This window comes from Streptomyces spiramyceticus (genome assembly GCF_028807635.1).
Lineage (GTDB): Bacteria > Actinomycetota > Actinomycetes > Streptomycetales > Streptomycetaceae > Streptomyces > Streptomyces spiramyceticus.
In genome coordinates, this window is sequence record NZ_JARBAX010000001.1 from 2,390,001 (window position 1) to 2,447,363 (window position 57,363).

48 protein-coding genes (2 of these 48 running past the window's edge) are annotated in these 57,363 nt (G+C 69.6%); 20 read left to right on the forward strand and 28 right to left on the reverse strand.

The annotated features are described in order from the left end of the window. On the forward strand, positions 1–748 hold the 3' portion of the coding sequence (locus PXH83_RS10715) for an RDD family protein (protein WP_274559186.1). 254 nt of this gene lie to the left of the window's left edge; 748 of the gene's 1,002 nt are visible here — the last part of the coding sequence; its start codon lies off the left edge, out of view; its stop codon occupies positions 746–748. 324 nt (positions 749–1,072) lie between these two features. Here PXH83_RS10715 and PXH83_RS10720 read toward each other — a convergent pair whose 3' ends face one another. After that, on the reverse strand, positions 1,073–1,699 hold the full coding sequence (locus tag PXH83_RS10720; RefSeq protein ID WP_274559188.1) for a hypothetical protein: 627 nt from the start codon (positions 1,697–1,699) through the stop codon (positions 1,073–1,075). 101 nt (positions 1,700–1,800) lie between these two features. Next, a complete protein-coding gene (gene ahcY / locus PXH83_RS10725; RefSeq protein WP_274559190.1) occupies positions 1,801–3,258 on the reverse strand; it encodes an adenosylhomocysteinase in 1,458 nt (485 codons plus the stop codon). A 333-nt stretch (positions 3,259–3,591) separates the two neighbouring features. Here ahcY and PXH83_RS10730 point away from each other — a divergent pair, with 333 nt between their 5' ends. Beyond that, on the forward strand, positions 3,592–5,649 hold the full coding sequence (locus tag PXH83_RS10730; protein WP_274559193.1) for a fructose-specific PTS transporter subunit EIIC: 2,058 nt from the start codon (positions 3,592–3,594) through the stop codon (positions 5,647–5,649). Between the two features lie 147 nt (positions 5,650–5,796). Here the strand turns inward: PXH83_RS10730 and PXH83_RS10735 are convergent, their stop codons facing one another. The 6 genes from PXH83_RS10735 to PXH83_RS10760 all read right to left on the reverse strand — a co-directional run bounded on the left by PXH83_RS10735 (position 5,797) and on the right by PXH83_RS10760 (position 12,105). Next, entirely contained in the window at positions 5,797–6,768 is a 972-nt protein-coding gene (locus PXH83_RS10735; RefSeq protein ID WP_274559195.1) for a cation diffusion facilitator family transporter, read from the reverse strand. A 97-nt stretch (positions 6,769–6,865) separates the two neighbouring features. Beyond that, positions 6,866–8,050, reverse strand: a complete 1,185-nt coding sequence (gene manA, locus PXH83_RS10740; protein WP_274559197.1) for a mannose-6-phosphate isomerase, class I — start codon at positions 8,048–8,050, stop codon at positions 6,866–6,868. Positions 8,051–8,197: 147 nt separating this feature from the next. After that, positions 8,198–9,334, reverse strand: a complete 1,137-nt coding sequence (locus PXH83_RS10745; RefSeq protein ID WP_274559199.1) for an SIS domain-containing protein — start codon at positions 9,332–9,334, stop codon at positions 8,198–8,200. Between the two features lie 190 nt (positions 9,335–9,524). Then, positions 9,525–9,707 carry a Trm112 family protein gene (locus PXH83_RS10750; protein WP_214921634.1) on the reverse strand — a complete coding sequence of 61 codons (183 nt, stop codon included), beginning with the start codon at positions 9,705–9,707 and terminating at the stop codon, positions 9,525–9,527. Between the two features lie 545 nt (positions 9,708–10,252). After that, complete coding sequence (locus tag PXH83_RS10755) at positions 10,253–11,617, reverse strand: phosphomannomutase/phosphoglucomutase (protein ID WP_274559201.1); 1,365 nt, start codon at positions 11,615–11,617, stop codon at positions 10,253–10,255. A gap of 65 nt (positions 11,618–11,682) precedes the next feature. Continuing rightward, positions 11,683–12,105, reverse strand: a complete 423-nt coding sequence (locus tag PXH83_RS10760; RefSeq protein ID WP_274559203.1) for a DUF3499 domain-containing protein — start codon at positions 12,103–12,105, stop codon at positions 11,683–11,685. Between the two features lie 273 nt (positions 12,106–12,378). Between PXH83_RS10760 and PXH83_RS10765 the strand changes: the two genes are divergently transcribed. Next, positions 12,379–12,837: a metallopeptidase family protein gene (locus tag PXH83_RS10765; RefSeq protein WP_274559205.1), complete on the forward strand. Its 459-nt coding sequence runs from the start codon at positions 12,379–12,381 to the stop codon at positions 12,835–12,837. Between the two features lie 41 nt (positions 12,838–12,878). On the opposite strand, the gene PXH83_RS10770 is transcribed toward PXH83_RS10765, so the two are convergent. The 3 genes from PXH83_RS10770 to PXH83_RS10780 form a co-directional block, all read right to left on the reverse strand. Continuing rightward, complete coding sequence (locus PXH83_RS10770) at positions 12,879–14,441, reverse strand: DUF5719 family protein (RefSeq protein WP_274559207.1); 1,563 nt, start codon at positions 14,439–14,441, stop codon at positions 12,879–12,881. Further along, positions 14,438–18,193, reverse strand: a complete 3,756-nt coding sequence (locus PXH83_RS10775; protein ID WP_274559210.1) for a glycosyltransferase — start codon at positions 18,191–18,193, stop codon at positions 14,438–14,440. The genes PXH83_RS10770 and PXH83_RS10775 overlap by 4 nt, the downstream gene beginning before the upstream one ends. 204 nt (positions 18,194–18,397) lie before the next feature. After that, complete coding sequence (locus tag PXH83_RS10780; protein WP_028810740.1) at positions 18,398–18,661, reverse strand: WhiB family transcriptional regulator; 264 nt, start codon at positions 18,659–18,661, stop codon at positions 18,398–18,400. Positions 18,662–19,237: 576 nt separating this feature from the next. Between PXH83_RS10780 and PXH83_RS10785 the strand changes: the two genes are divergently transcribed. The 3 genes from PXH83_RS10785 to PXH83_RS10795 are packed head-to-tail and all read left to right on the forward strand — an operon-like array spanning position 19,238 to position 22,063. Then, on the forward strand, positions 19,238–19,738 hold the full coding sequence (locus tag PXH83_RS10785) for a cysteine dioxygenase (RefSeq protein ID WP_274559221.1): 501 nt from the start codon (positions 19,238–19,240) through the stop codon (positions 19,736–19,738). A gap of 13 nt (positions 19,739–19,751) precedes the next feature. Beyond that, positions 19,752–20,708 carry a 2-phospho-L-lactate transferase gene (gene cofD / locus PXH83_RS10790; RefSeq protein ID WP_274559223.1) on the forward strand — a complete coding sequence of 319 codons (957 nt, stop codon included), beginning with the start codon at positions 19,752–19,754 and terminating at the stop codon, positions 20,706–20,708. A 20-nt stretch (positions 20,709–20,728) separates the two neighbouring features. Further along, positions 20,729–22,063, forward strand: coding sequence for a coenzyme F420-0:L-glutamate ligase (locus tag PXH83_RS10795; protein ID WP_420803216.1), 1,335 nt, complete (start codon positions 20,729–20,731; stop codon positions 22,061–22,063). Positions 22,064–22,223: 160 nt separating this feature from the next. Here PXH83_RS10795 and PXH83_RS10800 read toward each other — a convergent pair whose 3' ends face one another. From PXH83_RS10800 to PXH83_RS10810, 3 genes are all read right to left on the reverse strand, one after another. Next, complete coding sequence (locus tag PXH83_RS10800) at positions 22,224–23,243, reverse strand: DNA-3-methyladenine glycosylase family protein (protein ID WP_274559227.1); 1,020 nt, start codon at positions 23,241–23,243, stop codon at positions 22,224–22,226. Between the two features lie 86 nt (positions 23,244–23,329). Further along, positions 23,330–24,412, reverse strand: a complete 1,083-nt coding sequence (manB, locus tag PXH83_RS10805) for a mannose-1-phosphate guanylyltransferase (protein ID WP_274559229.1) — start codon at positions 24,410–24,412, stop codon at positions 23,330–23,332. Between the two features lie 84 nt (positions 24,413–24,496). Beyond that, positions 24,497–25,843, reverse strand: coding sequence for a peptidoglycan recognition protein family protein (locus tag PXH83_RS10810; RefSeq protein ID WP_274559232.1), 1,347 nt, complete (start codon positions 25,841–25,843; stop codon positions 24,497–24,499). Between the two features lie 138 nt (positions 25,844–25,981). Between PXH83_RS10810 and PXH83_RS10815 the strand changes: the two genes are divergently transcribed. From PXH83_RS10815 to PXH83_RS10830, 4 genes are all read left to right on the forward strand, one after another. Beyond that, positions 25,982–26,746 carry a TIGR03089 family protein gene (locus tag PXH83_RS10815; protein ID WP_274559234.1) on the forward strand — a complete coding sequence of 255 codons (765 nt, stop codon included), beginning with the start codon at positions 25,982–25,984 and terminating at the stop codon, positions 26,744–26,746. A 152-nt stretch (positions 26,747–26,898) separates the two neighbouring features. Further along, positions 26,899–28,227 (forward strand): LCP family protein, encoded by a 1,329-nt coding sequence (locus PXH83_RS10820; RefSeq protein ID WP_274559236.1) that lies wholly within the window; start codon positions 26,899–26,901, stop codon positions 28,225–28,227. A 218-nt stretch (positions 28,228–28,445) separates the two neighbouring features. Further along, positions 28,446–30,173: an LCP family protein gene (locus PXH83_RS10825; RefSeq protein WP_274559238.1), complete on the forward strand. Its 1,728-nt coding sequence runs from the start codon at positions 28,446–28,448 to the stop codon at positions 30,171–30,173. Between the two features lie 50 nt (positions 30,174–30,223). Further along, positions 30,224–31,906: an LCP family protein gene (locus PXH83_RS10830; protein ID WP_274559240.1), complete on the forward strand. Its 1,683-nt coding sequence runs from the start codon at positions 30,224–30,226 to the stop codon at positions 31,904–31,906. A 57-nt stretch (positions 31,907–31,963) separates the two neighbouring features. Here PXH83_RS10830 and PXH83_RS10835 read toward each other — a convergent pair whose 3' ends face one another. Continuing rightward, complete coding sequence (locus PXH83_RS10835) at positions 31,964–33,061, reverse strand: glycosyltransferase family 2 protein (protein ID WP_274559242.1); 1,098 nt, start codon at positions 33,059–33,061, stop codon at positions 31,964–31,966. A 113-nt stretch (positions 33,062–33,174) separates the two neighbouring features. Between PXH83_RS10835 and PXH83_RS10840 the strand changes: the two genes are divergently transcribed. Continuing rightward, the gene (locus PXH83_RS10840; RefSeq protein ID WP_476691298.1) at positions 33,175–34,629 is read left to right on the forward strand and encodes an LCP family protein; all 1,455 of its coding nucleotides are present in this window, start codon (positions 33,175–33,177) and stop codon (positions 34,627–34,629) included. Positions 34,630–34,689: 60 nt separating this feature from the next. On the opposite strand, the gene PXH83_RS10845 is transcribed toward PXH83_RS10840, so the two are convergent. Then, the gene (locus PXH83_RS10845; RefSeq protein WP_274559244.1) at positions 34,690–35,250 is read right to left on the reverse strand and encodes an acyl-CoA thioesterase; all 561 of its coding nucleotides are present in this window, start codon (positions 35,248–35,250) and stop codon (positions 34,690–34,692) included. A 107-nt stretch (positions 35,251–35,357) separates the two neighbouring features. Between PXH83_RS10845 and PXH83_RS10850 the strand changes: the two genes are divergently transcribed. Next, entirely contained in the window at positions 35,358–36,617 is a 1,260-nt protein-coding gene (locus PXH83_RS10850) for an LCP family protein (RefSeq protein WP_274559246.1), read from the forward strand. Positions 36,618–36,718: 101 nt separating this feature from the next. Here the strand turns inward: PXH83_RS10850 and PXH83_RS10855 are convergent, their stop codons facing one another. Continuing rightward, the gene (locus PXH83_RS10855; RefSeq protein ID WP_274559248.1) at positions 36,719–37,903 is read right to left on the reverse strand and encodes a S8 family peptidase; all 1,185 of its coding nucleotides are present in this window, start codon (positions 37,901–37,903) and stop codon (positions 36,719–36,721) included. A 277-nt stretch (positions 37,904–38,180) separates the two neighbouring features. Beyond that, complete coding sequence (locus PXH83_RS10860) at positions 38,181–39,338, reverse strand: acyl-CoA dehydrogenase family protein (protein WP_274559250.1); 1,158 nt, start codon at positions 39,336–39,338, stop codon at positions 38,181–38,183. A 174-nt stretch (positions 39,339–39,512) separates the two neighbouring features. Between PXH83_RS10860 and PXH83_RS10865 the strand changes: the two genes are divergently transcribed. Further along, the gene (locus tag PXH83_RS10865; protein WP_274559252.1) at positions 39,513–40,856 is read left to right on the forward strand and encodes a UDP-glucose dehydrogenase family protein; all 1,344 of its coding nucleotides are present in this window, start codon (positions 39,513–39,515) and stop codon (positions 40,854–40,856) included. 33 nt (positions 40,857–40,889) lie between these two features. Here PXH83_RS10865 and PXH83_RS10870 read toward each other — a convergent pair whose 3' ends face one another. The 4 genes from PXH83_RS10870 to PXH83_RS10885 form a co-directional block, all read right to left on the reverse strand. After that, positions 40,890–42,035, reverse strand: coding sequence for a dipeptidase (locus PXH83_RS10870; RefSeq protein WP_274559254.1), 1,146 nt, complete (start codon positions 42,033–42,035; stop codon positions 40,890–40,892). A gap of 351 nt (positions 42,036–42,386) precedes the next feature. Next, on the reverse strand, positions 42,387–43,580 hold the full coding sequence (locus tag PXH83_RS10875) for a dipeptidase (protein ID WP_274559255.1): 1,194 nt from the start codon (positions 43,578–43,580) through the stop codon (positions 42,387–42,389). A gap of 17 nt (positions 43,581–43,597) precedes the next feature. Further along, positions 43,598–44,137: a 5-(carboxyamino)imidazole ribonucleotide mutase gene (gene purE / locus PXH83_RS10880; RefSeq protein WP_274559258.1), complete on the reverse strand. Its 540-nt coding sequence runs from the start codon at positions 44,135–44,137 to the stop codon at positions 43,598–43,600. Continuing rightward, positions 44,134–45,252, reverse strand: a complete 1,119-nt coding sequence (locus tag PXH83_RS10885; RefSeq protein ID WP_274562772.1) for a 5-(carboxyamino)imidazole ribonucleotide synthase — start codon at positions 45,250–45,252, stop codon at positions 44,134–44,136. Before PXH83_RS10885 ends, purE begins: the two co-directional genes overlap by 4 nt. A 203-nt stretch (positions 45,253–45,455) precedes the next feature. On the opposite strand from PXH83_RS10885, the gene PXH83_RS10890 reads away from it, so the two are divergent. After that, on the forward strand, positions 45,456–45,995 hold the full coding sequence (locus PXH83_RS10890) for a GtrA family protein (protein ID WP_420803146.1): 540 nt from the start codon (positions 45,456–45,458) through the stop codon (positions 45,993–45,995). Between the two features lie 20 nt (positions 45,996–46,015). On the opposite strand, the gene PXH83_RS10895 is transcribed toward PXH83_RS10890, so the two are convergent. Next, positions 46,016–47,281 (reverse strand): ATP-binding protein, encoded by a 1,266-nt coding sequence (locus PXH83_RS10895; RefSeq protein ID WP_274559263.1) that lies wholly within the window; start codon positions 47,279–47,281, stop codon positions 46,016–46,018. Between the two features lie 15 nt (positions 47,282–47,296). Beyond that, positions 47,297–47,974, reverse strand: coding sequence for a response regulator transcription factor (locus PXH83_RS10900; protein WP_274559265.1), 678 nt, complete (start codon positions 47,972–47,974; stop codon positions 47,297–47,299). A 433-nt stretch (positions 47,975–48,407) separates the two neighbouring features. On the opposite strand from PXH83_RS10900, the gene PXH83_RS10905 reads away from it, so the two are divergent. Further along, positions 48,408–49,913 carry a peptide MFS transporter gene (locus PXH83_RS10905; protein WP_274559267.1) on the forward strand — a complete coding sequence of 502 codons (1,506 nt, stop codon included), beginning with the start codon at positions 48,408–48,410 and terminating at the stop codon, positions 49,911–49,913. Positions 49,914–50,858: 945 nt separating this feature from the next. On the opposite strand, the gene PXH83_RS10910 is transcribed toward PXH83_RS10905, so the two are convergent. Together PXH83_RS10910 and PXH83_RS10915 are read right to left on the reverse strand one after the other, a co-directional pair. Then, on the reverse strand, positions 50,859–51,413 hold the full coding sequence (locus tag PXH83_RS10910) for a GNAT family N-acetyltransferase (protein ID WP_274559269.1): 555 nt from the start codon (positions 51,411–51,413) through the stop codon (positions 50,859–50,861). Then, entirely contained in the window at positions 51,410–52,387 is a 978-nt protein-coding gene (locus PXH83_RS10915) for an NsdA family TPR-like regulatory protein (protein ID WP_274559271.1), read from the reverse strand. The genes PXH83_RS10910 and PXH83_RS10915 overlap by 4 nt, the downstream gene beginning before the upstream one ends. A gap of 530 nt (positions 52,388–52,917) precedes the next feature. Here PXH83_RS10915 and PXH83_RS10920 point away from each other — a divergent pair. From PXH83_RS10920 to PXH83_RS10940, 5 genes are all read left to right on the forward strand, one after another. Continuing rightward, the gene (locus PXH83_RS10920) at positions 52,918–53,268 is read left to right on the forward strand and encodes a hypothetical protein (protein WP_274559274.1); all 351 of its coding nucleotides are present in this window, start codon (positions 52,918–52,920) and stop codon (positions 53,266–53,268) included. Next, a complete protein-coding gene (locus PXH83_RS10925) occupies positions 53,265–53,438 on the forward strand; it encodes a hypothetical protein (protein WP_274559276.1) in 174 nt (57 codons plus the stop codon). The genes PXH83_RS10920 and PXH83_RS10925 overlap by 4 nt, the downstream gene beginning before the upstream one ends. A gap of 83 nt (positions 53,439–53,521) precedes the next feature. Further along, positions 53,522–53,932 (forward strand): hypothetical protein, encoded by a 411-nt coding sequence (locus PXH83_RS10930; protein ID WP_274559278.1) that lies wholly within the window; start codon positions 53,522–53,524, stop codon positions 53,930–53,932. A gap of 110 nt (positions 53,933–54,042) precedes the next feature. Beyond that, positions 54,043–55,032, forward strand: coding sequence for a serine/threonine-protein kinase (locus tag PXH83_RS10935; RefSeq protein WP_274559280.1), 990 nt, complete (start codon positions 54,043–54,045; stop codon positions 55,030–55,032). Further along, on the forward strand, positions 55,029–55,496 hold the full coding sequence (locus PXH83_RS10940) for a GNAT family N-acetyltransferase (RefSeq protein WP_274559281.1): 468 nt from the start codon (positions 55,029–55,031) through the stop codon (positions 55,494–55,496). The genes PXH83_RS10935 and PXH83_RS10940 overlap by 4 nt, the downstream gene beginning before the upstream one ends. Positions 55,497–55,559: 63 nt before the next feature. Here PXH83_RS10940 and PXH83_RS10945 read toward each other — a convergent pair whose 3' ends face one another. Together PXH83_RS10945 and PXH83_RS10950 are read right to left on the reverse strand one after the other, a co-directional pair. Beyond that, positions 55,560–56,876, reverse strand: coding sequence for a hypothetical protein (locus PXH83_RS10945; protein ID WP_274559283.1), 1,317 nt, complete (start codon positions 56,874–56,876; stop codon positions 55,560–55,562). A gap of 14 nt (positions 56,877–56,890) precedes the next feature. Beyond that, a protein-coding gene (locus PXH83_RS10950) for a hypothetical protein (RefSeq protein ID WP_274562773.1) crosses the window boundary here: on the reverse strand, positions 56,891–57,363 show its 3' portion. The gene runs 550 nt beyond the window's last position; 473 of the gene's 1,023 nt are visible here — the last part of the coding sequence; its start codon lies off the right edge, out of view; it ends in the stop codon at positions 56,891–56,893.

Below are 57,363 nucleotides of genomic sequence, written 5' to 3' on the forward strand. Positions count from 1 at the left end.
GAAGATGGCCTGCGGGCTGCGGGTGGTGCGGGACGACGGGGGGCCGATCCGGTTCCGGCACGCGCTGGTGCGCGGGGCTGTCGGGGTCGTGGAGATCCTGATGACGTTCGGGGTCATAGCCTGCATCGCTTCGCTGGTGTCCGAGCGGGGGCGGCGGATCGGTGATGTCCTGGCCGGGACCCTTGTGGTGCGGGAGCGGGTGTCGGCTGGGCGCGTGGCTGTTGTGCCGCCTCCGCCGCCGTGGCTGGTGGGGCGGTTCGCGGGGCTGGATCTGTCGGGGGTGCCGGACGCGCTGTGGCTCGCGGTACGGCAGTACCTGACGCGGATGGGGCAGCTCGATCCGCAGGTGAGCTGGTCGATGGCGGAGCGGCTGGCGGGTGACCTGGCGGCTCGTACTGGGGCGCCTGCGCCGCAGGGCGTGCCACCGGCTGCTTATCTGGCGGCGGTGGTGAACGAGCGGCAGGCGCGGGATGCGCGGCGGGCGTTTGTGGCGCCGGGGGCGGTGGAGGCGGGCGGCGGGGGCGCCGGGGCGGCCGATGTGGTGGCCAGTGCTTATGTCAGCCCTTACGTCAGTCCATATGGTGCGGCAATACCCGTGGCCCCGGGTGCGCCGGACTCATCGGCGATCGCGGATGCGTCTACAGCTCCGGGGCGGATCAGGAAGAACGGAGCTGGGCAGGCGGAGGCAGCCGACGAGGCGCCTGAGGATGCGGCGCCGTCCGCTACCGGGTTCGCGCCGCCTGCCTGACGCGATTGCGGATGCGTCGAGGTCCCGGAGGGCCGGCGCATCGGCCCAGGGCGGCGAGCGCCAGCCGTTGCCTGGCGGCAACTAGCCCGCGACTGGGCCACGACCGCGAAGCCGGCCGAGAAGCCGCAGTAGATGACTGGCACGACGGTGGCTCGCAGCCGCTCGCTACTCGCCTGCACCGCCCGTGACGCCGTTGGCCGAGGCGTCGACGTCCCGCAGAGCGCGGCCACGGTGGGCAGAACTCGGGCGACGCCGAGGGTGGCTGAGCGTGGGGCGTTCGTTGGGTACGGGGGCTCGGCGGCCGCGTGAGTTCTCGGTGCGCGCTCACATGCCTGGCTGGGGGAAGACCGAGGGTGGTGTTTCCAGATGTTCCAGCTCGATGCCGGGGGCCGCGAGGACCACGTCGCCGGCGATGTGAATCTGGTGCTGTTCACCGGTGTCCAGCGCGCTGACCTGGTATTCGTCCACCGTCAGCAGGCCATTGTCAGTGGCATGCGCTTCACTCTTCAGCAAGGCCCAGGACTGGTCCAGCGTGCGCGGCGCGAGGACAGGGTCCGTGAAGGCGACCAGGCGGACACGAGTGGCGGGGGAACCGGGGGTGAGGCGCAGCAGACGGGTTGTGGCGATGAGGAACGCGGGGGATGTGCCGGTGAAGGCGTGGGCGGGGACATTGCCTTCGGTGGCGTGAGTGCCGGTCGGGTCGGTCCGGACCCAGGTGACGCCGTCGATAGCGGCGCCGCGGACCTGCCAGCTCGCGGCGTGGAGTTCGAGTCGGATGGGGCGGCCGAGTTCGTCGATGGCCAGGTCGACGGAGCCGGAGTGGTCGCCGGAGGGGGTGGTGATCTGGGAGACGTAGCGCCAACCGGAGGGGCCGGGGGCGCAGTGGAAGTGTTCTTCGCCGAGAGGGGTGTGGTCGTGGGGATCGTGAAGCGAATAACGGCCGCGGGGCATGGGTTCGGTCCTTAAGGGTCCGAGGGTCCGACACGGGCAGGCCCCCGACACGGGGGTGCGGGGGCCTGCCTTCAAAAGCTACTGACTGCTGAGGGTGTGACTCAGTAGCGGTAGTGGTCGGGCTTGAACGGGCCCTCTACCTGGACGCCGATGTAGGCGGCCTGCTCGGGACGCAGGGTCGTGAGCTTGACGCCGAGGGCATCGAGGTGGAGGCGGGCGACCTTCTCGTCGAGGTGCTTGGGCAGCACGTAGACGTCGGTCGGGTACTCCTCGGGCTTGGTGAACAGCTCGATCTGGGCCAGGGTCTGGTCCGCGAAGGAGTTGGACATCACGAACGAGGGGTGGCCGGTCGCGTTGCCCAGGTTCAGCAGGCGGCCCTCGGACAGGACGATGAGGACCTTGCCGTCGGGGAAGGTCCAGGTGTGGACCTGCGGCTTGACCTCGTCCTTGACGATCCCGGGGACGGCGGCGAGGCCGGCCATGTCGATCTCGTTGTCGAAGTGACCGATGTTGCCGACGATCGCCTGGTGCTTCATCTTGGCCATGTCCGCGGCCATGATGATGTCCTTGTTGCCGGTCGTGGTGATGAAGATGTCGGCGATGTCGATGACGTCGTCGAGCGTCGCGACCTGGTAGCCGTCCATCGCCGCCTGCAGCGCGCAGATCGGGTCGATCTCGGTGACGATCACACGGGCGCCCTGGCCACGCAGGGACTCCGCGCAGCCCTTGCCGACGTCGCCGTAGCCGCAGACGACCGCGACCTTGCCGCCGATGAGGACGTCGGTGGCGCGGTTGATGCCGTCGATCAGGGAGTGCCGGCAGCCGTACTTGTTGTCGAACTTCGACTTCGTCACGGCGTCGTTCACGTTGATCGCCGGGAAGAGGAGGGTGCCGTCGCGGTGCATCTCGTACAGGCGGTGGACACCGGTGGTGGTCTCCTCGGTGACGCCGCGAATCTCGGAGGACAGCTGGGTCCACTTCTGCGGGTTCTCGCCGAGGGTGCGGTTCAGCAGGCGGAGGATGTAGCTGTACTCCTCGCTGTCCGCGGTGGCCGGGTCCGGGACCGCGCCGGCCTTCTCGAACTCGACGCCCTTGTGGACGAGGAGGGTGGCGTCACCACCGTCGTCCAGGATCATGTTCGGGCCGCCGGTGGGGGTGTTCGGCCAGGTCAGGGCCTGCTCCGTGCACCACCAGTACTCCTCCAGCGTCTCGCCCTTCCAGGCGAAGACCGGGACGCCGGCGGGGGCTTCCGGGGTGCCGTTCGGGCCGACGGCGACAGCGGCGGCGGCGTGGTCCTGGGTGGAGAAGATGTTGCAGGAGGCCCAGCGGACCTCGGCGCCCAGGGCGACCAGGGTCTCGATGAGTACGGCGGTCTGGACGGTCATGTGCAGGGAGCCGGTGACACGGGCGCCGGCGAGCGGCTGGGTGGCGGCGTACTCCTTGCGGATCGACATCAGGCCGGGCATCTCGTGCTCGGCGAGAGTGATCTCCTTGCGGCCGAAGGCGGCAAGTGAGAGGTCCGCGACCTTGAAGTCCTGGCCGGTGGCGACAGTCGTCATGCGAGCTGCTCCTCGTGAAGTGGGTCGAGGCGGGTACGGCTGACTCTGCGGGCGGCGGGCATACGAGTGCCCGGGCGCTCGCAGCGCAGTCCGTCGGAGGCCCTCTCTCCCTCGGCCGGTCCTCGGACCGCCCGACCGCCATCAGCAGCGACGTCTGGCTAGGTCACGAATCTACACCGATCGAAGCAGTGGTCCCCAGCCCGCCTGGTCCCGGTTGTGGCTGGACCTGTGCGTTCGGGCCGGTTGATTCCGGGCTTTCTGGACCTTTGATCCGGCGCGTTCGTGCTGCACGATGCCAGGACATCTGGAACGTACGCGCGACGGGAGATTCACGTGACAAGTCCGGCCGGCCGCACACAGGGCGGAGACGTGAGTGGGCAGAAGAGGCTGAAGCTGCTCGCGGTCACTGCCTGCCCCACCGGCATAGCCCACACGTACATGGCGGCGGAGAAGCTGGCGCAGGCCGCCGAGCGTCTCGATATCGACATGAAGGTGGAGACGCAAGGCTCCATCGGGGCTGAAAACGTGTTGTCTGACAACGATGTCAAGCATGCGGACGGCGTCATCATCGCGGCCGACAAAGACGTCGACCGCAGCCGGTTCGCCGGGAAGCGGGTGCTGGCTGTCGGTGTGGCGGACGGCATCCGCCGTCCTGAGCAGTTGATCGAGGAGGTGCGGACCGCGCCCGTGCAGGGGGCGGGTAGAGCGGGCGGTTCCGTCGCGCCGCCCGCCAGTGGCGGCGGTGGCGGCAGGGAGCGGAGCGTCGCGTACAAGGCGCTGATGAACGGCGTCTCGTACATGATCCCGTTCGTGGTGGTGGGCGGACTGCTCATCGCCATGTCGCTGGCGATCGGTGGGCACGCGACGCCGGAGGGGCTGGTCATCCCGAAGGATTCCTTCTGGATGGACGTCAACAACATCGGGGTCATCGGCTTCAAGCTGATGGTGCCGATCCTGTCGGGCTATATCGCGTATGCGATCGCCGACCGGCCGGCGCTGGTGCCTGGCATGATCGGCGGCTGGATCGCCAACGACGGGTCGCTGTACGACTCCGAGGCGGGCGCCGGGTTCATCGGTGCGATCGTGACCGGGTTCCTGGCCGGCTATCTGGTGCAGTGGATCAAGAAGGTCAAGGTTCCGAAGTTCGCGCAGCCGATCATGCCGATCATCGTGATCCCGATCGTTGCGACGACGGCGCTGGGGCTCTTCTTCGTTTACGTGATCGGCAGTCCGATCGCCTGGGTGTTTGAGCATCTGACGAGCTGGCTGAGCGGGATGACCGGGACGAGCGCGATCCTGCTGGGCGCGATTCTTGGGCTCATGATCGCGTTCGACATGGGCGGTCCCGTCAACAAGACGGCGTTCCTGTTCGGTGCCGGTCTCATCGGCACCGGCAATCAGACGGTGATGGGCATGTGCGCGGCGGCGATCCCCGTGATGCCTCTGGGGCAGGGGCTCGCCACGCTGATACGCCGCAAGCTCTACTCGGAGCAGGAGCGCGAGACCGGGATGGCCGCGCTCTTCATGGGGCTGTTCGGGATTTCGGAAGGTGCGATCCCGTTCGCGGCCGCGCGGCCGGCGCAGGTCATTCCGGCGAACATGCTCGGTGGCGCGGTCGCCGGTGCCGTCGCCGGCATGGCCGGGGTGACGGATGCGGTGCCGCACGGCGGGCCGATCGTGGCCGTGCTCGGCGCGGTGGGCGGTGTGCCGATGTTCTTCGTGGCTGTGGCCATCGGAACAGCGGTCACAGCGGTGACCACGAATGCGCTCATCGGCTTCAAAGAGCGGGGTGCGGGTTCGAGTGCGAGTGCGGGTGCGGTCGTGCCTGAGCCTGTGCTCGTTGGGGTCGGTGCGGGTGGTGCTGGTGGGTCCGGAGGGGCCGTACGTGCTGAGAAGGCGCTGTCGGCTCCTGCGGCTGTCGCAGCGCCCGAGGACGAGATCCTCTCCGGGTATCTCACCGCCCGGACCGTGAAGGTGTGGCTGGAGTCGCACGACAAGGACGCGGCGATCCGGGAGATGGCCGAGCTGCTGGCAACCACCGGGAACGTACGGGACGTCGACGAGCTGGTGCGGGTGGCGCTCGCTCGGGAGGACCAGGGGACGACCGGGCTCGGCGAGGAGATCGCCATTCCGCATGCCAAGACCGACGCGGTGTCCGCGCCGACCGTGGGTTTCGCGCGGTCCGCCGAGGGCATTGAGTGGGGTTCGCTGGACGGGACGAAGGCCAAGCTGGTCTTCATGATCTCCGTGCCCGAGGCGGCCGCGGGCGACGAACACCTGCGGATTCTGGCGATGCTGTCGCGCAAGCTCATGGACACCGACTTCCGTGCGCGGCTGTCGACGGCTCCTGACGAGGCGGCGGTGCTGAAGGTGCTGGCCGAGGTTCAGTAATTCAGAAACCGGTAATTCAGTAACCGGTCGATTCAGTAACCGGTCGCTCGAAGCACTCTCGAAGCACTGAGAAGGCCCCCGCCTGTGCTTGGCGGGGGCCTTCTCTGCGTGCGTACGGAGTGTTCGTACGGACTGTGCTTACGGGCGTCAGTGCGCGGCCGCCGGGCCCTCCGGGGACCTGGTCGGGTTCTCGCCCGCCCCTGCCGCCGACTCGTCGTAGATGTCCGGCTCCAGGTAGATCACCCGGGCGATCGGGACCGCCGCACGGATGCGCTCCTCCGCCGAGTTGATCGAGCTGGCGACCTCCGCCGCCGTGTCGTCGTGCTGGACCGCGATCTTGGCTGCGACCAGCAGTTCCTCGGGGCCGAGGTGGAGCGTACGCATGTGGATGATGCGGGTGACGGTGTTGCCGTCGACGACCGCGGCCTTGATCTTCTCGATCTCGTCCGTGCCGGCCGCCTCGCCGAGGAGGAGAGACTTCGTCTCGGCCGCCAGGACGATCGCGATGATGATCAGCAGGACGCCGATGCAGAGGGTGCCGATGCCGTCCCAGACGCCGTCACCCGTCACCAGGGCCACGCTCACGCCGGCAAGCGCGAGGATCAGGCCGACCAGCGCGCCGAGGTCCTCAAGGAGGACGACAGGGAGCTCGGGGGCCTTGGCGCGGCGGATGAAGTCCTTCCAGGACTGGTTGCCGCGGGTGACGTTGGATTCCTTGATCGCCGTACGGAAGGAGAAGGACTCCGCGATGATCGCGAAGACGAGGACGCCGACGGGCCAGTACCAGGCCTCGATCTCGTGCGGGTCGTGGATCTTCTCGTAGCCCTCGTAGATGGCGAACATGCCACCGACCGTGAAGAGCACGATGGAGACGAGGAAGGCGTAGATGTAGCGCTCGCGGCCATAGCCGAAGGGGTGCTGGGGCGTTGCCTCGCGCTGGGCCTTCTTGCCGCCGAGCAGCAGGAGCCCCTGGTTGCCCGAGTCGGCGAGCGAGTGCACGCTTTCCGCGAGCATCGAGGACGATCCACTGAAGAGGAACGCCACAAACTTGGCTACTGCGATCGCGAGGTTGGCGGCGAGTGCCGCCACGATCGCCTTGGTTCCGCCTGACGCACTCATGGGTGCCGGATGTCCCTTCCTTGGTGCCGCGGCCCTGGCGCCGCCGTACGGCCGCACATTGTTGCAGCTCCGTGGGGCGGCATGTACGGACGGTACGTCAGGCAGCCACTGTGGCCCGGAAGAGGGTGCCCGTACCGGACAATTCGGCCGATTCTCCTGCCGGTACGAAGGCCGACTCCCCCGGCGAGAGGGTGAGTTCGCCGGCCCGGATCCGACCCCCTGTACAGAGCAGGATCTGTGGGGTGCCGGAGGGGAGAGTGCGGGGCGCGGCGCCCTCGGCAAGGACGTACCGCGAGAGCCGGAATTCGTCGATCGGGGTCTCGTACAGTTCTTCGCCCTCGGGGGATGCCTCCGGGCGCAGGACCCCGGGGTCGCCGGCTTCGAAGCGGACGATGCGGAGGAGCTCGGGGACGTCGACGTGCTTGGGCGTCAAGCCGCAGCGCAGCACATTGTCCGAATTCGCCATGATTTCGACGCCGAGGCCGCTGAGGTAGGCGTGGGGGACGCCGGCGCCGAGGAAGAGGGCCTCGCCGGGCTGCAGCTGTACGTAATTGAGCAGCATGGCGGCGATGACGCCCGGGTCTCCGGGGAAGTGGTGCGCGAGCGTGGCGTATGGGGCGTACGCGCCGCCCAGGCGCTCCGCGGCGGCTGCTGCGGCGGTGACGGTCTCGCGCATCTCGACGGGGTCCGCCGTCAGTACGGCGGTGAGGACCTCGCGGAGGGCGGCCTCTTCGGGGTGGGCGTGCAGCAGGTCGACATACGGCTTCAGGGAGTCGACGTCGAGGGTGGCGATTGCGTCCGCGGCCTCCAGGGGGGCGCGGAAGCCGCACAGGCCCTCGAAGGGGGTGAGCGCGCAGATCAGTTCGGGCTTGTGGTTGGCGTCCTTGTAGTTGCGGTGCGGGGCGTCGATCGGGACGCCGGCGCTCTCCTCGGCGGCGTAACCCTCTTTGGCCTGGGCGAGGTTCGGGTGGACCTGGAGGGAGAGGGGGGCGCCGGCCGCGAGGATCTTGAGGAGGAAGGGAAGGCGGGGGCCGAACTTCTTTGCCGCTGCGGTGCCGAGTTCGCGCTCCGGTTCTGCGGCGATCACGTCCGAGAGGGCGATCTGTTCGGCGGTGCCTTCGCCGGTGCGTTCGGCCCGGGTGACGCGCGAGGGTGCCCCGGGGTGGGTGCCCATCCACATCTCGGCCTGGGGCTCACCGGTGGGGGCGACGCCGAGCAGCTCCGGGATGGCGGTCGTGGAACCCCAGGCGTAGGGGCGCACGGTGTTCGAGAGGCGGTCCATGCTGCGTTCCCTCGGTGCGTGTGGGGGTGTGGTGGTGGCCGGTACCTGTTCGTACCTGTTCAGGTGCGCTGTTCAGATGCTCTGCTGAGGTGCCTGGACACGTGCCTGTTCAGGTGTCTGTTCAGGTGTCTGTTCAGGTGCTCGTCGTCATGATCGCCCTGCCGAGGCGAGCGACAGGTAAACGGCGGCGAAATCTGTGATGGCGAGCAGCTCCGCGAGGTTTTCCAGCTCGCTGCCCTCGTCCGGTTCGAGTTCGCTGATGGCTGTGTCGTGGCTCAGCGCGAGCTCGCGGGCGGCCGGGGCGGCGGAGATTCCGCCGACAGGGCGGTCGCGGAGCAGGACCACGCGTGCGTGCAGCGCCTGCGCCTCGTCGACGCGGTCGCGGAAGAAGTCCTCCGGGTCGGCGCCTGCGGCAAAGGCGCCGGCGAGGAGTACGCCGTGGGCGGGCAGGGCCTCGGGCAGTTCGGCGGCGAGCGCGGGGCGGCCGGCCAGCTCGGCGAGTACGGCGGCGAACCGGCGCCCCGGGGGGCCCGCGTACGCGCCCTCTGTCCAGATCAGCGGGAGCGAGTCGGCGAGCTCCGCGGCGAGCGTCTTGGCCGGGTTGCTGTACGTCGCGATGGCCGGCCCGCAGCGCTCGGCGGTGCGGTCGAGGCGGTCGGCGACGAGCCGGAGGGTGTCGGGCGGTGCGGTGGCCAGGCCGACGCGGTCCAGGAGGACGAGCAGTGGGGTGAGCAGCGCCCAGAGCGCGCCGGGTCCTGCAGAGGCCGCGGTCTCGTCGTACTCCTCGTAAGGGGCGACCGCCATGGGCACGACCAGGCCGTGAACCCCGCCGACAGACTCGCTCAGCGGAGAACGCTGCGGGGCGACGGCGACGACCGTGCAGCCTCGGCGGTACGCCTGCTCCGCGAGGAGCGCGAGGCCGGGCTCGGCGCCGTCCGTGGTGACGAGCAGGAGGAGGTCCACGGAGCCCGCCCAGCCCGGGAGTGTCCAGCGCAGAGCGCCTGCGGCGGGGGCCACGCCCGAGGAGCGCAGACGGGTGACGGGGCAGGCGGCGCCCGCGAGTGCGGTCAGCAGGTCGGCCACGCCGCTGGCGGCGGTGCCGGGGCCTGCGATCAGTACGGCACGGGGGCGGCCTTCCGGCCTGATTTCGGCGAGGCCGGCCTCGGTGGCGTGCCGTGCGGCGGTACGTACGCGCGCACCGGCCTCGGCCGCGCCGCGCAGTAGGCCGCGGCGGTCGGCGCGGGCCAGGGACTCCGGGTCGTCCAGCAACGACTCGTCGAGCATGGGGCGGGCCTCCGATCGCCGGGCGCGGATTGCTTTGCGCGGGGGGACGTCGTTCGGGTGCGGGGGTGGGGCTGGCTTTGGTGCGTGGTGCGTGGTGCGTGGTGCTTGCTGCGTGGTGCTTGCTGCGTGGTCCTGGTGCTTGCGTGCCTGGGCAGGTGCAGGCCTGCCTGGGCTTGCGCTTGTGGCCGTGTCAGGCGGGGCGGCGGGCCTCGTCCACGAGGAGGACCGGGATGCCGTCCCGTACCGGGTAGGCCAGGCCGCAGTCCTTGCTGGTGCAGATCAGCTCGGGGGTCTCCGCGGTCGACGCGTCGCTGAGGGGCGCGTGGCACGCGGGGCAGGCGAGGATCTCCAGAAGGCCGGCTTCGAGCGCCATGGGGTGGGTCCCTTCGAACATGCGGATACGGTGCGGATTGGGCCACGTCAGCCTACCGCCGGGTGGGGTGCGGCGCGGTGTGGCGGGGCGCGATTTGGGGGGCGGGTGGTTTTCCTGGTGGCGCGCTGTCCGCTCCGCGGGGCGCGGTTGCGGCGTGTCGGCGGGGGCGGCGGATTTCTCCCCCGGCCCTTCCCCAAGCTCTCAACTTCGTTCGAGCAGGGGAGACCCCATTCTTCCCGAAACAGGCGCAGGCCCCGTTAGGCGCCCCAGCGCAGCACGGCGCCAGACACGTACAAAGAGGCGCCAGACACGTACAAAGACTGGTACCCGGCCCAGCGGGGCCAAGCCCGTAGGGCGCCCCGGCACCGTATGGCGCCAGTGGCGCACGATAAAGCGGTGCCCGGCGCAACGGGGCCAAGGCCGTGAGGCGGCCCGGCGCCGTATGGCGTGAGGCACTCACCGAGTAGCCGGTACCGCCGCCGCGCCGCACTGCGCCAGGCGGTCGCGGAGAGCGGTGACTGGCGCAGTGGGCGTGGGCCTTGGGGTTAGGAGCGGATCAGGGTCAAGGCCTCGTCTCGGACCTTTGTCATCGTCGGTTCGTCGCGGGCCTCTACGTTCAGGCGCAGCAGCGGTTCCGTGTTGGACGGGCGGAGGTTGAACCACCAGTCGGCGGACGTGACCGTCAGGCCGTCCAGTTCGTCGATCGTTACGCCCGGCTGGGCGGCGTAGGACTCCTTCACCGCTGCCATACGGGCCGCCTGGTCGTCCACCGTCGAGTTGATCTCGCCGGAGCCGGTGTAGCGGTCGTACTGGGCGACCAGGGCGGACAGCGTGCCCTCCTGGCCTCCCAGGGCGGCCAGGACGTGGAGTGCGGCGAGCATGCCCGTGTCCGCGTTCCAGAAGTCCCTGAAGTAGTAGTGCGCGGAGTGCTCGCCGCCGAAGATCGCGCCGGTGCGGGCCATCTCCTCCTTGATGAAGGAGTGGCCGACGCGGGTGCGGACCGGGGTGCCGCCGTTCTCCCGTACGACCTCGGGGACGGACCACGAGGTGATCAGGTTGTGGATGACCGTGCCCTTGCCGCCGTTGCGCGCGAGCTCTCGCGCGGCGACCAGGGCGGTGATCGCGGACGGTGAGATGCCCTCGCCGCGCTCGTCCACCACGAAGCAGCGGTCTGCGTCGCCGTCGAAGGCCAGGCCCAGGTCGGCGCCTGTCTCGCGGACCTTCGCCTGGAGGTCGACGATGTTCTTGGGGTCGAGCGGGTTGGCCTCGTGGTTCGGGAAGGTGCCGTCCAGCTCGAAGTACAGGGGGATGAGGTCGAGGGGGAGGGAACCGAAAACCGTGGGGACCGTGTGGCCGCCCATGCCGTTACCGGCGTCGACGACGACCTTGAGGGGGCGCATCGAGGTCAGGTCGACGAGGGACAGGAGATGGGCCGCGTAGTCCGTCAACGTGTCGCGCTGGGTGATGGTTCCCGGTGTGGCCGTCACAGCAGGGGCAGGCGTCGCCGACCACTCCTCCACCAGCGCGCGGATCTCCGCGAGGCCCGTGTCCTGGCCCACCGGGGCCGCGCCCGCCCGGCACATCTTGATGCCGTTGTACTGCGCGGGGTTGTGCGAGGCCGTGAACATCGCGCCGGGGAGGCCGAGTTGGCCGGACGCGAAGTACAGCTGGTCGGTCGAGCAGAGCCCGATCTCCGTCACATCCACTCCACGCGCCGCCGCCCCCCGTGCGAATGCCCGCGAGAGCCCCGGCGAGGAGGGCCGCATGTCGTGCCCGGTGACGATCGCCTCGGCGTTCGTCACTTGCACGAAGGCAGCCCCGAACAGCTCGGCCAGCGACTCGTCCCACTGGTCGGGGACCACACCGCGCACGTCGTACGCCTTGACGATCTGCGACAGATCAGCAGCCACGGCCAACCCTCCTGAAGTCCTGTTAGGTCCCCCAAAGCTACCTGCAAGGGCAGCCGGGGACGGGCTCAGGAGTCCGGAGAGCGCAGCACCCGCAGATGGCCGCGGCGCGCGACCTCCATCGGGTCCGCTGTGCGGGCGCCGCCGCCGGCCTCGGCGGTGCGCTGATGCGGCCGTGCGGCCTCACGTACGGCGTTGGCGAGTGCTTCGAGATCGTCGCCGCTGGGGCGGGAGGGGGCCGAGCCGTCGACCAGGCGCAGGACCTCCCAGCCGCGCGGGGCGGTCAGCCGGTCCGAGTGCTCGGCGCACAGGTCGTAACAGTGGGGCTCGGCATAGGTGGCGAGCGGTCCGAGGACTGCGGTCGAGTCCGCGTAGACGTACGTCAGTGTCGCGACGGCAGGGCGGCCGCACGCGGTGCGCGAACAGCGACGTACAGGGCTCACGATGTTGGACGGTACCGCACTCTTGACCGGGCCGCGACGACTCTCCATCACGTCACCCCACCGTGTCGCATGTCCTCGTGCGCCCCAGCCGCCTCCCAGGCAACTGCCTTGACCTGCGCGGGGACCGGAGGGCACAGCGGGTGACGGGGCCGTGACCAGTCGCCACTTGGGACAAATGGCGTCAATCGGCGTGAGATCGACGGTCGCGTACGGGCACGAAAACGAGCCCAATCTTGGCTGGAATGCTCAATAAGCAACATGCCGCCTGCCATCCCGTCGTCGCGATCGAAGTGCCCGGATGAGGGCTACCCTGCGTCAGTGATGGACAGTCCCGTACCTCCCCGCCCCACCGGACCGGGGCCGCGCCGCCGCGACCGCCACGGCCGCGGCATGCGAGGGCCTGTGGCCCCGCCCCAGGTGCCCCTCTCGACCAGCCGCGCTGCCGCCTTCGGCGACCTCGTACAGGACTCCGTGGAGCGCCTGGAACGGCGCTGGCCGCAGCTCGCCGAGGTCGACTTCCTGGTGCTCGACGTGCCGCCCGCGGCCGGTGGCGGTGAGGGGCCCGACATGTGGCCCTCCGAGCATGTGCCGCTCGGCGGGATGATGCCCGCCACGAGCGCGCACCCGGCGCGGATCGTCGTGTACCGGCGGCCCGTGGAGATCCGTACCAAGAGCCGGGACGAGCGTGCCCTGTTCGTTCACGAGATCGTCGTGGAGCAGGTCGCGGAACTGCTCGGCCTGGCTCCGGAGTCGGTCGACCCGCGGTACGGACAGGACTGACCGACTGGTCCGGTGACGCCGGCTGCTGACTGCTGACCGCCTCAGTCGTCCAGTACCGACAGGTCCTGCTCCGCGTCCGGCACCGATACAGTCCCCCCGTCGTCGGGCAGCGTCTGCACCGTGAACATCGGGATGCCGTCCTCCGGCAGTTCCAGCGCGCGCGACGCGTGGACGGGGCCGCCGGACTGCGGTTCGATCGTCAGCGCGTACGAGCCCTTGAGTCCGCTCGGCACCGGTGGCTTGACCGCGAGGGTCGTGCCCGCCTTGACGGTGTACGTCTTGACGACCGGCTCGCCGCCTTCGCTGCCCGCGGAGGCGGTGACTTTGACCTTGGCGGAGGCGCCGGGCGCGGTCAGCGAAAGCACCGACCCCTTGGCCCTGTTGTCGGCCACCGTGGCCCGCTCGCCCACCTGCCCTGTCGCCGGGATGTACGCCACTTCCTGGGAGGCGCCCTTGCCGCGCACCACGCGCAGCGCGGCGGCCACCGGAGTGCCGCGCCCCTGTGCCGGGCTGAGCAGCAGCGATCCCGCCTCGCCCTTGGTGACGTCCTTGAGGTCGACTGCTGTGGTCATCCCTGCCTTGACGTGCAGGTTCTCGTGCCCGGCCGGTGTGATGGAGCCGGTCGGGCCCGCCAGCCTTACCTTCAGGTCGGCGTCGTCCTCGCCCGGTGCGAACACCACGAGACGTACGGACGTGGCGTCCGCCGGGATGCCGGGGAGCACGGCGCTGCCGGACGGGTCGGCGGAGGCCGCCAGCCAGTCGCTGCCCGTGTTCTCGTCCGTGGCCTGGACGACGGCGCCCACCCGGCCGGTACGGGTGGTCACGTGGAGGGTCACGTTCTCGACGTCGTCGGCGGTCAGGGTGGAGAGCAGCACGGGCACGCTGGACCTGGCGGGGACCGTGATCCCCTCCCCCACGTCCGACTTGAGGGCGCCGTCCTTGCCGTACAGCTCGATGTCGGCGACGGCGGCGGTGTCGTCGGGATTGGTGAGGTGTACGTAGTCCTGGCGTTCTTCGGCGGTGCTCGCGCCGGGGAACCAGAAGCTGGTGTCGGGCGCGATGCAGCTGACGCCGAGCAGGCCGCGGCCGTTACCGGCGGTGATCTTGGTGGTCTGCTGGGCGGTCCAGCCGGGGGCCAGGCGGCCGTCGGCGGAGCCGACGAGGGCGGGGGCCTCGGCAGTGCTCACCTCGGCGGTGCCGGGCTTGCCGGGCTCCTTCAGCGAGAGGACCGGCTTGCTCTCCTTGGGCTTCTGCCCCGCCGTGCCGTCGCCGTCGTCGGCGCCCTTCTTCTTGTCCTTGCCGCCGTCACGGTCGGCCAGCGTCGCGTCGGTGGGGACCAGGTCGGCAGCGCCCGCCTTCGCGTCGCCGCCGCCTGTCCCTGCCGGAGTGAAGGACGTGTACTGCGTCTCCGCGAGGTCGGACGGGCTCGGCGCCGGGCAGAGGAGGCTGGAACGCTCCACCGGGAGCCGTGCCGGAGCCTTCGCCTCCGTGCTCGTACCCGTGCCCGTTTCCCCGCCACCGTCCGGCGCGGAGAACGCGGCGAATCCGGTGACAGCGGCAAGGGCGGTGGCGGCGGCCAGCAGGGAGAGGGTGGTGCGGTTCATCGGTTGTTGCTCCCGTCGGGGCGCTGCTCGGGCTCGTTGCCCTCGGCGTAGGGCTGCTGCTGTCCGTAGCCGTACGGGTCGTACTGACCCTCCTGGTACGGCTCGGCCGGGTAGTGCTCACCGCCGTAGCTCTGCTGGTCGGTGCTGTACGGGTCGGCGCTGTACTGCTGGCTGCCGTACTGGCCGCTGCCGTACTGGCCTTCCGGGTACTGGCCCTCGGGGTACTGGCCGCCCTGGTACTGCTCGTCGTACGGCTGCTGTGCCTGCCCGTACTCCTGCTGTCCGTACTCCGCGCCCGCGTACGTCTGCCCGTCCCACTCCCCGTACTGCTGCTGCGGCACCGCCGCGTAAGGAGCCTCCTCTGCCTGCCCGGCGGTCGCGCCCTGCTCCTCTGCCGGGAACTGGCCGTACGGGTCGGCGACGGGCGGCACAGGGGGCTGATCCCCGGCTCCTGCCTCCTCCGGGGCGTACGCCTCTTCCGCCTGCGCCGCCGCGCGCAGCCTGCGCGCCCTGCGCCCCTCGCCCGCCACAGGTTGATCGGGTACCTCGATCTCCTCCTCCGGCAGGTCGTCGTCGACCTGCCGACGGCGGCCCGGCAGTGCGAGCACCAGCAGGACGAGGGCGAGCCCGGCCTGGGTCCAGATCCACGCGGTGTGGGTGACGGGCGCCTCGTAGGTGAGGTCGAGCCTGCCGCCGTTGGCGGGCAGCTCGAAGCCCTGTGCCCAGCCGTCGACGGTCTTCTTCTCCAGCACTTGCCCGTCGAGCGTGGCCTGCCAGCCCTCTGCCGCAGCGTCCGCGATCCGCAGGACCCGGCCCGCTTCGCCCGCCGGGATCTTCGTATGGGCTTCGACCGGGCTCGACGCGACGGACAGCGGCTCCGCACCCTCCTTGCCCGAGACGATCGTGGCCCTGGCTACCTGGCGGTCGACGCGCCACAGGGCGCTGCCGTCCAGCTGGCTCAGCCGGCTCAGGCCCGGCGTGGAGTCCAGGACGCGGCTCATCGCGCGCGGGGCCCCGTCCCGTACGAGGACGTAGCGGACGGCGTATCCGCCGAGCTGGTTCGCCTGGTCGGCGCCGGAGCCCGCGACCAGATTGGAGACGATCTTGTCGAGCTGCGGGCTGCTGCCGCCCGCCTCGGCGAGCTCTCCGTCACCCAGCCGGGCGCCGGAGCCGCGTACGAGGGTGTACGAGACCTTCGCCGCCGATGTGCCGCCGAGGACCAGGGTGCGTGCCTGGTCGCGCGTGCCGCTCTCCTCGGCGACGAACGCCGGCACCTGCACCGGGTCGCGCCGCTCCAGCGGACCGGCGGCGCCGCCGATCATCCACCCGGCGGCCGCGAGCATCGGTCCGGCGGCGGCGGCGAAAGCGATCAGCACGGCGACGGGCTGGCGCCAGCCGAAGCTCTGGGCGGCGACGCGCTCGCGCGCGCCGTCCGCGCCGAGCACGGTGGCGCCGATCAGCGCGAGGCCGTAGACGAGGGTCGCGGGTCCCGCCCAGCCGCCGCCGTTGATGAATCCGGCGTTGGTGAAGACGGCGAACAGCAGGGACACGATCGCGACGACCCACGCCGCACGGATCGCGAACTGCCGCTCCCCGCGCAGCAGCGCCGCCAGCGCCGTCAGCACGATGCCGATCAGCAGTAGCCCGCCCACCGCCTTCGGCCCGCCGGGGCTCATGCCGAGCAGGTCGAGCGCGCCGGCCGAGCCCGTACCGAATTCCAGGCCCGCCTCACGGAAGAAGGCGGAGGGGCCGGTCAGCAGCGACAGCGACCAGGGGGCCAGCATCAGCACGGGGGTGCCCAGGGCGGCCAGGAAGCGCAGGCCGTACGCCGTGATGTCGTCGCGCCGCAGCGCCAGTACGCCCAGACCGAGCAGCAGGGCGATGGGCCACACGACGGGCGTGAAGGCCATCGCGAAGGTCAGGAGGAGCGCGTACGCCCAGACGGCTCGCCAGCTGGATCGCGCGCCCCCGGCGCTGAAACCGCTCGCGGCGACGGCGCACCGCGCGATGAGAGGCAACAGGATCGCCAGTACGGCCGTCCCGAGCCGCCCGCTCGCGAGGGCGCCCGTAGCGGCGGGCAGGAAGGCGTACGCGACGCTCGCCCACGCGCGCAACAGTCGCGATTCGACGAGCGGCCGGGAGGCGAAGTAGGCGGTGAGCCCGGCCAGCGGCACGGAGCAGACCAGCAGCACGGTGAGGGCGAGCCCTGTGGAGCCGAGGAAGACGGCCGACAGGGCGGCGAGGACCGCGAGATACGGAGGGGCCGTTTGGGTGCCGCCCGTTCCGATCGGGTGCCAGACGTCGGCGTACCGCGCCCAGAGGTCCCCTACGTCTGCGGGCGCGGGCAGCAGTGCGCCGCCCGCAAGGGAGCCGCCGCCGAGGAGGCCCCGGCAGGCGACGAGGGAGACGAGCAGCAGCAGGACGAAGAGCATGGGGCCCGGCTTGCGCGCAACCCGCTTCAGCCGCGCGAACTGCTCGACCTCCATGTAGTCGGCGTCGTCACCGCCGGGGCCCGACTCGACCACGCCGTGCCGCGATCCGGTGTCGGTGTCGGAGCCGCTGCCGAAGCTGCCCGCGACCTGCTCGACCGTCGCCCTGATGGTCGCGCCGGGCGGCGGGAAGAGGGGCCGCAGTTCGCTCGCGTCGACCGTTCCCTTTCCGCGCCTCCTTCTGGCTGCCAGGATCTTCCCGGGGCGCAGCAGGGTGCCGAAGAGTCCGGTGACTTCGTCGACTGCCTGTCCGGGCACTTTGCCCACGAGGTAGGCGAGGGTGCGCAGCAGCGTGCCGACGACGAGGCGGAGCATGACGTACGGAAGGACGGCGGCCCGTGCGTTGACGAGCATCGTGTAGACGGCGCCGGCCTTGTCGACGCGGTGCGGGTTGGCGACCGAGCGCCCGGCGCAGTCGATGGGCCGGCGCTCGCGGGCGGAGGCCTCCGCGTGCCGCAGGATGGCGTCGGGCGCGACGAGGACCCGGTGGCCGGCCGCGTGGGCACGCCAGCACAGGTCGACGTCGTCGCGCATGAGGGGCAGGCGGCGGTCGAAGCCGCCGAGCTGTTCCCACACGTCGCGCCGGATGAGCATGCCCGCGGTCGACACGGACAGTACGGAGCGGACCTGGTCGTGCTGGCCCTGGTCCTGTTCGCGCCGGTCGAGGCCGGTCCAGCGGCGGCCGCTGTTGGCGATGGAGACGCCGACTTCGAGGAGCTGCTTGCGGTCGTACCAGCCGCGCAGTTTGGGGCCGATGATCGCGGCGTACTCGTCGGAGTCGGCGACGCGCAGCAGTTCGGCCAGTGCGTCCGGTTCGGGAGCGCAGTCGTCGTGCAGCAGCCACAGCCACTGCACCGGCTCGCCGTGCGGGAGTTCGGGCATGTCGTACGCGTCGTCGCGCCACGACCTGCTCACCGGGTCCCAGCCACTGGGCCGTTTCAGGTACGGCAGGTCCTCGGGCGTGAGCACCTGGGCCGTACGGACCGCCTCGTCGACGGCCGTTCCGAAGCCGGAGCGGCGTGCGAGGTGCAGCACGCGTTCGGCGCCGAGGGCTTCGGTGACCAGCTGGGCGGAATCGTCCGCGCTGCCGGTGTCGGCGGCGACGGCGTTCTGCACGGGGCGTTCCTGCCCCAGCAGCCCGGCGAGCGCGTCGGGCAGCCAGCGGGCGCCGTCGTGGGAGACAAGCACGGCAGTGACTACGTGCCGGGGGAACTCGGGCGCGGCCGCCGCGTACGGCGCCGACGTTTGGCTGTGCACGGACATCGGGGTACGGGCCCTCCGGCCGGGGTCCGGGGGTCGCCCCCCGGAAGGCTGCTGTCTGACTGCGCGGACGCGTGCGCCCGGTGGGAGCGATGGCGCGTCTCGGACAGCGCCCCACACTAACGGCTGGGCAACACAACGGTCCGCCGCCTGCGGGCAAGGTGCAGGCGACGGACCGGTCGTTACGTCAGGCTTGTGCCGATTGAGTCAGACGGCGGCCTTCTTCAGTCGTCGTCGTTCACGCTCGGACAGGCCGCCCCAGATGCCGAACCGCTCGTCGTTGGAGAGGGCGTACTCAAGACATTCGGAACGGACCTCACAGGCAAGGCAGACCTTCTTGGCCTCGCGCGTGGAACCGCCCTTCTCGGGAAAGAAGGACTCGGGGTCGGTCTGGGCGCACAACGCGCGCTCCTGCCAGCCGATTTCCTCGTCCGCGTCCTCGACCAGCAGTTGCTGGAACAGCTCGGTCATGTGCGCCCCTCGTCTGTCTTTGCTTCCCCGTGATGTGGCCGCTGCCGGTTTTTCGGCCGAACGACACGAGTGAAATTACAAGTGCGTAGATCCGGGCCAGTCAAGCCGAGATCTGCTATTGAGCCCCGTATTCACTCTGTGGAACCAAGGCTATGCGGAAAGTGTTCAAATCGCCAAAATCTGTGACACATGCCACCGGCCTGACCCGGGTCACAGTCTTGTCACGACGCCTCAACGGCGTTTGGTTGCACGGTTGCTGCGCCACTTCTCCGCGCCGCCAACTGCACAAACCTTTCTCCGCCCCCAGTAACCGGATGAGGTGAAACATTACCCCCAAATCGGTCACCAGGTTGACAGCGGGTGAGCAACCCGGTCTCCTAGTACGCATGCCAGCGACCGCAGTGCTCCCCCGGACCCACGCACGTGGGTTCCGTTGCGCTGTTCAGGCACGCTGTTGCTGTTCCAGCTGTTGAAGCCGCCGCGCTCCAGCTGACTCTCCGTAGCTTTCGGCTACATCTGTCTTGTGACATCTCTCCTTGCGACACCCCAGCACTCATGCCGAGGAACCCCCGCATCATGAACAGCGACAGCGACCTCCAGATCGCCGGCGACATCCTCGCCGTCCAGCACCTTCTCCAGCCCGCTCGCGAGCACCCGGCCACCGTTGCCGAGTTCGTCGGGCTCGCCCGCTCCATCGCGGCCGACCGTGCGCAGTGGGAGCACCTCGTCTCGTACGACGCCACGAGCCGCTGGTACCACCGGCTGCGCACCGGGCCCGGCTATGAGGTCTGGCTGCTCAGCTGGGTGCCCGGACAGGGCAGCGGGCTGCACGACCACGGCCCTTCCTCCGGCGTGCTGACCGTCCTCGACGGGGAGTTGACCGAGCGCACGGAGCGGGTACAGCGCACGCTCGGGGCGGGCGCGCAGCGGGTGTTCGCGCCCGGGTACGCCCATGAGGTCGTCAACGACACGCTCGAGCCTGCGGTCAGCCTGCACGTCTACTTCCCCGGCCTGACAGAGATGCCTATGCACGCTGCTCAGTGCTCCCCGGCCGCCCAGGATGTCGTACCCGCCTGACACACTGCTGTGCATGCGCATTGTGGTTCTGGCAGGCGGTATCGGTGGCGCTCGCTTCCTCCGCGGCCTCAAGTCGGCCGCGCCTGACGCGGACATCACCGTCATCGGCAACACCGGTGACGACATTCATCTGTTCGGGCTCAAGGTCTGCCCCGACCTCGACACCGTGATGTACACGCTCGGCGGCGGCATCAACGAGGAGCAGGGCTGGGGGCGTGCGGACGAGACCTTCCAGGTGAAGGGCGAGCTCGCGGCGTACGGCGTGGGGCCCGACTGGTTCGGGCTCGGCGACCGCGACTTCGCGACGCACATCGTCCGTACGCAGATGCTCGGCGCGGGCTACCCGCTGAGCGCCGTCACGGAGGCACTGTGCGAGCGGTGGCAGCCGGGCGTACGGCTCCTGCCGATGTCCGACGACCGTATCGAGACGCATGTCGCCGTCGACATCGACGGCGAGCGCAAGGCGATCCACTTCCAGGAGTACTGGGTGAAGCTGCGCGCCTCCGTGGACGCGCAGGCAGTCGTGCCGGTCGGTGCTGAGCAGGCCAAACCGGCGCCGGGGGTGCTCGAAGCGATCGCTTCGGCCGACGTCATTCTCTTCCCGCCGTCCAACCCCGTGGTGAGCATCGGGACCATCCTGGCCGTGCCCGGCATTCGTGAGGCGATCGCCGAGGCCGGTGTGCCCGTCGTGGGGCTCTCCCCGATCGTCGGGGACGCGCCCGTGCGCGGCATGGCCGACAAGGTGCTGGCTGCCGTTGGCGTGGAGTCCACCGCCGCGGCCGTCGCCCGGCACTACGGGTCCGGGCTGCTCGACGGATGGCTCGTCGACACGGTGGACGCGGGCGCGGTGGCCGACGTGGAGAGCGCCGGGATCCGGTGCCGGGCCGTACCGCTGATGATGACCGACGTCGAGGCCACGGCCCGGATGGCCCGCGAGGCGCTGGACCTGGCCGAGGAGGTCCGGGCGTGAACACGCCGCCGGCGTACCGGGTGTGGGCGCTGCCCGGGCTGCCGGAGGTGCGGGCCGGGGACGACCTGGCGAAGCTGATCGCCGGCGTCGAACCGGGGCTCGTCGACGGGGACATCCTGCTCGTCACGTCGAAAATCGTCAGCAAGGCGGAGGGGCGCGTCGTCCGGGCGGCCGACCGTGAGGCGGCGATAGACGCGGAGACGGTACGGGTCGTCGCGCGGCGCGGGACGCTTCGTATCGTCGAGAACCGGCAGGGTCTCGTTATGGCGGCGGCCGGCGTGGACGCGTCCAACACCCCTGCCGGGACTGTGCTGTTGCTGCCCGCCGATCCCGACGCGTCGGCGCGGGCGATCCGGCAAGGGCTGCGGGACACGCTCGGCGTGGATGTGGGTGTCGTCATTACGGACACCTTCGGACGGCCCTGGCGCAATGGCCTGACGGACGTCGCGATCGGCGCGGCCGGTGTGCGGGTGCTGGACGATCTGCGGGGCGGGACCGATTCGCACGGCAATCCGCTGAACATGACGGTTGTCGCCACCGCCGACGAACTGGCCGCGGCCGGAGATCTGGTGAAGGGCAAGGCGGCCGGGCTGCCCGTCGCGGTGGTGCGGGGGCTTGCTCATGCGGTGGCCGACGACGTGGCTGATGGTGCGGCCGACGACGTGGCCGATGGTGCGGCTGACCGCGCGGGCGGAGCTCAGGGCGCTGCCGCGTTGGTGCGGGGTGCGGCGGACGACATGTTCCGGCTCGGGACCTCGGAGGCTGTACGGGAAGCGGTCACCCTGCGGCGTACCGTGCGGGAATTCACGGACGAGCCGGTGGACCCGGCGGCGGTACGACGCGCGGTCGCGGCGGCGGTGACGGCGCCCGCGCCGCATCACACCACGCCCTGGCGCTTCGTACTCCTGGAGTCGGAGACGGCACGGGTGCGGCTGCTCGATGCCATGCGGGACGCGTGGATCGCGGATCTGCGGGGCGACGGCAAGTCCGAGGAGTCGATCGCGAAGCGGGTGCGGCGGGGGGATGTGCTGCGCCGGGCGCCGTATCTGGTGGTGCCGTGCCTGGTGATGGACGGGTCACATGTGTACGGGGATGCCCGTCGCGACGCGGCGGAGCGGGAGATGTTCGTGGTCGCGGCGGGGGCCGGGGTGCAGAACTTCCTGGTCGCGCTGGCAGGTGAGCGACTGGGGTCGGCGTGGGTTTCGTCGACGATGTTCTGCCGCGATGTGGTGCGGGATGTGCTGGAGCTGTCGGCGGAGTGGGACCCGATGGGCGCGGTTGCGGTGGGACGGGCGGCGGTTGTCCCGGCTGCGCGGGCGGGGCGGGATGCGGGGGCGTTCATCGAGGTGCGGTGACGCGGTTGCGGTGCCGTGACGCGGTGGCGGTGCTGGTGCAGTGGCGCTTTGCGCGTTGCGGTGGCGGTGCCGTGACGCAGTGGCGGTGCCGTGACGCAGTGGCGGTGCTGGTGCAGTGGCGCTTTGCACGTTGCGGTGGCGGCGCGGACGGCCGACATCGCTACAGGCGAGCTATGTTGCCCGGGGTCATTCGGGGGGCTCTCCTGGGCGGGGTTCGGCCCGACAGGAGGATCAGGCGGGCCGCGCGGTGGCGTTGGCCTTCGTACGGGGTCAGGAGTTCCAGCATCGCCGCGTCGTCCGCCGTGCGGTCGCCTGCGAGGGCGTAGCCGACGATGCTGGGCAGGTGGTAGTCGCCCACCGAGACCGCGTCGGGGGCGCCGTTGCTGCGTTGCAGGGTCTCCGCGGCCGTCCAGGGACCGATGCCCGGGATCAGCTGCAGTCGGGCGGACGCGTCCTCGGGAGACATGGCTGCCGCCTCCTCCAGGCGTCGGGCCACCCGCACCGCCCGCACGACCGTCGCCGAGCGCTTGCTGTCCACGCCCGCCCGGTGCCATTCCCAGGACGGGATCAGCGACCAGGTGCGGGCGTCCGGAATGACGTGCATCCCGCCGTCCACCGGGCCGGGGGCCGGTTCGCCGTACTTGCGGACCAGCAGCCGCCACGCCCGGTACGCCTCGTCCGTCGTGACCTTCTGCTCCAGGATCGACGGAATCAGGGATTCCATCACCAGGCCGGTCCTGCCCAGCCTCAGCCCCGGACACCTCCGCCACGTCTCCGCCACGATGCGGTGGCGCGGGGCGAAGGCCGACGGGTCGTCCAAGCTGCCCAGCAGCGGCGGCAGTTGGGCCAGGAGCCAGTCCGCTCCCTCGCCCCAGGCGGCCGCCTCCACCTCGCCGCCCCGCATGGCGACCCGCAGCGTGCCGGGGCCCGTGGGCGTACGGCAGGACCGCCAGACGGAGCCGTCGGGCGTCCTGCGGGACGTGGGGTCGTACGGGCCCCGCCTGAGGGGGCCGAGGACCAGGCCGAGGTCGAGCGGGCCCTGCGGGGTCCACTTCCGGGTGAGGGCGGGGGACGCCGTGGGCTGGGCCGGCCGAGATCCAGGGCGTGGCGGGGGTATCGCCGCTTCGCCGCCCCGCACCGTGGTGCGGGTGACGGGGCGAGGGGCGAAGCGTCCTGCCACGGGTCGGTCCTCAGGTCTTCAGGTCGGGACGTCGGGAGGTCTTCAGGTCGGGAGGTGCTGTCCTTCGAGCGTACGGGCTGATCGCCCTACTGGTCGGACGAGAAGCGGACCGACGCGTCCGGAAGCGTTGCGCCGCACCACACCCGTATGCCCTCGCGCAGCTCGTTGTCCGCGCCCACCGTCGCGCCGTCGCCGATGACCGCGCCGGACAGGACCGTACGGGCGCCGATCACCGCGCCCGCCCCGATCAGCGAGTCGTTGATCACCGCCCCCGCGCCGATCACCGCGTCGGCCAGGACCGCGCTGCCGTCGATACGGGCGCCCTCGCCGACCACCGCCCCCTCGCCGACCACCGTGCCGCCGGTCAGCTTCGCATCGCCGGCGACGGACGCGGTCGGCAGCACCAGTCGGTCGCCGCAGCGGCCAGGGACCGCCGGGGACGGGGCCCGGCCGAGCACCAGGTCGGCGGAGCCGCGGACGAAGGCCTGCGGGGTACCGAGGTCCAGCCAGTACGTCGAGTCGACCATGCCCTGGAGGTGGGCGCCGGAGGCGAGCAGGTCGGGGAAGGTCTCGCGTTCGACGGAGACGGGGCGGCCTGCCGGAATCGTGTCTATGACGGAGCGGCGGAAGACGTACGCGCCGGCGTTGATCTGGTCGGTGACGATCTCCTCGGGGGTCTGGGGCTTTTCGAGGAACGCCGTGACCCGGCCCGTGGAATCGGTCGGGACCAGGCCGAAGGCCCGGGGGTCCTCGACCCGGGTGAGGTGGAGTGAGACGTCCGCGCCCGAGGACCGGTGGGTGGAGACGAGGGCTTCGATGTCGAGGCCCGTGAGGATGTCGCCGTTGAAGATGAGCACCGGATCGTCGGGCGCGGAGTGCAGGCGGGAGGCGACGTTGCGGATGGCGCCGCCGGTGCCGAGCGGCTCTTCCTCGGTGACGTACTCGAGATGGAGACCGAGCGCCGCGCTGTCGCCGAAGTGCGGCTCGAAGACTTCGGCGAGGTACGACGTCGCGAGGACGATGTGTTCGACTCCGGCGGCCCGTGCGCGGGCCAACTGGTGGGTGAGGAAGGGCACGCCTGCCGCCGGGACCATCGGCTTCGGTGTGTGCACGGTGAGCGGGCGCAACCTTGTGCCCTTGCCGCCGACCAGGAGGATCGCTTCAGTCACCTTGTCGTCTCTGCTTCCTACTGGGGCCGGCCGGGTACGGGCAGGCCAGTGTATGCAGACCGTTCGATATGCCCCGGTCGGTCGTCACCGGCCCTGCAGTTGGGCCGCGCCGTCCCGGACGGTGCCGAGCTTGTCGTAGAGCTGGCCTCCCGGGCAGTCGGTGTTGAATCCGTCCCGGTGTCCCGAGATGACGTTGAGCTTCACGCTGGTGCCTTTCTTGAACCGACCGTTACCACCGGACGTGAGGTACGTCGCGGCGCGCGGGTCGGCTCCGAACAGGCCGAGCTTCCAGGCGGTGAGGGCGGCAACGCCGTTCACGGCGGCGGCGGACGGATTCGAGCGGCTGTACGTTCCGAGGACGGCGATGCCCATCGTGTTGCTGTTGAAACCGAGAGTGTGCGCCCCGAGGACCGGGTTGGCCACACCCCCTGCCCGTCCTTCGTAGATGGTCCCGCACTTGTCGATGGCGAAGTTGTAGCCGATGTCGCGCCAGCCGTTGCTCTTGACGTGGTAGCGGTAAATACCGCGCAGGACTGAGGGCACCTGCGAGCATTTGTAGTTGTTGCCGGTCGCGCTGTGGTGCACGAAGGCCGCCTTCACCCGCTTCGTGTAGACGAAGTTGCGCTCGCGGAGCCGCTCGTCCGCCCCCCAGCCCCTGCGCGTGATGATGCGCGGGCGCGGCCCGATATTCGGTTGCCCGCCCAGTACGACGGCTTCCTCCTCCGTCTCGGCCCGGCTCAGCGGCGCGAGCTCGGTGGCGCCGAGCGGTCCGAGTAGGGCGTTGACCGCCGAACTCGCGGCCTCCTCGGGCGTCAGGACGACCGGCGGGGGCGGGCCGTCCGCCCTGGAGCCGCCGGGCGCGTCCCCGTCGGACGGATCGTCGCCGGGGTCGACCAGGTCGAGGCGCAGGCCGGTGGGGAGCGGCGCCGGCGGTTCGCCGGCACGTACGCCGTTCTCGGCCTGTACGCGCACTTCTACGCCGTCGCTTTTGCCGACCCACAGGGGCGCGGTCGAGCCGCGCACCTTCCCCGAGTCGCGCTCCGCCGTACCCGGATCGGCGGCGTGCTCGTGGTTGTGCGTCTCGACGTGGCGCCAGCCGGACCAGCGGGCCGTCCCGGCGGCGCGGGTGCGGACCTGGACCGTGCCGTGGAGTTCGGCGTCGGCGTCGTCCCAGACGACGCCGAGGAGCGAGAAGGGCCTGACGGCGCGTTTACCCAGGCCCTGTGGTGCGGTGCCTGGGGGCTCGGTGGCCGAGCGCGCGTCGGGCGGGAGTGGCGCGAGGGGCAACGACTGGGTGGAGCCCGGCACTGCCGGGCTCACCGGGACGGCCGGTGCCGTGGCCGCCGGAGCGGGGGCGGCCACGGCGCCGGTGGGCAGGATCAGGGCGGCGGCGGAAGCGACGCCGATCGCGGAAGCAAGGAGTACACGCATGAAACAGATCATGGACATATTCATACAAATCTGTCCATTGGGGAGTTGACGGAACGTCGGCCGAACCGGTGTACCCGCGGCCCGTCCACGCCCGGGGACCGCCGCCCGTGCCGGAGGCCACGGCGTACCCTTGCGCGGGTGAACGCCACCGATCGCACCCCCGCCGACCTGCTGCGATCCGCGCTCGCCGCGGACCCCGCCCAGCCCCTGGTCACCTTCTACGACGACGCCACCGGCGAACGCGTGGAATTGTCCGTCGCCACCTTCGCCAATTGGGTGGCGAAGACCGCCAATCTGCTCCAGGGCGACCTCGCCGCCGCGCCCGGCGACCGGCTCGCACTGCTGCTGCCCGCGCACTGGCAGACCGCCGTCTGGCTGCTTGCCTGCTCGTCCGTCGGAGTGGTCGCGGACGTCGGCGGCGACCCGGTCGGCGCCGATCTGGTGGTCAGCGGACCGGACACGCTGGACAAGGCGCGCGCCTGCGGCGGGGAGCGCGTGGCGCTGGCCCTGCGCCCCCTGGGCGGCCGCTTCCCGCAGGCGCCCGCCGGGTTCGCGGACTACGCCGTCGAGGTGCCCGGGCAGGGGGACCGTTTCGCACCGTTCGCCCCGGTCGACCCGGGCGGGCCCGCACTCGCCGTCGGCGGTACGGAACTGACGGCCGCGCAGCTCGTCGGGCAGGCGCGGGCCGACGCCGCCGAGCTCGGTCTCGTACCGGGATCGCGCCTGCTTTCGGGGCTCTCGTACGACACCTGGCAGGGGGTTTCGGCGGGTCTGTTCGCGCCGCTCGCCGTCGGCGGGTCCGTGGTGCTCTGCCGGAACCTGGGGCAGCTCTCCGAAGAGGGCCTCGCCCAGCGGATCGAGAGCGAGCGGGTCACCAACACCGCAGTACGACAAGAGCTCTGAGGGCCACCCGTCCGGCCCACCGGCTGCCGAGCCCCCGGGCCACGGGCCCAACCGCGGTACATGATCGACGGTACGCATCGCACAACCAAGCGCGAGGTTCAGCCGTCTACCCCTGCGACCGGCGGCCCAGCTCGCCGCCGGCTCCGTGAAGGATGGACGCAGACGTGACCGACAGTGCTGACACGCCCTCCGAACCGGACAACCCGGCCGAGGACGAGGTAAAGGACGGGGCCACGGGGGTTGCGGGCGAGCGCGACGAGGAAGAAACCGCCACCGGAGACGAGAACGGTGACCGCGCAGACTCCTCCGCAGCGGGGCTCGCAGCGAACCACCGGCGCGGCTGGCTCCGTTGGGCCGCTCTCGGCGCCTCCTTCGTCCTCCTCGTCGCGGCCGGCGTCGGCTGGTGGATCTACAAGAAGCTCGACAGCAACATCACCACGGACACCAGCGCCGCCGCGGAGCTGGAGGCCTACGAGAAGGAACGCCCCACGCCCGTTGTGCAGGGCGCCCAGAACATCCTGCTCATCGGGTCCGACACCCGTTCGGGCGATGGCAACAGCGAGTACGGCCGGGACAAGGGCGGCCCGCGCTCCGACACCACGATCCTGCTGCACCTCTCCGCGGACCGGGACAGTGCCACGGCCGTGTCGCTGCCCCGCGACCTGATGGTGGAGATTCCCAGCTGCCGCAAGGGGGACGGCACCCGTTCCTGGGAGCAATCCGCGCAGTTCAACTCTGCGTTCGAGCTCGGCGGTACGGCCTGCACCATCCGTACGGTCGAGCGGCTCACCGGCATCCGCATCGACCACCACATGGTCGTCGACTTCGCGGGCTTCAAGGAGATGGTCGACGCGGTGAAGGGTGTCGAGATCTGCCTCAAGGAGCCGATCGACGACAAGGCGGCCCGTCTCCAGCTGAAGGCCGGCCGCCAGAAGCTCGGCGGCGAGCAGGCCCTCGGTTACGTACGGGCCCGCAAATCCATCGGCAACGGCAGCGACACCGAACGCATGGACCGCCAGCAGCGGTTCCTCGGGGCTCTGGTGAACAAGGTCCAGAGCAACGGCGTACTGCTCAATCCGACCCGGCTCTACCCGGTCCTGGACGCGGCGACGAGGTCCCTCACCACCGATCCGGGCCTCGACTCGCTCAAGGATCTGTACGACCTGGTACGCGGCATGCGGAACATCCCCGCCGAAAAGGTGCAGTTCATGACTGTTCCCCGGCAGCCGTACGCGAGCGACCCGAACCGCGACGAACTCGTCGAACCGGAAGCGGGCCGCCTCTTCAAGCGATTGCGCGAGGATGCTCCGGTCTCGGTCGCACCGGCCGGATCCGGGAAAACGGACGAAAATACCGATGCGGACACGGAAAGCGGTGCGGACGCGGAAAGCAACGAGAAGCCGGACGACACCGGCCCCGCGAGCCCGACCGCGACGCCGACTTTCACGGGATCCAATGCCGCGACTGACGAGTGCGAGTAAAACCATCACCAAGGCGGGACAGGCAACGGACACGGATTGGGCGTATTGCCCAGTTGTAAGGGGAGTGGAATTTGTCACGGACGTCGCCCCACGCTGAACTGGGCAGATAGTGTGACGCGATCCGGTGCTTCCGGCCCTGAGGTCGCACTGCTGGATTGAACGACCGAGCGCCTGGGGGGAGGCGCCTCGCGTGGCACCGACGGAGGACTCAAGCAACCGTGGATGCGCAAAACCGTGGGCGGGCGGAGAAAATCGACCCCGCAGACCAGTGGGTGCTCAACCCGGCCACCGGCGATTACGAATTGCGACTGGACCAATCCGTAGGGCAGTCGCCCGCATCCCCTCCCCGGGGTGCCGCGCCGAGAAGAAATACCCGCGCCAGAACTTCTGCCCCGCAGCGCCAAGTTCCGGGGCAGCGCAGCCGACGGGCCGCGAACGGCTCCGCCGGCGGGCCCGGTGGATCCGGCGGGTCCGGCCCGCAGGCCGGCCGCCGCAAGCGCAAGCAGCCGAAGGCGCGCAAGAAGAAGGCGCTGCTGTGGACCGGCGGAGTCCTGGCGTTCATCCTGGTCGGCGGCTCGGTCGGCGGGTATCTCGCCTACCAGCACTTCAACGGCAACCTGACGTCCATAGACATCGCCGGTGCGGGCAGCGGCGGCTTCAAGAAGGACGAGGCGGTCAACGTCCTCGTCATCGGCACGGACAAGCGCACCGGTGCGGGCAACGAGGGGTACGGGGACAAGAACAGCACCGGCCACGCCGACACCACGATCCTCTTCCACGTCTCCAAGGACCGTACGAACGCGACCGCGCTGTCCATCCCACGCGACCTGAAGACCGACATTCCGGACTGTCCGACCAAGCTGAAGGACGGCACGGAAAAGGTCATCCCCGGATCCGACTACGTCCGCTTCAACGAGAGCCTGGGCCAGTTCGACCGAGACCCCGGCTGCACCATGCGAACGGTCAAGCAGCTCACGGGCCTGACGGTCGACCACTTCATGATGGTCGACTTCAACGCGGTCAAGACGCTCACCACGGCGGTCGGCGGCGTCGAGGTCTGCGTCGCCGAGGCCGTCAACGACGAGAAGTCGAAACTCAAGCTACCCAAGGGCGAATCCACGATCGAGGGCGAGCAGGCCCTCGCCTTCGTGCGGACACGGCACGCGTTCGGCAACGAGAGCGATCTCGACCGAATCAAGACGCAGCAGCAGTTCCTGAGCTCGATGCTGCGCAAGATGAAGTCCAGCGACACGCTCTCCAGCCCCACCAAGATGTGGGACCTGGCCGATGCGGCGACCAAGGCGCTGACGGTCGACAACGGCATCGCGGACATAGAGAAGCTCCGCGACCTGGGCATGGAGCTCAGCAAAGTCGAGATGAAGAACATCACCTTCACCACGCTGCCGGTGGTCGACAATCCGGCGGAGAAGATCAAGGCGACGGTCGTGGTCGACAAGACCAGGGCCGACCCGCTGTTCGCGATGATGCGGTCCGACACCTCGCTGACCGAGGTGAAGCAGAAGGAGAAGGCGGCCAAGAGCAAGCAGAAGGCGCTGCTCAAGGGCCCCAAGGCCGAGGCCGCCGACGTACGCGTCAGTGTCTACAACGGCGGTGGCCCCAGCGGGTCCGCGTCGGAAACGCTGATCTGGCTGCAGAACCAGATGGGCGTACCCAGGTCCAGCAACGAGGGCAACGCCCCGAAGGTCCCGAAGACGACCCTCAAATACGCCCCGAACCAGGCCGATCAGGCTCGCAGGCTGGCGGACATGATGGGTCTGCCCGCCTCGGCGATGAAGCCGGGCAAGGAGGACGCAGCGGACCTGGAGGCCATGACGCTCGTCCTCGGCGGCGACTTCAAGGGGGCGGGGGTGCCCATCACCGGCCCGGCAAAGGCGCCGGAGGGAATTCAGAAGATCGAAGCCGACAAGTCGGTGTGTGCTAAGTGACGCCCGGTCAACGGGCCGTACTCAACAGCTGAATAAACAGGGGGGGACCTGTGGGACAGAGCGGTGTGCGGGGTACGAGACCTCGACAACGTGTTCCGCGTGCGCGCGAACTCGGCTGGGACGACGCCCTGTACGAGGGCGGCGACGGCAGCGAGGACGGCGATGACGGCGGCAGTGGAGACAGTGGAGAAGGCCGCCGTGGTCGTCCACGTCGTGGCGGAGCGCGCCGCGCCAAGGGCGGCAAGCGCCGGATACTGCGCTGGATCGCCGCTGTCGTTTCGCTGCTCATAATCGGCACGGCCGGGGCCGGATACCTCTACTACCGCCACCTCAACGGGCTGCTCAAGAAGGACGAACTCACCCTCGGCGACAAGAAGATGGCCGATCACAAGGTCAATGCCGCGGGCCAGACGCCGCTGAACATCCTGCTCATCGGCTCCGACGCGCGTAACACCGACGCGAACAAGAAGCTCGGCGGCGCCAAGGAAACCTTCGACAGCCCGCCGCTCGCCGACGTACAAATGCTGCTGCACGTCTCCGCTGACCGCAGCAACATGTCGGTGATCAGCATGCCGCGCGACACGTTGCTGAAGATGCCCAAGTGCACGGACCCTGAAACCGATGAGGTCTACCCGGCGACGACGAACCTCCGGATGACCAACGAGAGCCTCGGACGCGGCGGTCCCGGCTGCACGGTCGCCACCTGGTACGAACTGACCGGCATCACCATCGACCACTTCATGATGATCGACTTCGCCGGTGTGGTTTCCATGGCCGACGCCATCGGTGGCGTCCCCGTCTGCGTCACCGACAACGTCCGCTCGCGAAACAGCGAGGGCAAGGGCTCGGGCCTGACCCTGGAGAAGGGCGAGACGTACATCAAGGGCGAGCAGGCCCTCCAGTGGCTGCGCACCCGTTACGGCTTCGAGGACGGCACTGACCTCGCCCGTGCGCACGCCCAGCACATGTACATGAACTCGATGGTCCGCGAGCTGAAGAAGAACACCAAGCTCAGTGACCCGAACAAGCTGCGCAAGCTCGCCGAGTCCGCTACCCGGGCGCTGACCGTCGACACGAAGCTCGACACCGTCAAGAAGCTGTACGACCTGGGCGAGGAGCTCAAGAAGGTCCCGACGAGCCGCATCACCATGACCACCATGCCGTCGGTGCCGGAGGGTGCCAGGGTCCTCCCCAAGCCGGGCGAGGCCGAACTGCTCTTCAAGATGGTCCGCGAGGACACCCCGCTGGACGGCAAGGCGTCGAAGAAGCAGAAGCCGAAGGCCTCCAAGGACCCGGCCGCCCCCGATGCGGAGATCGGCATCATGGTGCAGAACGGCACCTACACGGCCGCCCTCGGAGCGGCTACGGGTCGCGCGAGTGAAGTCGCGGGCGTACTCGCCGGAAAGGGCTTCGCGCTGGCCAGGGCGGACACCACGCGCAATCCGCTGGAGCGTACGACGGTCTTCTTCCCCAGCGCCGATCTGGAGGGTGACGCCCAGGCGGTCGCCAAGTCGCTCGGGCTGCCGCTGAGTTCCGCCAAGAGGTCCACCGACGTCTCGGGCGTCACGCTGGTGGTGGGCGCGGACTGGCGCACCGGCAGCACGTACCCCAAGTCCGCGGCGAAGGACGAGGGCAAGGACAAGGACGAGGCCCTGAAATCCGCCCGCGCCCTGAACGGCGAGGACACCGAGGCCTGCATGGAGGTGCAGCCGGGCTTCACCTGGGAGAAGTAGTACGTACGTCGAAGCCCCGGGCACGCGGATCGCGCGCCCGGGGCTTCCTCGTACGTACTACGCCTGGGCCTGAGTCTGCGGCTCGGCCTCGGCCTTGGTCTCGACCTCGGCCTTGGCCTCGGCCTTGGCCTCGGCGGTCCGCACCGCCGGGCGGCGGCTGGCGATGACCTTCTTCGCGAGCGAGCGCGGGCTGGTCAGGAAGCCGAAGCCCCACGACATGTGCATGGTCGCCAGGGCCACCGGGATCTGCGCCCGCGCCTTCAGCGACAGGCCCTTGCCCGCCGGGACCGACCCCGCCACGATCGCGGCCAGGTAGCCGGCCGGGACCAGCAAGCCCCACGGCGTGACGGCCGCGCCGATGACGAGGCCCGCCGCGATCGCGCAGACGGCGATCGGCGGCGCGAGGTAGCGCAGGTTGATGGAGCCGGAGTGGTAGCGGGCCACGACGTGGCGCCAGCGGCCGTAGTCCTTGTACTGCTTGGCGAGGGCCTTCACGGAGGGCCGGGGCCGGTACTGGACCTTCAGCTCCGGCGAGAACCAGATCAGGCCGCCCGCCTCGCGGATCCGGAAGTTCAGCTCCCAGTCCTGGGCGCGGATGAACTCCTCGTTGTAGCCGCCCTGCTGCTCCAGCGCCTCGCGCCGGAAGACACCCAGATAGACGGTCTCCGCCGGGGCCGCGTCGCCGCCGGTGTGGAAGGAAGCATTCCCGACGCCTATCTTCGACGTCATGGCGGCCGCGACCGCGTTCTCCCAGGCGTTCTCGCCCTCGGCCTGCATGATGCCGCCGACGTTCTGCGCGCCGGTCTCCTCCAGGAGGCGCACGGCGGTCGCGATGTAGTTCGGCGAGAGCATGCCGTGGCCGTCGACCCGCACCACGACGGGGTGCCGGGAGGCCTTGATGGCGGCGTTCAGCGCTGCGGGCGTACGGCCCGTGGGGTTCGGGACGGTGTGGACACGAGCGCGTTTATTGGACGCAGTTTCGCGTACGAGCTCGGCGGCGATCTCTTCGGTACGGTCCGAGGACGGGCCGATCGCGATCACCACCTCCATCTCGCCGTCGTACTCCTGCTCCAGGATGTGACGGACCGAGTTGCGCAGATGCCGCTCCTCGTTGAGGACCGGCATGATCACGGAGACTGCGGGTGTGGCGTTCATCGGGGGTCACGTTACCGCGAATGGGGGACACGGAGGTGCGGCAACCGGGTCGCAGGATGCGGCCATAGATCGTATGGGCTTACGGTGCTCATGATCTGCTTGCCGTCGCGGAGGTGCCCCTCGTGCCCACGTCGCCCCGTCCACAGCAGGGCCGAAGCCGTCGGCAGGACGAGCGTCGCCCGCGGTGGGCGATGCGGCTGGCCACGGCTCTCTCGGTGCTGGTTCTCGTCGCCGGTGGCATTGGTCACGCGGTGATGACCAGCATGGAGTCCGGCATCGAGCGGGTGGACCCGTTCAAGGACATGAAGAACCGCCCGAAGCCCGGTCACGGCACGAACATCCTGCTCGCCGGCACCGACGGCCGCGACAAGATCACGCGGGACGAGAAGCGGAAGTACCGGCTCGGCGGCGCTCCCTGCCGCTGCGCCGACACACTCATGGTGGTGCACATCTCGGCGGACAAGCGCCGCGCGAGCATCGTGAGCCTGCCGCGCGACAGCTACGCGGAGGTCCCCGAGCACACCGACCAGTCCACCGGCAAGCACCACAAGGCCCGCCCCATGAAGATCAACGCGGCGTACGCGGAAGGCGGCCCCCAGCTGACCGTGCGGACCGTGGAGCACATGACCGGCGTCAAGATCGACCACTATCTGGAGGTCGACTTCACCAGCTTCATGAAGACGGTGGACGCGGTCGGCGGGGTGGAGATCTGCACGCTCAGCCCGCTCAAGGACGCGTACACCGGTCTGGACCTGCCGGTCGGAACGCATCGGCTGGACGGCGGCGCGGCGCTCCAGTACGTGCGCTCCCGGCACATCGACGGGGCCGCCGACCTCGGCCGCATGCAGCGCCAGCAGCGCTTCATGGCCTCCTTGATCGCCAAGGTCACCAGCAGGGGCACCCTGCTGAACCCGGTGAAATTCCGGCAGGTGACGTCCGCGCTCCTCGAATCGGTCCGCGCGGACAAGGGATTCGGTACGGAGGAGATGTTTGCCCTGGGGCGGGCGATGCGCGGCTTCACACCCGCGTCGTCGGAGTTCACCTCTGTACCCATCGGAAACATGAGCTACCCCGTCAAGGACTTCGGCACGACCGTGAAGTGGCACCCGGAGAAGTCGAAGAAGCTCTTCCAGGCCCTGCGCGACGACAAGCCGCTCGCGTCGCAGAAGGTGAGGAAGAAGCCCAAGAAGCCGACGGCGCAGGCCGTCGACGTGTCGCCGCAGCAGATCCGCGTACAGGTCTACAACGGGACGCGGACCGTGGGCCTGGCCAGGTGGGTCGACATGGCGCTGCGCGAAACCGGCTTCAGGACCACCCGCTCCCCCGAGAACGCGTACAGCCGCGACGTGAAGCGCACGCTCGTCACCTACGACCCGCGCTGGGACCGCTCGGCGCGGTCGCTCCAGGCGGCGCTGCCCGGGTGTGAGCTGCGGGCGGTGAAGGGGCAGGGCGGGCTGCTGAGGGTGACGGTGGGCTCGACGTTCAAGAGGGTGCAGCCGGTACGGGCGGACAATCCGTATCAGGGCGAGTTCGGCGCGGTCAGGGGCGACCAGGTGGTGTGCCCGTAAGGCCCACGAGCGACCGGGCGACCGGGCCGTGTGCCCGTACGGCTGCCGTGAGGCTGCCTGTCACGCCACCGATGAGTCGTCGAGGCCCTCGGCGGCGCGCTTGTCGCGCAGCTCCTTGATCGCGCGGCGGCGGGCGAGGCGGTGCGTGCGGCGGATCTGGGCCTCCTGGTAGCGGCGCTGGTCGCGCTCCGTCTCGGGAACGACCTGCGGCACGGGACGGGGCTTGCCGTCCGCGTCGACGGCCGCGAAGACGAGGTAGGCGCTGCCGACCTGCGTCGCGGGGGTCGACTCGTTCCAGCGCTCGGCCAGGACGCGTACGCCGACCTCCATCGAGGACCGGCCCGTCCAGTTGACCTGGGCCTTCACATGAACCAGGTCTCCTACCCTGACCGGCTCCAGGAAGACCATCTCGTCCATGGAGGCGGTGACGGCGGGCCCGCCGGAGTGCCGTCCCGCGACGGCTCCGGCCGCGTCGTCCACCAGCTTCATGATCACACCGCCGTGCACCGTGCCGAGGAGGTTGGTGTCGCTGCCGGTCATGATGTGGCTGAGCGTGGTGCGCGAAGCGGAGGTGGGCTTACCCGGAATATCAGCTTCCGAGTGTGGGGCCTGGTCTGTCATGCCCTCCACCTTATGCCGGGGCGGTTTGCATCAGCTCTGCAACAGCCCTGGCCCGATTTCCCACCCGCCCTATAAGCGCCACCCCTATTACCTGCACACTGTTGCGCATGAGTGACTGGCCGAACGGATGGAACGACGACCGCGGCGACCGGCACGGACGCGGCAGCGGCAGCCCGCAGCCCGAGGGTGCTCGGGTGATGCGGCACGTGCAGCGCGGCCAGGTCCCGCAGCCGACCGCCCCGCCGCGCGGCCCGGTCCCGCCCCAGCAGGCGCAGAGTTACGACGACTACGGCTACGGCCAGGGCGGCGACGGCTACAACACGGGCCAGGTCTACGGCGGCGGTGGCCCCACGCCCCCCGGCGGACGCCCGCCGCGCACCGGCCCGGCGCCGGACTGGCGGCGGCGTATCAAGGTCGGCTCGCTGACCCTGGTCGTCGTCCTCCTCGCCGTCTCCATCGGCACGTACTTCTGGGCGGACTCCAAGCTCAAGCGTGAGGTCGACCTCGCGAAGGTCATCGAGCGGCCGGGCGAGGGCGACGGTACGAACTACCTGATCGTCGGCTCCGACAGCCGCGAGGGCATGACCGCCGACGACAAGAAGAAGCTGCACACCGGGTCGGCCGAGGGCAAGCGCACCGACTCGATGATGATCCTGCACGACGGCTCCAACGGCCCGACCCTGATCTCCCTGCCGCGCGACTCGGACGTGGAGATCCCGTCCTTCAAGGGCTCGGAGTCCGGCAAGCTCTTCCCGGCCCAGGGCCGGCGCGTGAAGCTGAACGCGGCGTACGCGGAGGACGGCCCCGAGCTGCTCGTGCGTACGGTCGAGCACAACACCAACCTGCGCATCGACCACTACGTCGAGATCGGCTTCGCGGGCTTCGCCAACATCGTGGACGCGATCGGCGGCGTGGAGATCGACATCCCGAAGGCGTTCAAGGACAAGAAGTCCGGCGCCGACTTCCAGGCGGGCAAGCAGACCCTCGACGGCGAGCAGTCCCTGGCCTTCGTACGGACGCGGTACGCCTTCGCGGGCAGCGACCTGGACCGTACGAAGAACCAGCAGAAGTTCCTGGCGGCACTCGCGAGCCAGACGGCGACGCCGGGCACGATCCTGAACCCGTTCAAGCTCTACCCGACGATGGGTGCGGGCCTGGACACGCTGATCGTCGACAAGGACATGAGCCTGTGGGACCTGGGCCAGATGTTCTTCGCGATGAAGGGCGTCACGGGCGGCGAGGGCACCTCGATGAACATGCCGATCTCGGGCAGCAGCGGCGGGAACCTGGTCTGGGACAAGGCGAAGGTCGCGCAGCTCGTGAAGCAGCTGAAGAACGACGAGAAGGTCACGGTCAGCGCCGACTAGGCGAGTAGGCGAGTAGGCGACTACGGACCGGGCGACTGGTCGACCACGGAGGGCCCGGGCGGATTACCGTCCGGGCCCCCTCGTTCGTCCGGGACCCTCCTTCACATGCCGCCGGTGTGGAGCAGGCGGTTGGGTGAGCGGCTGCTCACCACGAGGATCTCCTTGGTGCTCTCCCGGTCGAGCCAGCGCGCCACCTTCCCGGGCTTCGCGTCCGGGTGCTGCGCCTTGTAGAGGGCGGCGACGCCGGAGGCGTGCGGGGCGGCCATGGAGGTGCCGTTCTGGGCGACGCTGCCGCCGCCGAGCTTCGCCGAGACGATCGCGGTGCCCGGTGCGTACATGGTCAGGCAGGGGCCGTAGTTGCTGTACTCGGCCTGCTTGTCCTGTTTGTCGGTCGCCCCGACGGTGAGCGCGCCCGACGCGTTGGCGGGCGAGATGCGGCAGGCGTCCATGGCGTTGTTGCCCGCCGCGACGACCGGCAGGACGTCCTTGCGGAAGACCGCGTTGACGGCGTTGTTCACGGCCGGGGAGTCGGGGCCGCCGAGTGAGGCGTTCATTACGGCGGGCTGCTTGGCGTTGCCCGCGACCCAGTCGAAGCCGGCGATGAGCGAGGACGTGGTGCCCTGCCCCCTGCAGTCGAGGACCCGCACGGCGACCAGTGACACCTCGCGTGCCACGCCGTACGTCGCCCCGCCCACGGTGCCCGCGACGTGGGTGCCGTGGCCGTTGCAGTCCTTGCCCTCCGCTTCGTCGCCCATCGCGTCGTAGCCGAAGGTGGCCCGGCCGCCGAACTCGGTGTGCGTGTACTCGATGCCGGTGTCGACGACGTAGACCGAGACGCCCTTGCCGGTTTCCTTGACGTTGAATTCGTTGTCCAGCGGCAGGGCGGCCTGATCGATCCGGTCCAGTCCCCAGCTGGCGGCGGGCACGCGCGGGGCGGCAGGGCGGCGGCGCGGCGCATCGCCGACGGTGAGCCTCGTGTCCTCCTCGACCGCCGTCACACCGGGAAGGCGGCGGACCTTGTCCAGCTGGGCGGGGGTGAGCTCGGCGGCGAAACCGTTCATGGCGTTCGTGTACTGGAAGAGCGGCTTCACGCCGGCCCGGTTGGTCAGGGCCGAGGCGTTGGTGCCCGGCTGCAGCGTGACGATGTACCGGCCGGGCACCGCCTTGGCCGAGCGCTGCAGTGGGGCGGGGCTGGGGGGCGGCGGCTCGGACGCGGACGCCGAAGCGGCGGCGGTCGGAGCCATTACCAGGACAGCAGCGGTCATGAAACGCGCGGTCATGCGCATTCGGCAACTCCGTTCGGGCATTGCTCATGGCGCGATACGGCACGCCGAGGACGTGGAATGCCCGCAGCCAATCACCCGGCAACGATCAATACCATCACCTTCTGGAGTGATTTGATAACTTTTAGTAGTCATTTACGGATACATCCGCCATAGCGGTGAATTGATCGGTGAATTGATCCACTCGGCCGGGCCGGGCGAAAACCCGGGGAAAGCGGAAGAGGCACCCCGAAGGGTGCCTCTCACCTGCGCCTACAGCCCGCATTCAGGCTGCTTCGGGCTACGGAAGGTTCCTGGCCATCACGATGCGCTGGACCTGGTTCGTGCCTTCGTAAATCTGGGTGATCTTGGCGTCGCGCATCATGCGCTCGACCGGGTAGTCACGCGTGTAGCCGTAGCCGCCGAGCAGCTGGACCGCGTCGGTGGTGATCTCCATGGCGGCGTCGGAGGCGTAGCACTTGGCCGCGGCGCCGAAGAACGTGAGGTCGGCGTCGACGCGCTCGGACTTCGCGGCGGCCGCGTACGTCAGCTGGCGAGCCGCCTCCAGCTTCATCGCCATGTCGGCGAGCATGAACTGCACGCCCTGGAAGTCGCCGATCGGCTTGCCGAACTGCTTGCGCTCCTGGACGTAACCCTTGGCGTAGTCGAGAGCGCCCTGCGCGATGCCGAGTGCCTGCGCCGCGATCGTGATGCGGGTGTGGTCCAGCGTCTTCATCGCCGTGGCGAAGCCGGTGCCCTCCTCGCCGATCATGCGGTCGGCGGGGATACGGACGTTGTCGAGGTAGACCTCGCGGGTCGGGGAGCCCTTGATGCCGAGCTTCTTCTCCGGGGCGCCGAAGGAGACGCCCTCGTCGGACTTCTCGACGACGAAGGCGCTGATGCCCTTGGAGCGCTTGGTCGGGTCGGTGACGGCCATCACCGTGTAGTACTCGCTGACGCCCGCGTTGGTGATCCAGCGCTTCACGCCGTTGAGGACCCAGAAGTCGCCGTCGCGGACGGCCTTGGTCTTCATGCCCGCGGCGTCGGAGCCCGCGTCCGGCTCGGAGAGGGCGTACGAGAACATGCCTTCGCCCTTGGCGAGCGGGGTCATGTACTTCTTCTTCAGCTCTTCGCTGCCGGAGAGGATCACCGGGAGCGAGCCGAGCTTGTTCACGGCCGGGATCAGCGAGGAGGAGGCGCAGACACGCGCGACCTCTTCGATCACGATGACCGTGGAGAGGGCATCGGCGCCGGCGCCGCCATAGGCCTCGGGGACGTGGATGGCGGCGAGGTCGGAGGTGATCAGGGCGTCGAGCGCCTCCTGCGGGAAGCGGGCGTCCTCGTCGACTTCTGCGGCGTACGGCGCGATCTTCGCCTCGGCGAGCGAGCGCACCGCGTCACGGAGCATGTCGTGCTCTTCGGACAGGCGGTACAGGTCGAAATCGGGCGAACCTGCCAAGGTCTCTCACTCCCCAAGGTGCTAACTACCGTTAAGTAACCCAATTTTAGGGGGCTCGCCGCCCTTTGGGATACGTGAGCTTGCCGACAAGGGCCGGAGCGGAGGAAACGCCGACTCCGGCGGCCCGACTATGCTCGTGCGGCGAATGCCTGCCCGTACCCGTCTGGAGCACCCATGGCCCTCAAGATCACCGTGATCGGCACCGGCTACCTCGGCGCCACGCACGCCGCGGCCATGGCTGAACTGGGCTTCGAAGTCCTCGGCCTCGACATCGTGCCCGAGAAGATCGAGATGCTGTCGGCCGGCAAGGTCCCGATGTACGAGCCGGGGCTGGAAGAGCTGCTGCGCAAGCACGTCGCGGGGATCGAGGGGTCGAGCGGGCGGCTGCGCTTCACCACGTCGTGGGAAGAGGTCGGCGAGTTCGGCGACGTGCACTTCGTGTGCGTGAATACGCCGCAGAAGCGCGGCGAGTACGCGTGCGACATGAGTTACGTCGACTCCGCCTTCGAATCGCTCGCGCCCCGGCTGACCCGGCCCGCGCTCGTCGTCGGCAAGTCGACCGTCCCAGTCGGTAGCGCGGCCCGCCTCGCGGCCCGGCTCGCGGAGCTGGCGCCGGTGGGCGAGGACGCGGAGCTGGCGTGGAACCCGGAATTCCTGCGGGAGGGCTTCGCCGTACAGGACACGCTGCATCCCGACCGGATCGTGGCGGGTGTCGAGAGCGAGCGCGCGGAGAAGCTGCTGCGCGAGGTGTACGCGGGGCCGGTGCAGGAGGGGTCGCCGTTCGTGGTGACGGACTTCCCCACGGCGGAGCTCGTGAAGACCTCCGCGAACTCCTTCCTGGCGACGAAGATCTCCTTCATCAACGCCATGGCCGAGGTCTGCGAGGCGGCCGACGGCGACGTGTTGAAGCTGGCCGAGGCGATCGGGTACGACGAGCGGATCGGGAAGAAGTTCCTGCGCGCGGGGATCGGCTTCGGCGGGGGCTGCCTGCCGAAGGACATCCGGGCGTTCATGGCGCGGGCGGGTGAGCTGGGCGCGGACCAGGCGCTGACGTTCCTGCGTGAGGTCGACTCCATCAACATGCGGCGCCGCGGCCACATGGTCGAGCTGGCGCGCGAGGCGCTGGGGGGCAATGGCTTCCTGGGCAAGCGGGTGGCGGTGCTGGGTGCGACGTTCAAGCCGGACTCGGACGACGTACGGGATTCCCCGGCGCTGAATGTCGCCGGACAGATCCACCTCCAGGGCGGCCAGGTCACGGTCTACGACCCCAAGGGCATCGAGAACGCCCGCCGGATCTTCCCCACGCTCGCCTACGCCGACTCCGCGCTGGAGGCAGTGCGCGGCGCGGATGTGGTCCTGCACCTGACGGAGTGGCGCGAGTTCCGCGACCTGGACCCGGCGGAGCTGGGCGCAGTGGCGTCGGAGCGGCTGATCCTCGACGGCCGCAACGCACTCGACCCCGCGCGCTGGCGCGAGGCGGGCTGGACGTACCGGGCGATGGGGCGGCCTCAGGCGTAGGGGGCGGCGGGACTTACGCCAACGAGCCGGGGCTCAGGAGGCGTTCGGACGGTGGCGGGCCGCGCGGGCGGTGAACTCCGCGTCCCGTACCGCGCGTGCCACATTGCCCCACGTCAGCAGCGCGATGTCCGTCTCGTCCCAGCCACGGTCCAGCAGCTCCGCCACGACCCGTGGGTAGCTGGAGGCGTCCGTGAGCTCGTCGGCGTGCGGCAGGCCCGCCCCGTACATCCCGCTGAGCCCCACGCACTGCGCGCCCGCCACCTCCCGCACATGGTCGAGGTGGTCCGCCACCTTACGGACGGACGGGGCGGCGCCGATCTGTTCGGGGGCAAAACTGACCAGGCACACACCCCTGTCGGGGCCGAGCGCACGCAGTACGTCGTCGGGGACGTTCGCCGGATGGTCGGCGAGGGCGCGGGCGGCCGAGCGCGAGAAGAGGACGGGGGCGCGGCTGATCGACAGCACGCTGTGCACGGTGTCGGAGGAGGTGCCGGCCAGGTCGATGAGTACGCCGAGGCGGTTCATCTCCCGTACGACCTCCTGGCCGAACACGGTCAGCCCGTCCCCCGCCCCGCCCGCCCAATCCGTGCCCGCAAACCCCAGACTGCGTACGCCCAGGGCGTGGTACGCCCGGAGCGTGCCCAGGGAGTCGCCGAGCGCGTGGCCCGAGACGGGGCCGAGGAAGGATGCGATGCGGCCGCAATTGCGGGCATCCGTCATGTCGCCCGGGCCGAGCGCCAGGCGCAGGCCTTCGGGGTAGCCCGCTACGAACGACCTGACCAGGTCGATCTGTTCGAGGGTGGCGCTGACCGCACGGTCGCCGGTGTACTCGACAGGCACATGCAGCGACCAGAACTGCGCGCCGACGCCGCCGGTCCGCAGGCGCGGAATGTCGGTGTCCAGGGTGCTCTCGCCGAGTTGGAGGTCGTGCCAGGGGCGGCGCCTGAGTGTCCAGCCGAGGCCGTTGTACCCGTCGGCGACGGGGTGGTCGGCGAGGAGCGCGCGGGCACGACCGAGGACGTCGACGTCAGACTCCACAGGTCGCTCGGGCGCCCGCTCCTGATCCTGCACGGACTGCGTGGGCTCGGGCATGTCCGTCCGCTGCACAGGATCGAGTTCGCCGACCGAGGCCGTGTCGGAGGGAGGGGACGTGTGCGGATCGTCCTGCAGATCTGCCATGAAGCGAGCTCCGGATTCGGGGACGGCAGTACGTCCACCGTGTCACGGGAGCGATGGGGGTTCGCGGCGGGTGGGGCGTTCGGGGGACGCCGGGGCCCCGGGTCGGGCCCCCGCCTCCGGTAGGGACGGGGGGCAGCGCCGTAGCTCGGGGTCAGGGGGTGTCCGGTCGATCTCCGTGGGAGAAGGAGCGGGGCTTGGTGCGTGCAGCTGCAAGGCGGAGGAGGGAGGCGACGCGGAGCGATTGGGGCCTCCCCTGCTCGAGCGAAGCCGAGAGCTTGGGGAAGAGTGACGACAACGCCGCAGATGTGCGTGCCAAGCCCCGCGACGCCGCGGAGATCGACCGGACACCCCCTAGGCGTCCAGCTGGGTGATGGTGGCGTTGGACGGCTGGGTGCGGGACTGGAGATCCTTGGCCACCGACTCCGCGTCGCGCAGGGTGCGTACCGCGTTGTGCCAGGTCAGTTTGGATATGTCGGACTCCGACCAGGACCGGCGCAGCAGTTCCGCGATCAGGTTCGGGTAGCCCGCCACGTCCTCCAGGCCGGCCGGGGTGAACGCCGTCCCGTCGTAGTCGCCGCCGATGCCGATGTGGTCGATGCCCGCGACCTCGCGCATGTGGTCCAGGTGGTCGGCGACCGTCGCCGGCGTCGCCATCGGGCGCGGGTTCGCGTCCTCGAAGGCGCGCTGGACCTTCATGCCCGCCTCGGTGGTGTCGAGGTGGTGCAGGCCGTGCGCACGCATGTTCTCGTCCGCGCGCCGCGTCCACTCCACCGCCTCCGGCAGTACGAACTTCGGCACGAAGGTCGCCATCGCGATGCCGCCGTTCGTGGGCAGGAGCTCCAGCACGTCGTCCGGGATGTTGCGGGGGTGGTCGCAGACCGCCCTGGCGGAGGAGTGGGAGAAGATCACCGGGGCGACCGACGTGGCCAGTGCCGCCCGCATCGTCGTGGCCGCCACGTGCGAGAGGTCGACCAGCATGCCGATGCGGTTCATCTCGCGGACCACCTCGTGGCCGAAGGGCGAGAGGCCTCCGACGCGCGGCTCGTCCGTTGCCGAGTCGGCCCACGCGACGCTGTCGTTGTGCGTCAGCGTCATGTAGCGGACGCCCAGCGCGTACAGCGCACGCAAGGTGGCCAGGGAGTTGTTGATGGAGTGGCCGCCCTCGGCTCCCATGAGGGAGGCGATACGGCCCTGCGCCCTCGCCGACTCCATGTCGTCCGCCGTGAGCGCGCGCGCCAGCTCGTCCGGGTAGCGGGCGAGCAGCTGCCCGACGCAGTCGATCTGCTCCAGCGTCGCGCTGACCGCTTCGTCCCCGGCCAGGTCGGAGCGTACGTACACGGACCAGAACTGCGCCCCCACCCCGCCCGCCCGCAGACGCGGGATGTCGGTGTGCAGGTGCGCCGACTGGTCGGTGGCGATGTCGCGCCGGCCGATGTCGTAGCGGACCTGCTCGCGCAGCGCCCACGGGAGGTCGTTGTGGCCGTCCACGACGGGGTCCGCGGCGAGCAGTTCCAGCGCCCGGGCGAGGTGAGCGGCGTCTTCCATGGCTGTGTCCTTGGCCGTCACTTGCCGAAGCCGAACGAGTCCATGCCCATCGCCTTCGTCCGCAGCCGCCTTCCCTTCTCCGTCGCCTGATCGTTCAGCTCCTGCTGGAACTCCCGCATACGGGAGCGCAGTTCGTCGTCGTGAGCGGCGAGAATACGGGCCGCCAGCAGCCCCGCGTTGCGCGCGCCCGCCACCGACACCGCGGCGACCGGGACACCCGCCGGCATCTGCACGATGGAGAGGAGGGAGTCCATGCCGTCGAGGTACTTCAGGGGTACGGGGACGCCGATGACCGGAAGCGGCGTCACCGAGGCCAGCATGCCGGGGAGGTGGGCCGCTCCGCCCGCGCCCGCGATGATCACCTTGAGGCCGCGGCCGTCGGCCTCTTCGCCGTACGCGATCATCTCGCGCGGCATCCGGTGCGCCGAGACGACGTCGACCTCGTACCGGATCGAGAACTCGTCGAGCGCCTTGGCCGCCGCCTCCATGACGGGCCAGTCGGAGTCGGAGCCCATCACGATGCCGACCACGGGTCCGGCTGCAGAGGGGGTCGTCATTCTGTGATCGTTCCTCGCAGGTAGCCGGCGGCATGACGGGCGCGCTCCAGCGCGTCGTCGAGGTCGTCGCCGTAGGTGTTGACATGGCCGACCTTGCGGCCGGGCTTCACATCCTTGCCGTACATGTGGATCTTGAGCTGCGGGTCGCGTGCCATGCAGTGCAGATACGCGGAGTACATGTCGGGGTAGTCGCCGCCGAGGACGTTCGCCATGACCGTCCACTTCGCGCGCGGGCGCGGGTCGCCGAGGGGGAGATCGAGGATCGCCCGGACGTGGTTGGCGAACTGCGACGTCATGGCGCCGTCCTGCGTCCAGTGCCCGGAGTTGTGCGGGCGCATCGCGAGCTCGTTGACGAGGATGCGGCCGTCGGTCGTCTCGAAGAGCTCCACGGCGAGGTGGCCGACGACGCCCAGCTTCCCCGCGATGCGCAGCGCCAGCTCCTGCGCCTGGCCGCTGAGCTCGTCACTGAGGCCCGGCGCCGGGGCGATCACGGTGTCGCAGACGCCGTCGACCTGCCGGGATTCGACGACGGGGTAGGAGACGGCCTGGCCGTGCGGGGAGCGGACGATGTTCGCCGCCAGTTCCCGTACGAAGTCGACCTTCTCCTCCGCGAGGACCGGTACGCCGGCCTTGAAGGGCTCCTCGGCGTCCTTCTCGCTGCGTACGAACCAGACGCCCTTGCCGTCGTATCCGCCGCGGACCGTCTTCAAAATCACCGGGAAGCCGCCGGTCTCGGCGGCGAACGCGGCCGCGTCCGCCGGGTCGCTCACGATGCGGTGACGCGGGCAAGGCGCTCCGATCTCCATGAGCTTTGCTCGCATTACGCCCTTGTCCTGGGCGTGCACCAACGCGTCGGGCCCCGGCCGGACGGGAATACCGTCCGCCTCCAGGGCCCGCAGGTGCTCGGTCGGGACATGCTCGTGATCGAACGTGATCACGTCGCAGCCGCGCGCGAAATCGCGCAGCGTGTCCAGATCGCGGTAGTCGCCTATGACAACATCGCTGACGACCTGGGCCGCCGAGTCCTGTGGGGTGTCACTGAGGAGCTTGAATCTGATGCCGAGGGGGATGCCCGCCTCGTGGGTCATACGGGCGAGCTGACCGCCACCGACCATGCCGACTACGGGGAACGTCACGCCTCCAGGGTATCCGCAGGCCCGGGGCGCCCCGCCCCGGCCGCCCGCGTACCCTCCGTCACAGCACCACCACGCGTTCACAGTGCCCGCAAGCGCCCCAGGAGAGCGCTGGTTAGCATGGCTGGGCTGACGGCAATGACCGGCCGTTCACGACACCGACCGAACGGGGCTGAGCGATCACCATGAGTCGACGAGACGTCGGTCCCTTCCTACGGCACATGCAGCGGCTCGCACGCGAGTTCGTGAAGTTCGGTGCGGTGGGTGGTCTGGGGCTCGCCGTCGACCTCGGCCTCTTCAATCTCCTGGTCCGGCACACGGACATCCCCGTGGTGCGGGCGGGCATCCTGGCGACGATCGTCGCGATCGGCTTCAACTACCTCGGCTTCCTCTACTTCACGTACCGGGAGCGCGACAAGAGCGGGCGTACGAGAGAGCTCACGCTCTTCCTGGCGTTCAGCGGCATCGGACTGGTGATCCAGAGCGGAGTGCTGTACGTCGCCACGTACGGCTTCGGCTGGGACACCCCGCTCCAGAACAACATCTTCAAGTCCCTCGGCATCGGCATAGCCACGGTCTTCCGCTTCTGGTCCTACCGCACCTGGGTCTTCCAGAAGCTGCCGCCGGCGCGTGACGCCGTCGGGGCGGCGGATTCGTTCCCGGACGACCCGCGGGACGACCCGCGTGACACCCCCCGCACCGCCGAGATCGACCGCGTCACCTGACGCCTGTCACCTGACGCCTGTCACCTGACCGTCTTCTGCGGCTCCTCCCTGGGCCGCACCACTCTGCTCAGGAAGAGCGCGAACACCGGCGGATGCTGCTGGAGCATCTCCAGTCGGCCCCCGTCGGCCTCCGCCAGGTCCCGCGCGACCGCCAGGCCGATTCCTGTGGAGTTGCGGCCGCTGATGCTCCGCTCGAAGATCCGCGCACCGAGGTCGGCGGGGACGCCCGGCCCCTCGTCCGTCACCTCGATGACCGCCTGGTTGCCGGTGACGCGGGTGCGCAGGGCGACCGTACCGCCACCGTGCATCAGTGAGTTCTCGATCAGCGCGGCCAGCACCTGGGCGACCGCGCCCGGTGTGCCGACGGCCCGCATTCCCTGCTTGCCGGAGTGCACGATGGCGCGGCCGGCGCTGCGGTAGGCCGGGCGCCACTCCTCGATCTGTTGCTTGACGACCTCGTCGAGGTCGAAGGGAACGGCGGATCCGTTGCGGGGGTCGCGGGCGTTGGTGAGCAGCCGCTGTACGACGTCGGTGAGGCGCTCGACCTGCGCGAGCGCGATCGTCGCCTCCTCCTTCACCGTGTCCAGGTCCTCGGTGAGGGTGATCTCCTCCAGCCGCATGGACAGCGCGGTCAGCGGCGTACGGAGCTGGTGGGAGGCGTCGGCGGCGAGCCGGCGCTCGGCGGTGAGCATCCGGCCGATCCGCTCGGCGCTGGAGTCGAGGACGTCGGCGACCCGGTCGAGTTCCGGTACGCCGTACCGCTTGTGGCGGGGGCGCTGGTCGCCCGAGCCGAGGCGCTCCGCCGTTTCGGCCAGGTCGGTGAGCGGGGACGCAAGGCGGTTCGCCTGGCGTACGGCGAGCAGGACCGCCGCGATGACGGCGAGCAGGGCCACCGCGCCGATGATCATCAGCGTGCGGCCGACCTCGGACGTAACCGTGGAGCGGGACTCCTGCACAGTGACCGTCTCGCCGCGCTCGCCCTTGGCCGTGCCCTGGATGACGCTGCCTTCGGGGCGGTCGCCGATTTCGATGGGGGGCCGGCCGGGGAGGTCGATCCGGGCGTACCGTTCGGCGCCCAGCTGCTCGGCCAGGACGTCGGGGTTGACCCGCTCCTCGCCGAGGAGACGGCTCTCTACGACGCTGACCAGGCGCAGCGCCTCGGAGTCGACGCTTTCCTGGGCGCTGTTGCTGATGGTGCGGGTCTCGACGAGGACGAGGGAGACCCCGAAGACGGCGATCACGACGAGCACCACGGCGAGCGTGGAGTTGATCAGGCGGCGGCGCATGGCTGTGTGTGTACGTCAGCTCTTCTCGAAGCGGAAGCCGACGCCCCGCACGGTGGCGATATAACGCGGGTTGGCGGCGTCGTCGCCCAGCTTCTTGCGGAGCCACGAGATGTGCATGTCGAGGGTCTTGGTCGACGACCACCAGGTGGTGTCCCAGACCTCGCGCATCAGCTGGTCGCGCGTGACGACCCGGCCCGCGTCCCGGACGAGGACCCGCAGCAGGTCGAACTCCTTTGCCGTGAGCTGGAGTTCCTCCTCGCCCATCCAGGCGCGGTGCGATTCGACGTCGATCCGTACGCCGTGGGTGGCGGGAGCGGGGGTGGGCTCGGTGGCGCCGCGCCGCAGGAGGGCCCGTACGCGGGCGAGCAGCTCGGCGAGGCGGAACGGCTTGGTCACGTAGTCGTCGGCGCCGGCGTCGAGGCCGACCACCGTGTCCACCTCGTCGGCGCGGGCGGTCAGCACCAGGATCGGGATGGTGTGGCCGTCGCCGCGGAGTCTGCGGGCGACTTCGAGGCCGTCCATGCCGGGCAGTCCCAGGTCGAGCACGACCAGGTCGACTCCGCCCTGGAGTCCGGCGTCGAGCGCGGACGGTCCGTCCTCGCGCACCTCGACCTCGTAACCCTCCCGGCGCAGTGCGCGGGCCAGCGGCTCGGAGATGGATGCGTCGTCCTCGGCGAGCAGTACACGGGTCATGGACTGATGGTAGTCCGCGGACGGTACGAGGCGTGGGGCGATGGTGTGGCGGCCGTCCGGTGATCGTCCGGAGGTCCCCCGGCGGCCCCCCTCGTTGTCCGGAAGTCGTCCAGACCCTGCGGCTCTGGGATGCGATCCTGGCAAGGGCCTTCGGATCAGGGCTGTAGGTTCCCGCGCAACCTGTGATCCATCTCTCAAGTCCTTCCATATGCCGCGCTGTCGTGTCGTATGGTGGCGAGACGCCTGTAGTACGACGCAGGGGCCTTTGGGGTGTCAACACGCCAAAGGTCTCTTTTCTGTGCGGGGTTGGCTTGCCGCCCCGTCGACAGGAAATGACCTATCGGCCGGGCCCCTCGCGTGCTGCCGGCCGCCCCCCACACGGGCGCGTACCCGCTCACGAGGCGGACGCGTCCCGAGCGAGCAAGGATCCACCATGGCGTCCAGCCTGACGAAGGACACCGCCGGGGCACCTTCCGGCGAGAAGGCCTTCTTCGGCCACCCCCGCGGTATGGCCACCCTCTTCATGACGGAGATGTGGGAGCGCTTTTCCTGGTACGGAATGCGCGGCATTCTCACGCTCTACCTGGTGGCTGCGGTCCTCGATGGCCCGCTGGAGGACCGGAAGGTTCTCGCCGCCTCCATCTACGGCGTCTACAACGCCGTCGTCTACATGGCGGCCATGCCGGGCGGCTGGGTCGCCGACCGCCTCTGGGGTGCGCGCAAGGCCGTCCTCGTCGGCGGCATCGTCATCGCGCTGGGCCACTTCACCCTCGCGATCCCGAACGACGTCGCCTTCTTCTGCGGCCTCGCGCTGATCGCGGCCGGTACCGGTCTGATGAAGCCGAACATCTCCGTGATGGTCGGCGGCCTCTACGAGGGCCAGTCCAGCGCCCGCCGTGACGCCGGATTCACGCTCTTCTACATGGCGATCAACATCGGCGCCATGATCGCGCCGCTGGTCGTCGGCTACCTCGGTGAGAACGTCAACTGGCACCTCGGCTTCGCCGTTGCCGGTATCGGCATGAGCCTGGCCGTCGTCCAGTACGTCCTGGGCGGCCGTCACCTCGGTGACATCGGCAAGGAGCCCGCGAAGCCGGCCACGCCGGAGGAGAAGCGCGCCGTCCTGCGCAAGGTCGCAATGTGGGCGGGCATCGCCGTCGTCGCGCTGCTCGCGGACCTGGCCATGGGTACGTACGACATCGAGCACGTCGTCAACGTCCTGGCCGTTCTCGGTGTCGTCGTGCCGATCGTCTACTTCGTCGCGATCTTCCGTAACCCGGCGCTCACCAGCGAGGACCGCCCGAAGATCAAGGCGTACGTGTGGTTCTTCGTGACCGCCGTGCTGTTCTGGATGATCTACGACCAGTCCGGCTCGCTCCTGACGATCTTCGCCGACGAGAAGACGGACCGCATGATCGGCGGCTGGGAGTTCCCGGCCTCCTGGTACCAGTCGGTCAACCCGATGATGGTCATCGTCCTGGCCCCGATCTTCGCCGCGCTGTGGGTCAAGCTGGCGCAGCGCAACCGCGAGCCCAGCACCGCGATGAAGTTCGCCCTGGCGATGCTCCTCATCGGCGGCTCGTTCGGCATCATGGGCCTGGCGGGCGCCGCGGCCGCGAACAGCGAGACCGGCAAGGTCACGATCTTCTGGCTGCTGAGCGTCTACCTCGTGCAGACCATCGGCGAGATGTGCCTGTCGCCGGTCGGCCTGTCCCTGTCGACGAAGATGGCCCCGAAGCTGTTCGTCGGACAGATCATGGGTCTCTGGTTCCTGGCCAGCGCCACGGGCAACGCGCTGAACGGCTGGACCACCAAGCTGAACGCGCCGCTCGGCGACGCGCTCTACTACACGCTGTGGGCGGTCGTCGCCGTCGCTGCGGGCTTGGCCTTCATGACGGCGGGCAAGCGGATCCGCGCCCTGATGGGCAACGTGAAGTAATACGCGCTGCTCAGCAGAACGAGAACAGGCCGGTACGAAGAAAGCTTCGTACCGGCCTGTTTTGCGACCGGGCCAGGAGGCAAGATGCGCCCGGAAGGTGCACGCCCTTACGGTCACCCAAACAGCTACTTGGTCTCCTGCCAGTAACCGGCAAGACTGGAACGAATAGGGCACTTGACTATGGAACCCTGCCCCGGATTCTTCCACGAGTCATACAGCGTTACATAAACATCATGCGTACTGGCGCCCGTGCCACGGATGTTGGCGCACTTGATTGCAGCGCGATGCTTATTCACCATCTTCGCGCCGGCCACGAGCGGACCATGCACTGGAGTGCACTTCGACGTAGCTTGGGCCCTGCCCCACACAAGCTTGGCAGAATTACTGCACTTCGACTGAGTTGCGGCGAAAGCCTGACCTGGAAGCGCAACCACCAGAGCGCTCCCGAAGACTGCCACCGAGGTGGCGATGGTCACACTTCTCTTCATGCGGATGGCATGAATGCTCATATCTCTCCCCGTCAAAAAGCAGAGGCACAGCCCATGCAGACGCACGCCTGATCAAAACCAGCATGCGGCAGATTGGAAATACCGGGCCGCCATATGCATCTGGTCAGGATGCACACATACCTCTGAGGTTTCATTAGCGCGAGCTGATTCCTGCCGACGCGTTGATGACCCTAGCGCCCGTTCAAGACAAAGATCAAAAACTTGCCGTGTGCTGTCCATCACCTAATGGTGACAACTACCCGGCACGGACAATGGCAGAGGGTCGGTCATCGTTGTCGATGACCGCCGCTCCGCGTGAGCGTCAGCCATTCAGGTTGCGCCACCGGCGCCGCGGCGTCTGGGACAGGCCGCGGGGCCGACCAAGGACGTCACAACCTACTGGACCCGCGCGGCCGTCGTAGGGCCGACCCCGCCGGCCCTACCGCGTAACAAGCCGTCAGCGGAGTGTGCGCATCATCGACGCGAAGACGGGCGAGTCGGGGAACGGCTGCTGTTCGCCGATCTTCTCGTAGCCCCACCGCTCGTACACGGCTTGGACCTTGCCATCTCCGGCGGCCGGATTGACCAGGAGAGTGATGCGCTCCTCGGGGCGGCCGGACAGTAGCTCTTCGTGGATTCGGTGGGCGGCGCCGGTACCGCGCCACGTCTTGCGGACGACGATCTCGTTGAGCGCGAAGGTCCGGCTGCCGGTCTCCTCCGCGAAGCCCTCGGGCATCTGCGTCGTCATCGCCGTCCACCACCGGCTCTTCGTACCGAGGGGCACGCCGTACGCGAAGCCGACCGCCTCGCCCTGGTCGTACGCCACGACGGCCTCCCAGCCGAGGGCGGAACTGTGGCCGGTGAGACGCTCGTTGAACCGCTCGACCGTGTAGAAGGGGCCGGTGAGCCCGAAGTCGCGGTGGCGCACCTCGGCGTGAACATCGACGATCTCCTGGCGCACCTCCTCCACATTGCGGACGTGGCGGAGTTCGAGCGCGGCAGGGCTGGTCATACGGCGGTTCCTTTTCGTGAGGCGGTCCGATACTCGGTCCAGGAGCGGGTCTCGCGGGCGTCGGGGGCGATGCGGTGGATGAGGAGATCGAATTTCTTGAGGATGTTCGCAGACCGGCCGGCGGAGTCTTCGTGGGCGGACTGCGCGGTGGTGCAGGCCAGTTCCACGTCGCCCTGGAGGAGCTGGGCGAGGGCGAGCTGGGCCGTGTAGTAAGTCCGGTTGCGGCGTAGCTCGGGCCGGAGCTGGGCCAGGGCCCGATGGGTACATGCTTCAGCTTCGGCATACCGGCCGATGTGGAGGTTGGCGATGGCCGACAGTCCGTCGAGTTCGGCCTGGTCGTAGAACCCCATCCAACTGGGGCGGTACTCCCGTGGGTCGGCACGGTCCCATGCTTTCTCGGCGGCTCCCAGGCTCCGCAGGGCGTTGGTGCGGTCTCCGGCACTCGCGTGGACACCGGCACTGCGCGCATGCGCGAGGGAGGCGAAGAGGGGATCTTGTCGGGTGATGGAGCTGCTGCGCGCGGCTGCCGCTGCGGCGATGGCTTCGCCCCAGTCCTGACGCTGGAGGGCGAGGATCGCGGCATGAGACCAGATCCGGAACTGGATACCGCTGTCGCCGGAGAGGCCGGCGAGCGCAATGGCTCTTTCACTGTGCCGCTGAGCCTCGTCGAGGTGGTGCGCGTCGACTGCGGCCCACATCGCGGTGGACGTGAACGACGCGGCCATCAGATAGAGGCCGGAGCGTACGCGGTCCGAGGCAGAGTAGTTACGGTGCAGGTCGAGAGCCTGCTCTGCCAAGGCCGCCGCTCTGGATTCAAGCGACATGTCCCCGCCCGCGTTGTCGACGTCCACCAGGGCGTCGAAGCGTGCTTGCAGACGGGCAAGATCGGAAGCGCCGACCTTCGGCCGCGAGGAGATCACCCCCACCGAACCGAGGGCTGCTCCGCTCGCGGCGAGGAAGGTGCGTCGCCTCAACGGGTCCTCCGGGGGTACTGGTTGTCGCGCCGAACGTGGCGGGGTGAACCCGAGTTGTTCGGCCGTGCACCCGAATACTGTCTCTAACGCGGCCCGATTTTTCCCCTGCGGCCACCGTGTTTTTCCGGTCACGAGGTTGTGCACCGTGCGCTCGGACACCGTTCCGTACCGGCCGGCGAGCTGCTCGATCTCCGCGTTCATGCGGTGTGCCAGCTCAGCGTGGGTCAGTCCCAGTTCGCTCATGCGTTCTTGAAGCGCGGCATTGCCCCCCATGACCACCGACCGTAGCCCTCTGATCACATCCGCCTCAAGACATAGGTAATGACGGGGTCAAATCTTCCGGCCGCGTGCACGCAGGCCGCGCGCACTTCTTCCTGACTGTCACCCCGGCACCGCTCGTTGAATGGATACACGTCGCCAAGGACCGCCCCGCAGGCCCGGTCTGGAAGCGGCCCCCGTGACCGGCGCCCAGCCTCGCCGTCCTCCTGGTGGGGCGGGGCTGCCACCACCCAATCAAAGGAGGCGTACCGGTGATCACGCCCACGACGTCGACCCTGCCCAACCCCCACGATGTCCGCGCCGACGTCGCTGTGGCCCTCGCCCTGGCCGGACACGGACGTGCCCACGGGGAACTCGTCTCCGCGCTCCGCAGGCGGCTGTGCGGCTACATCCACGCACTGGCCGAACCCGCGCGAGCATGGGCTGCACTTCAGGTGGAGGACGCCGACCGGTACCAGGCCGTGATCCGCCAGGCCATACGGATCGCGACCACCGGAGCCCTCACCGAACCTGACCCCGCCCACGCGCTGCGCCTGCTCGCCAAGGCCACCGACACCACGGCCCGCATGGCAAGCGCCCGCCCACCGGCGGAGGCGTCATGACCTCGCCCGCGTGGCCACTGGCCGTACCGGAACCGAAACCGGGCTGCGCCACCTGCGCCCACCTGTGCCAACTCCGCCGCCAGGCCCAGGCCACCGGCGACGGCTCCGCCACCAGCGACGCCAACGTCCGCCTGCGCCGCCACTTCGCCGAGGACCACTCCGACACCTGAGACTCCCCGGCCCGCACCTTCCCAGGCAGTCGGCACGGGCCAGGGTCCACACACCGCTCGCAGTCAACGAGAGGAGCACCACCATGAGCACCGAAACGCTGGAGAAAGTCGAGCTGGGCCGGTTCTTCACGGTCAGCGCCCGCTGCTTCGCCGTAGGCCACGGCGCACCCGAGATGTTCTCCCCCGCGATCGACGCCGAATGGCACCGGCTGATGGAGACACCCGAGTACACCGAGTTCAGCAGTCGCCACGGCGGACAGGCCTTCGGCCACGCCAGCAACTGCGGCGCTGGCTCCGTCACCTGGATCACCACGTACGAAGAGATGTATGGCGCCCTGCCGGAGATCTGGTTCACACGCGAGGACGGCACCCTCGACGAGACCGGATTCACCCACTACCGGGAGACCGGCGAGGTCGTCGCCGAATGGAACTGCTCCCCGGCCCCGGGCGACGGCGACGCGGCGCCGACACAGGAGAAGGCCGCCGCGCGGTGACACACCCACGAACTGACGGAGCGTCCCGGCTTACCGCTGGGGCGCTCCGCCTCGTTGAGACCCGGACCACGAATCCACAGTGCGTAGACATCGCCGACTACGTTCAGCGCATGACGGCCCACTGCCCCTACCTGGCCCCCTCCCTGGCACGCGGGCTGACCGGCTGGACCGTCTACGAAGCCGCTGGCGAGACGGACGCGGTCGAAGCGGAGTTGTTCTGGGCCGGAGTCCAGGCCGCCGAGTGGATACGTCCTTTGGCACAACGGCCCCACGGCGCGCTCGTGTGCGAGAACGTCGTCATCCTGGGCGGCGCACTCCACAGCCACCTCACCGCATGGCCTCATTGGGCGCTGAAGAACCTGTACGGGCCGGTAGGCGTCATGTTCGGGAAGTTCCACGCCGGGGAGGAAGAGTTCAACCGCGATGGGCAGAGCATCCCCACCACGCCCGTCTCGTTCCTCCCGGTACGGCCCGCAGTACGTAAACGCGACCCCAGGTTCCTGCGCGACACTCCGGACCTGGCCGACGCGCTCGCCGTGGCGGTCGACGACGGCCGCGACGTATTCGGCGGCATCCCACACCAACTGCCGCTCACTGCCGCCATCGACCTGTGCCGGACCGTGGCCGAATTCCATGCCTCCGGTTGGGTCCACTCCGATCTCCAACCCACCCACGGCATCCACGCCATCGATGGAGTCCGCCTCATTGACTTCGCATGGGCCTGGCCCGTCGGCAAGCAACGGCCCCCAGGATTCGAGGGGACCATGATCCACCTGACCGCGCCGGAACTCGCCACATGCATCAACGATGGAGAGCCGGTCATCCCAGACGTCTCCGCAGATGTGTACGCCCTCGCCGGTGCGCTGTGGACCTGTATCACCGGCCGCTGGCCACTCGACTACGCCGCAGCCGGAGCCACCCCGGGGACGCTTACCACGGCCGAGCTCCGGGTCCTCATCGCCAACCGCCGGGCCCCACTCGACGAAGCCACACCCTGGCCCGAGCTGCAAGGCGTCCTTCGCCCCGTCCTTCTCGCGGGGAACCGGGACCGGCCTACGGCCGGCGAACTCGCCGATCTGATTTCGAAGGTGGCGGCATGATCGGGCTGCGCCATCTGACGATGGACGACGCCGGAGCCGTCGGACGTATCCGGAGCGGTGCGTCCATGCGGTTCATCCCGGCGAGGCAGCCTCGTCCGGAATCCGCGCTGGAGTGGCTGACCCGCGTCCTCTCCTACGCCGACGTCGTACCCCACGCATGCTGGTACTGGGGCATCACCTCCGGAGACGACCTGGTCGGACTGACCTCCATCCGCCGCTACCCGCACGGGGAAGGCTGCCTGAGCTATATCCTGCGGGAAGACTGCTGGGAGCGCGGCTACGGCACGGACGCCGTACGGGAGATGGTGGCTTTCGCCTTCTCCGTCGTCGGCCTCGACACGCTCACCGCCAAGCACCACCCCGACAACCCCGCCTCCGGCCGCGTCCTCATCAAGGCGGGGTTTACGTGTCGGGGAGTCGAGCACGGCTACCTGTCCTACGCCAAGGACTGTGCTAACGGATGACCGAGACAACCGAAGGCGGGCCGGAAGATCGCCGCCGGTTCGTCCCGGCCCGTTCCGTGTCAGTCAGCGCCGCAACCGCCCCCACGGGGTGAACGTGAATACCGCGCCGCCCAGCAGGATCACCGTGCCCGCGACCAGGCCGAGGGCTCGCAGGCCGCCGTTGTCGGTGGCGCCGGTGTCGGCGAGGCCGCCGCCGGAGTCGGTGCCACCGCCTCCGGTCGCGGCGCTGCCGCCCGCCGAACCGCTTGCTGAGCCGCCGCCCGACGCGCCGCCCGGCTGGGCGGAGGTGTCGAGCTCAAGGGACACCTCGGCCTTGCCCTTGACCGTGCACGGGATGCTGATCTTCTGGCCGCCCAGGGTGACGTCGATCGTGAGCGTCCCGGGGCTGAGCGTGGACTTGCCGCTCGCACCGGGCTTGTACGTCCCTGTCATGTCCGGCAGGTTCACCGGCTTGCCCTGCTCCAGCGGGTCCTTGTTGGCCGGGCCCACTACAGGGACAACGCCCTTGTCCGCGCCGCCGAGCAGCAGTGCCATCGAGGGCTTGAGTGCGCCTGCGGGGAGTGCGGCCGGGCTGTCCATCACTCCCTTGGCCGTCTTGACCACCAGGTCGTAACTGCCGCCGTTCTTCTTGGCGTTGATCGTCACCTTGGAGTTGATGCTCGCCGGGCCCGGCGACTTGCACTCGAATGCGACGGTGACCTCCTTGCCGGGGAAGTCGGTCTGGCCACCGTCACCGCCGCCGGATGTGGTCCCTCCTGCGGTGGTCGTGCCGCCGGAGGTCGTGGTGCCGCCCGAGGTGGTGCCTCCGGAGGAGGTAGTGCCTCCTGAGGTGGTGCCGCCCGAGGTGCCGCCGCCCTCCGAGACCTTGATCGTGGCGGCCGCCTTGACCGTCTCCTTCGGCGTGCACTTCGTGTCCGTCGACATCGGCTTGCTGACGTTGATGTTGTACGCGTCGGGCGTCAGCGTGATCTCGCCCGCCTTCTCCAGCTTCAGCTTGCCCTTCATGTCGGGCAGGATCATGGGGCTGTTCTTGGGGATGGGCGGGTTCTGTCGCGGGCCCTCCATCTTCAGGTCCGCGGTCGTCGCGCCGGCCACCTTGATCGTGCCGGTCGGCTTGACGGTGTCCTTTTCCAGGTCGATGACGTCGGGGTTCTTGGACGCCGCCTCGACGGTTTTCCACACGACTTCTACCTCGTCGCCGACTTTGGCCTCCGCCGGTGCGGTGATCTGCACCTTCGTGGTGCCCTGGACGGGTGGCAGGCCGGAGATGGGCGGGGGTATGCACTCGGTCTTGTACGAGACTTCGGCTGCTTGCGCGGGGCTCGCCGCGAGCAGGATTCCCGCGCCGCCGAGCATCAGCGCGACCCCTGCCGCGCTCATCCTCCGTTGCGTGGTCACGGATTTCCCTTCGTCGTCGGACTGTTATCGGACGGTGCGGAGATCTGGGCGTGCGGACCCGGTGCGTTGTCCGGGGTAAACCACGGCAGGGCCGTGGTGTCTGTGGGCGGTGGTGACGTGGCCGCTTGAGCGCGGGGCGCCGTACGGTGGCGGCCCGCTGCGCGGTTCGGCGTACGCGGCCGTACCTTGTCGACGATCGCCATGCCGATGCGGAACACCGCCGCCGGTACGACCACGCACAGCAGAACCCAGAAGAGCGTGACGCCCCAGGGGCGCCCCACGCCCCACGGCTGCTCGGCCAGCACCTTCTGCCCGTACTTGAGCGACACGAGGTAGTCGCCGTGCGCACCGGCCGGCAGCTGGACGTCCAGCTTGACCTGCGCCTTCTTTCCGGGCTGGATGGTGCCGCGCCACTGACGTTCCTCCCACTGCGGGGAGTAGACGCCGTGCGAGGTGCCGACTTCGAAGA

Excerpts from the sequence above, each read along its gene's own strand:
- PXH83_RS10765 (WP_274559205.1), top strand. The coding sequence starts at position 12,379 with ATGGACAGTCCCGTACCTCCCCGCCCCACCGGACCGGGGCCGCGCCGC.
- manA (WP_274559197.1), bottom strand. The coding sequence starts at position 8,050 with ATGGACCGCCTCTCGAACACCGTGCGCCCCTACGCCTGGGGTTCCACG.
- PXH83_RS10720 (WP_274559188.1), bottom strand. The coding sequence starts at position 1,699 with ATGCCCCGCGGCCGTTATTCGCTTCACGATCCCCACGACCACACCCCT.
- PXH83_RS10905 (WP_274559267.1), top strand. The coding sequence starts at position 48,408 with ATGGCGTCCAGCCTGACGAAGGACACCGCCGGGGCACCTTCCGGCGAG.
- PXH83_RS10850 (WP_274559246.1), top strand. The coding sequence starts at position 35,358 with ATGAGTGACTGGCCGAACGGATGGAACGACGACCGCGGCGACCGGCAC.
- cofD (WP_274559223.1), top strand. The coding sequence starts at position 19,752 with ATGCGCATTGTGGTTCTGGCAGGCGGTATCGGTGGCGCTCGCTTCCTC.
- PXH83_RS10820 (WP_274559236.1), top strand. The coding sequence starts at position 26,899 with ATGGACGCAGACGTGACCGACAGTGCTGACACGCCCTCCGAACCGGAC.
- PXH83_RS10940 (WP_274559281.1), top strand. The coding sequence starts at position 55,029 with ATGATCGGGCTGCGCCATCTGACGATGGACGACGCCGGAGCCGTCGGA.
- purE (WP_274559258.1), bottom strand. The coding sequence starts at position 44,137 with ATGACGACCCCCTCTGCAGCCGGACCCGTGGTCGGCATCGTGATGGGC.
- PXH83_RS10890 (WP_420803146.1), top strand. The coding sequence starts at position 45,456 with ATGAGTCGACGAGACGTCGGTCCCTTCCTACGGCACATGCAGCGGCTC.
- PXH83_RS10845 (WP_274559244.1), bottom strand. The coding sequence starts at position 35,250 with ATGACAGACCAGGCCCCACACTCGGAAGCTGATATTCCGGGTAAGCCC.
- PXH83_RS10925 (WP_274559276.1), top strand. The coding sequence starts at position 53,265 with ATGACCTCGCCCGCGTGGCCACTGGCCGTACCGGAACCGAAACCGGGC.
- PXH83_RS10930 (WP_274559278.1), top strand. The coding sequence starts at position 53,522 with ATGAGCACCGAAACGCTGGAGAAAGTCGAGCTGGGCCGGTTCTTCACG.
- PXH83_RS10775 (WP_274559210.1), bottom strand. The coding sequence starts at position 18,193 with ATGTCCGTGCACAGCCAAACGTCGGCGCCGTACGCGGCGGCCGCGCCC.
- PXH83_RS10785 (WP_274559221.1), top strand. The coding sequence starts at position 19,238 with ATGAACAGCGACAGCGACCTCCAGATCGCCGGCGACATCCTCGCCGTC.
- PXH83_RS10875 (WP_274559255.1), bottom strand. The coding sequence starts at position 43,580 with ATGGAAGACGCCGCTCACCTCGCCCGGGCGCTGGAACTGCTCGCCGCG.
- ahcY (WP_274559190.1), bottom strand. The coding sequence starts at position 3,258 with ATGACGACTGTCGCCACCGGCCAGGACTTCAAGGTCGCGGACCTCTCA.
- PXH83_RS10750 (WP_214921634.1), bottom strand. The coding sequence starts at position 9,707 with ATGGCGCTCGAAGCCGGCCTTCTGGAGATCCTCGCCTGCCCCGCGTGC.
- PXH83_RS10865 (WP_274559252.1), top strand. The coding sequence starts at position 39,513 with ATGGCCCTCAAGATCACCGTGATCGGCACCGGCTACCTCGGCGCCACG.
- PXH83_RS10810 (WP_274559232.1), bottom strand. The coding sequence starts at position 25,843 with ATGCGTGTACTCCTTGCTTCCGCGATCGGCGTCGCTTCCGCCGCCGCC.
- PXH83_RS10770 (WP_274559207.1), bottom strand. The coding sequence starts at position 14,441 with ATGAACCGCACCACCCTCTCCCTGCTGGCCGCCGCCACCGCCCTTGCC.
- PXH83_RS10735 (WP_274559195.1), bottom strand. The coding sequence starts at position 6,768 with ATGAGTGCGTCAGGCGGAACCAAGGCGATCGTGGCGGCACTCGCCGCC.
- PXH83_RS10855 (WP_274559248.1), bottom strand. The coding sequence starts at position 37,903 with ATGCGCATGACCGCGCGTTTCATGACCGCTGCTGTCCTGGTAATGGCT.
- PXH83_RS10935 (WP_274559280.1), top strand. The coding sequence starts at position 54,043 with ATGACGGCCCACTGCCCCTACCTGGCCCCCTCCCTGGCACGCGGGCTG.
- PXH83_RS10910 (WP_274559269.1), bottom strand. The coding sequence starts at position 51,413 with ATGACCAGCCCTGCCGCGCTCGAACTCCGCCACGTCCGCAATGTGGAG.
- PXH83_RS10870 (WP_274559254.1), bottom strand. The coding sequence starts at position 42,035 with ATGGCAGATCTGCAGGACGATCCGCACACGTCCCCTCCCTCCGACACG.
- PXH83_RS10835 (WP_274559242.1), bottom strand. The coding sequence starts at position 33,061 with ATGAACGCCACACCCGCAGTCTCCGTGATCATGCCGGTCCTCAACGAG.
- PXH83_RS10885 (WP_274562772.1), bottom strand. The coding sequence starts at position 45,252 with ATGGTCGGTGGCGGTCAGCTCGCCCGTATGACCCACGAGGCGGGCATC.
- PXH83_RS10745 (WP_274559199.1), bottom strand. The coding sequence starts at position 9,334 with ATGCTCGACGAGTCGTTGCTGGACGACCCGGAGTCCCTGGCCCGCGCC.
- PXH83_RS10945 (WP_274559283.1), bottom strand. The coding sequence starts at position 56,876 with ATGAGCGCGGCAGGGGTCGCGCTGATGCTCGGCGGCGCGGGAATCCTG.
- PXH83_RS10780 (WP_028810740.1), bottom strand. The coding sequence starts at position 18,661 with ATGACCGAGCTGTTCCAGCAACTGCTGGTCGAGGACGCGGACGAGGAA.
- PXH83_RS10900 (WP_274559265.1), bottom strand. The coding sequence starts at position 47,974 with ATGACCCGTGTACTGCTCGCCGAGGACGACGCATCCATCTCCGAGCCG.
- PXH83_RS10760 (WP_274559203.1), bottom strand. The coding sequence starts at position 12,105 with ATGGAGAGTCGTCGCGGCCCGGTCAAGAGTGCGGTACCGTCCAACATC.
- PXH83_RS10895 (WP_274559263.1), bottom strand. The coding sequence starts at position 47,281 with ATGCGCCGCCGCCTGATCAACTCCACGCTCGCCGTGGTGCTCGTCGTG.